We start from the raw sequence: 44,512 nt of genomic DNA, 5'->3' as shown, positions 1-44,512 counted from the left end.
GGGCCGGGGCCCGATTGGGCGGAGCCCGGCGGGAGTGTTTTCGGGGCCGGATGCGGGAACGCGGAGGACGGCCGGATTTCGTCCCCGGGGTCGGCATTCGGGTGTGACGTTCGCCGCTCCCGGCGACGGGGCTGTGCAGCCTGGTTACTCGCAAGTAGCATGTGCGGAGCGAGCCGCCGCAGCGTTGCGTCCGTGCGGTGTGCCCGGCAGTGCCCGTATAGCACCCTGGAGGAGAGCCATCGTGCCTCGTACCGTCAGGGACGTCGTCTTCGTCGACGGCGTCCGCACCCCGTTCGGCAAGGCGGGCCCGAAGGGCATCTACCACGAGACCCGGGCCGACGACCTCGTCGTCAAGGCGATCCGTGAGCTGCTCCGCCGCAACCCGAACCTGGACCCGGCCAAGATCGACGAGGTGGCCGTCGCCGCCACCACGCAGATCGGCGACCAGGGTCTGACGCTGGGCCGCACGGCGGGCATCCTCGCCGGCCTGCCGAAGTCGGTGCCCGGCTACTCGATCGACCGCATGTGCGCCGGTGCCATGACCGCCGTCACCACGACGGCCGGCTCCATCGCCTTCGGCGCGTACGACGTCGTCGTCGCCGGCGGTGTCGAGCACATGGGCCGCCACCCGATGGGTGAGGGCGTCGACCCCAACCCGCGCTTCGTCAGCGAGAAGCTGGTCGACGAGTCCGCCCTGTTCATGGGCATGACGGCGGAGAACCTGCACGACCGCTTCCCGCACCTGACCAAGCAGCGCTGCGACGAGTACGCGGTGCGCTCGCAGGAGAAGGCCGCCAAGGCCTACGCCAACGGCAAGATCCAGCCCGACCTGGTGCCGATCTCCGTGCGCCGCAGCAACCCGGAGGTCGGCGAGACCGGCTGGGGCCTGGTCACGGCCGACGAGCCGATGCGCCCGGGCACCACCCTGGAGAGCCTGGCGAGCCTCAAGACCCCGTTCCGCGCGCACGGCCGGATCACCGCCGGCAACGCGGCCGGTCTCAACGACGGTGCCACCGCCTCCCTGCTGGCCGCCGAGGACGTGGCGCGGGAGCTGGAGCTGCCCGTCAAGATGCGCCTGGTCTCCTACGCCTTCGCGGGCGTCGAGCCCGAGGTCATGGGTGTCGGCCCGGTCCCCTCGACCGAGAAGGCCCTCGCCAAGGCCGGTCTGTCGATCTCCGACATCGGCCTGTTCGAGGTCAACGAGGCCTTCGCCGTCCAGGTCCTGGCCTTCCTCGACCACTTCGGCATCGCGGACGACGACGCCCGGGTGAACCAGTACGGCGGCGCCATCGCCTTCGGCCACCCGCTGGCCTCCTCCGGCGTGCGTCTGATGACGCAGCTGGCGCGGCAGTTCGAGGAGCAGCCGCACGTCCGCTACGGCCTGACCACCATGTGCATCGGCTTCGGCATGGGCGGAACGGTCATCTGGGAGAACCCGCACTTCGACGGAGGCAACAAGTGAGTACCACTGAGCTCCTGAAGGGCGCGGCCGAGCTGTTCCCGGACGAGGTCGTGACGCAGGCGCACGTACGCCACTTCGACCTGCCGGCCGGCGCGGGCCGGTTCGCCCTCATCACCCTGGACAACGGCTTCGACCACACCAAGCCGACCACCCTCGGGCCGCAGTCCCTCGCCAACCTGAACACGGCGATCGACCAGGTGGAGAAGGAGGCCGCGGACGGCGAGATCGTCGGCGTCGGTGTCACCGGCAAGCCGTTCATCTTCGCCGTCGGCGCCGACCTCAAGGGTGTCGAGCTGCTGAAGTCGCACGAGCACGCGCTCGCCATCGGCAAGGGCGGCCACGACGTCTTCAAGCGGCTGTCGGGCCTCGCGGTCCCCACCTTCGCGTACTACAACGGCGCGTCGATGGGCGGCGGTGTCGAGGTCGGTCTGCACTGCACGTACCGCACGGTGTCGGCCTCGCTGCCCGCGTTCTCGCTGCCCGAGGTCTTCCTCGGCCTCGTCCCCGGCTGGGGCGGCTGCACGATCCTGCCGAACCTGATCGGCGCGGACCGGGCGGTTTCGGTCATCATCGAGAACTCCCTCAACCAGAACAAGCAGCTGAAGGGCGGCCAGGTCTACGACCTCGGCATCGCGGACGCGCTCTTCGAGGGCGCGGACTTCCTGGAGCAGTCGCTGGCCTGGACCGCCTCCGTACTCAAGGGCGAGATCACCGTCGAGCGCCCCGAGGTGGACCGCGGCGAAGCCTGGGACCAGGCCGTCGGACGCGGCCGCTTCATCGCGGACAGCAAGGTGCACGGCGCCGCCCCGGCCGCGTACCGCGCGCTGGACATCATCGCCGCCGCGAAGAACGGTGACCTCCAGCAGGGCTTCGACGCCGAGGACCAGGCCCTCGCGGACCTGATCATGGGCGGCGAGCTGCGCGCCGGCATCTACGCCTTCAACCTGGTGCAGAAGCGCGGCAAGCGCCCGGCCGGAGCGCCGGACAAGTCCCTCGCGCGGCCCGTCACCAAGGTCGGTGTCGTCGGCGCCGGTCTGATGGCCTCTCAGCTCGCGCTGCTGTTCGCCCGCCGCCTCGAGGTGCCGGTCGTGCTGACCGACATCGACCAGGAGCGTGTCGACAAGGGCGTGGGCTACGTCCACGGCGAGATCGACAAGCTGCTGCTCAAGGGCCGGGTGAACCAGGACAAGGCCAACCGCCTCAAGGCCCTGGTCACCGGTGTCCTGGACAAGGCCGAGGGCTTCGCGGACGCGGACTTCATCATCGAGGCCGTGTTCGAGGAGATGGGCGTCAAGCAGAAGGTGTTCGCGGAGGTCGAGGCTGTCGCCCCGGCGCACGCGATCCTCGCCACCAACACCTCCTCGCTGTCCGTCAGCGAGATGGCGTCGAAGCTGAAGCACCCCGAGCGGGTCGTCGGCTTCCACTTCTTCAACCCGGTCGCGGTGCTGCCGCTGCTGGAGATCGTGCGCGGCGAGAAGACGGACGACGCCTCGCTGGCGACGGCCTTCGCGGTGGCGAAGAAGCTGAAGAAGACCGCCGTCCTGTGCAAGGACGCCCCGGCGTTCGTCGTGAACCGCATCCTGACCCGCTTCATGGGCGAGGTGCAGAACGTCATCGACGAGGGCACCCCGGTCGAGGTCGCCGAGAAGGCCGTCGAGCCGCTCGGTCTGCCGATGTCCCCGCTGGTGCTGCTCGAACTCGTCGGCCCGGCCATCGGCCTGCACGTCTCGGAGACCCTGCACGGGGCCTTCCCGGACCGCTTCAAGGTCTCCCCGAACCTCAAGGCGGTCGTCGAGGCCGGCAAGCGCGGCTTCTACGTCTACGACTCCGGCAAGCCGGAGCTGGACCCCGAGGTCGCCGCGCTCCTCAAGCAGGGCGACACCGTCCTGACGGAGGAGCAGGTGCGCGCCCGCGTGCTCGAGGCGGTCGCGCAGGAGATCGGTCTGATGCTGGACGAGGGCGTCGTCGCCGAGGCCCAGGACGTCGACCTCTGCCTGATCACCGGCGCCGGCTGGCCCTTCCACCTGGGCGGCATCACGCCGTACCTGGACCGTGAGGGCGTCTCGGAGCGCGTCAACGGCAAGAGGTTCCTGGAGCCGGGTGTGGCCAGCGTTCCCGCGTAACACCGTCTGCCGCCGTGGTGCGAGGAGGGTCCCCGCAGCCGCGGGGACCCTCCTCGTCTTCTCCGGCGGGCCACGGCAGCCGGGCTTCTGGCGGACAATGGCCCCGTGTCCGAGCGCAAGATACTGATCGTCGACGCCGCCAATGTCGTCGGCTCCGTGCCCGACGGCTGGTGGCGCGACCGGCGCGGTGCCACCGAGCGGCTGAGGGACGGCCTGGCCGGGTACGCCGAGCGGGAGCGGGCCGAGGTGGTGCTGGTCGTCGAGGGTTCCGCCCGGGGGGTGGAGTCCGTGCCCGGGGTGCGGGTGGAGTCCGCGCCGGGCAGCGGGGACGACCGGATCGTGGAGCTCGTCGCCGCCGCTGCCCTGCCCTGTGTCGTCGTCACCGCCGACCGGGAACTGCGGCGGCGGGTGGGCGAGTTCGGCGCCGAGTGCCTGGGGCCGCGTGCCGTGCGGCCCGCCGCGCCCCACGCCCACGCCCGCGACGGCACGGGCGCCGGCAACGGTGACGGCGACCGCGACCGCGACCGCGACGGCTGACGGTCACCTCCGGGCATGCGCGGCACCCGCGTGCAGCCGGCTGTGGCTGCGCCCGTAGAGGAAGTACACGAGGAAGCCCAGCGCCATCCAGATGCCGAACCGCACCCACGTCTCGGCGGGCAGGTTGAGCATCAGCCACAGCGAGGCGGCCACCGACAGCACCGGCACCAGGGGCACCAGCGGGGTGCGGAAGGCGCGCGGCAGGTCCGGGCGGGTGCGGCGCAGGATGACGACGCCGAGGGCGACGACGACGAAGGCGAAGAGCGTGCCGATGTTCACCAGCTCGGCGAGCTCCGAGAGGCTGGTGAATCCGGCGAGCACGGCGATCAGCACGCCCAGCAGGATGGTCGGACGGTGCGGGGTCTTGAACTTCGGGTGCACCCGGGAGAAGAAGCGGGGCAGCAGCCCGTCGCGGCTCATGGCGAAGAAGACCCGCGTCTGGCCGAGCAGCAGGATCATGCAGACCGTGGTGAGGCCGACGGCGGCGCCGAAGCTGATGACGCCCGCGTACCAGGGGTGCCCGGTGGCCTTGAAGGCGTCGGCGAGCGGGGCGTCCACGGACAGCTCGGTGTAGTTCTGCATGCCCGTGACGACGATGGAGACGAGGACGTACAGGGTGGTGCAGATGAAGAGGGAGCCGAGGATGCCCCGGGGCATGTCCCGCTGCGGGTTCCTGGTCTCCTCCGCGGCGGTGGCCACGACGTCGAAGCCGATGAAGGCGAAGAAGACCACGGAGGCAGCCGTGAAAATGCCCATGACGCCGAAGTTCGTGGGTTCGTAACCGAACATCAGCTGGACCAGTGGCGAGTCGAGGCTCCTGCCCGCCTCCTGCTTCTGCGCCTCCGGGATGAAGGGCGAGTAGTTGTCGGCGGTGATGAAGAAGGCGCCCGCGACGATGACGATCAGCACCACCGTCACCTTGACGGCCACGACCAGTGAGGTGACGCGGGCGGACAGCTTCATGCCGATGACGAGGATGACCGTCAGGACGAGGACCAGCCCCGCGGCGAGGACGTCGAAGCCGAGCCCCTCGGCGACGTCGGGCCCGCTCAGCGTGTCGGGCAGGTGCCAGCCCGCGTTGTCCAGCAGCGATCGCACATAGCCCGACCAGCCGACGGCGACCACCGCGGTGCCGAGGGCGAACTCCAGGACCAGGTCCCAGCCGATGATCCAGGCGGGCAGCTCGCCGAGCGAGGCGTACGAGAACGTGTACGCCGATCCGGCCACCGGCACGGTGGAGGCGAACTCGGCGTAGCACAGGGCCGCCAGGGCGCAGACCACACCTGCGGCGACGAAGGCGAGGGCGGTGGCGGGGCCGGCGTTCTCCTTGGCGACCGCGCCGGTGAGGACGAAGATGCCGGTCCCGATGATGACGCCGACGCCGAAGATGGTCAGGTCGAGGGCGGAGAGCGACTTGTCGAGCGCGTGCTCCGGCTCCTCGGTGTCCGTGATCGACTGTTCGATGGACTTCGTCCTCAGCAGGCCGCCCGCGGACCTCGGCCCCGTGCTCGGCTGCGTACTCACCGGCGTACCTCCACGCGTTCGTCGTGGGCCCCATGATCGGGACAGTGGTGGTCCGGCACGGCGTCAGAAATGCGGTTTTCATACGAAAGGACCGGCCGGACCACCCGTACAGGGTGCCCCGGCCGGTCCTCCGCGTAACGGGCCGCACGGGTGCCACCGAGCGCTCCGCGCTCCCTCGGTCGCGGGCTCGGTCGCGGGCTCAGTCGCGGGCGGCCTGCGCCGGCGCGTCGTCGAAGCGGCCGTCGAGCTTGGCGACCAGCCCGGTGACCTGGCGGGCGATGTCGGGCGCGGTCAGCCCGATCTCCGCCATGACCTCCTTGCGGGAGGCGTGGTCGAGGAACCGCTCGGGGATGCCGAAGTCGCGCAGCGGCAGGTCCACGCCCGCGTCGCGCAGCGCCTGGGCCACGGCGGAGCCGACACCGCCGGTACGGCTGTTGTCCTCGACGGTCACCACGACGCGGTGCCGTTCGGCGAGCGGGGCCAGCGCCTCGTCGACGGGCTTGACCCACCTCGGGTCGACGACGGTGCAGGAGATGCCCTGCTTGTCGAGGAGGGAGGCGATCTCCAGGCACATCGGGGCGAGCGCGCCGACGGAGACCAGGAGCACGTCGGGCCGGTCCGTACCGGCCTCGAGGAGCACGTCCATGCCGCCGATGCGGTCCACCGCGGGCACGGCGGGCCCCACGACGCCCTTGGAGTAGCGGACGACGGTCGGCGCGTCGTCGACCTCGACGGCCTCGCGCAGCTGGGCGCGCAGCTGTTCGGCGTCGCGCGGCGCGGCGATCCGCAGGGTCGGGACGACCTGGAGGATCGACATGTCCCACATTCCGTTGTGGGAGGCGCCGTCGTCGCCGGTGACACCGGCGCGGTCCAGCACGAAGGTGACACCGCACTTGTGCAGGGCCACGTCCATCAGCACCTGGTCGAAGGCGCGGTTGAGGAAGGTGGCGTACACGGCGAAGACGGGGTGCAGTCCGCCCGTGGCCAGACCGGCGGCGGAGACGGCGCCGTGCTGCTCGGCGATGCCGACGTCGTACACCCGGTGGGGGAACGCCTCGGCGAACTTCTTCAGGCCGACGGGCTGGAGCATGGCGGCCGTGATGGCGACGATGTCCTCGCGCTCCCGGCCGAGCCTGACCATCTCGTCGCCGAAGACCGAGGTCCAGCTGGCGGCGGCGGTCTTGACGGGCAGTCCGGTGTCCGGATGGATGGGGCCGATGCCGTGGAAGCGGTCCGCCTCGTCCTGGACGGCGGGGTCGTAGCCGCGGCCCTTCTCGGTGATGCAGTGCACGATGACCGGGCCGCCGAAGCCCTTGGCGCGGGCCAGCGCGGACTCCAGGGCCTCGATGTCGTGGCCGTCGATGGGGCCGACGTACTTCAGGCCGAGGTCCTCGAACATGCCCTGCGGGGCGACGAGGTCCTTCAGGCCCTTCTTGGCGCCGTGCAGCGCCTCGTACATGGGCCTGCCGACGACCGGGGTGCGCTCGAGGAACTCCTTGCCGCGGGCCAGGAAGCGTTCGTAGCCGTCCGTGATGCGCAGCGTGGCGAGGTGGTTGGCGAGACCGCCGATGGTCGGCGCGTAGGAGCGCTCGTTGTCGTTGACAACGATGACCAGCGGTCGGTCCTTGGCGTCGGCGATGTTGTTCAGCGCCTCCCAGGCCATGCCGCCGGTCAGCGCCCCGTCTCCGATGACGGCGACGACGTGGTCGTCCTTCTTCAGCACCTGGTTGGCCTTGGCGAGGCCGTCGGCCCAGCCGAGCACCGTGGAGGCGTGGCTGTTCTCGATGACGTCGTGCTCGGACTCGGCGCGCGAGGGGTAGCCGGACAGGCCGCCCTTGGCGCGGAGCCGGGAGAAGTCCTGGCGCCCCGTGAGCAGTTTGTGTACGTAGCTCTGGTGCCCGGTGTCGAAGAGGATCTTGTCCCGGGGCGAGTCGTAGACACGGTGCAGGGCGATGGTCAGCTCGACCACACCGAGGTTGGGGCCGAGGTGGCCGCCGGTCTTGGAGACCGCTTCGACCAGGAAGGTCCGGATCTCGGACGCGAGCCGGTCGAGCTCCTCCGCGCTGAGCCCGTCGAGATCGCGCGGCCCCTTGATACGGGTCAGCAATGCCACCCGTGCCTCCTTGCGTGTGTGCTTGCCGGTCGAGCGTGCAGTCCGCCCGAGTCTAATGTTCCGGCCCGGCCCGCGGTCACCGGGAGGTCACGTCCGTCCATCACCGCGTTTCCGTGAGAGAGCGTGGCGGCCGCAAAAGGCACGGCAGGAACGGGACATGCCCGGAAAAGGGGATGTGCCCGGCACCGTGGGACGGTGCCGGGCACGTGTGGTCGGGCGCGGGCCAGGGGCTAGGCGCGGCCGGCCGTCTTCTGCGTCTTGCGGGAGACCGAGTCGATCACCGCGGTGATGGCCAGGACGGCCGCCGTGATCATGTTCTGGACCGAGGACTCCACACCCTGGAGAGCCAGGCCCGAGCTGATCGACTGGATGACGAGCATGCCGAGCAGGGCGGACCAGGCCGAGCCGCGGCCGCCGAAGAGGCTGGTGCCGCCGATGACGGCCGCCGCGATGGCGAGCATCAGCAGGTCGCCGGCGCCGGCGGACTGGTTGGCCGCGGCGATCCTGGAGGCGATGTAGAGACCGCCGAAGGCCGCCATCGTGCCGGCGATGGAGAACACCGAGATGCGGATCGCGGTGACGTTGATGCCGGCCCTGCGGGAGGCCTCGACGCTGCCGCCGAGCGAGAACACCTTGCGTCCGTAGGAGGTGCGCCGCAGGACGAAGTCGGCGACCACGAGGACCACGAGGAAGATCAGCACACCGAGCGGCAGTCCGCGGTACTGGTTGAAGATCCAGGCCGCGGCGAAGGCGAACACCGCGAGGACGGCGGTGCGGACGATGATCTCGCTCATGGGCCGGGACGGGACACCCGCGGCCTCCCGGCGGCGGCTGTCCAGGAAGGCGCTGAGGAAGAACGCGGCGACCGCGAGGGCGGCCGCGCCGTAGGCGGCGGCGACGTCCGAGAAGTGGTACCGGGTGAGGTTGCCGACCAGGCCGTCGCTGTCCAGGTTGATGGTGCCGCTGGAGCCGAGCACCTCCAGCATCAGACCGCTCCAGGCGAGCAGACCCGCCAGGGTGATCACGAAGGCCGGTACGCCGATCTTGGCGAAGAAGAACCCGTGGAGCGCGCCGATCACGGCGCCGGTGAGCAGGGCGGCGATCAGTGCCCAGACCTCGCCCACGCCCTCGTTGACCGCGAGCACGGCGAAGACGGCGGCGGCTAGACCGCTGACCGAGCCGACGGAGAGGTCGATCTCGCCGAGCAGCAGCACGAAGACCAGGCCGACGGCGATCAGGCCGGGACCGACCATGGCGACGGCGAGCTTGCTGAGGTTCTCCGCGCCGAGGAAGGCCGAGTCCATGCTCTGGAAGATCGCCCAGATGATGATCAGGCCGATGACGACCGGGATGGAGCCCAGCTCACCGCTGCGGATCTTGCGCCTGAACTCCGTGACGTATCCCTTGAAGCCCTCCTGGCGGACCAGGAGGCGGGGGTCGACGGCGGTGACGGCGTCGGGCGCGGCGGCCGGAGCGTCCACGGGCGCGTGGTCGGTCTTGCCGACGACGGGGGTGTCCTTGGTGCTCACTGGGCCTTCGCCTCCGCGGTGCGCGCCTTGCGGCGGGTCACGGCATTGTCCGTGGCGCCGGTGATGGCAGAGATGATCTCTTCCTGAGAGGTGGTGCGGACGTCGAAGACGCCGTTGTTGCGGCCCAGCCGCAGGACCGCCACCTTGTCGGCCACGGCCTTGACGTCGGCCATGTTGTGGCTGATGAGGATGACGGCGAGGCCGCGCTCGCGCAGCCGCTCGACCAGGTCGAGCACCTGGGCGGTCTGCTCGACGCCGAGGGCGGCGGTGGGCTCGTCGAGGATGACGAGCTTGGGCTCGCCGAGCAGCGAACGGGCGATCGCGACGGTCTGGCGCTGGCCGCCGGAGAGCGAGGCGATCGGGATCCGGACGCTCGGGATCCGGATGGACAGCGTGGAGAGCAGCTCACGGGAGCGGCGCTCCATCTCGACCTCGTCGAGCACGCCGAACCTGCGCAGTTCGCGGCCGAGGAAGAGGTTGCCGACGACGTCGATGTTGTCGGCGAGTGCGAGGTCCTGGTAGACCGTCGCGACACCCAGCTCCTGGGCGTCGTGCGGCCGGGTGATCTGGACGGGCTTGCCGTCCCATTCGATGACGCCCTCGTCGGCGGGGCCGACGCCGGCGATCACCTTGACGAGAGTGGACTTGCCGGCGCCGTTGTCGCCTACCAGGGCGACCACTTCGCCCGCGTGGACCTCGAGCTCGATGTCGGTGAGGGCCTGCACCGCACCGAACCGCTTCGAGATCCCGCTCAACGCCAGCACAGGCGCTGCGGACACGTGAACCATCTCCTTCGCCGCCTGACCGGCGGGGGATGTGGAAAGCATGGCATGGAAACCGTCCGGCGCCCGCCCCGCAGCGGGGTTTTTTGGTGGGGCGGGGCGCCGGACAGAGGGGGTGACGGGCGGTCGTCCGGCCCGTCAGGCCTTGGGGATGGTCCCCGGGTGGACTACTTCAGACCGATCTTGTCGCAGGCGGCCTTGTACTTCGCGGTGCAGATGTCCGCGACGGTGTACAGGCCGTCCTTGACGACGGTGTCCTGGATGTTGTCCTTGGTCAGCGAGACCGGCGGGATCAGGACCGAGGGGACGCCCTTGGCGCTGCCGCTGTCGACGGTGGTCTTGGCGATGTCGTCGAGCTTCTCGCCCTTGGCCAGCGCGACGGCCATCTCGGCGGCCGCGTAGGCCTCCGGCTGGTACGGCTTGTAGACGCTCATGAACTGCTCACCGGCGACGATGCGCTGCACACCCGCGAGCTCGGCGTCCTGGCCGGTGACCGGCGGCAGGTCCTTGATGCCGGCGGACTTCAGGGCCTCGATGATGCCGCCCGCCATGCCGTCGTTGGCGGAGTAGACGCCGACGATCTTGTCCTTCCCGAGGGACGAGATCGCGCCTTCCATGTTGGTGTTGGCGTTCTCCGGCTTCCACTCCTTGGTGTCGTACTCCTTGCCGACGTTCACCTTGCCGTCGAGCACGGAGTGGGCGCCCTTCTTGAACAGGGCGGCGTTCGGGTCGGTGACCGACCCGTTCATCATGACGATCTCGCCCTTCTTGGCGTCGCCACCGAGCGCCTCGAGCAGAGCGGTGCCCTGGACCTTGCCGACCTCTTCGTTGTCGAAGGAGGTGTAGGCGTCGATCGGGCCCTCGGCCAGGCGGTCGTAGGCGACGACGGGGATGTCCGCGTCCTCGGCCTGCTGGACCGCGCTGGCTATGGACTTGGCGTCGACGGCGTCGAGGATGATCACGTCGACCTTCTTCGTGATCATCGTCTCGACCTGCTGCTGCTGCTTCGTCGCGTCCTGCTGGGCGTTCGCGTAGGTGATGGTGGCGTCCGGCGCGAGTTCCTTGATCCGCTTCTCGATGAGCGGACGGTCGAAGTTCTCGTAGCGCGCGGTCTGGTTCTCCGGCAGGAGCAGACCGACCGAGAGCTTCGACTTGTCGGCGCCGGACTCCTTGTCACCGCTGTCGCCGGACTCCTTGGCGCTGCCGCAGGCGGCGAGCGAGACGGCCATGGAAGTGGCGGCGAGAGCAACGGCTGCACGACGCATACGCGTGTTCATCTGTGGAACCTCCCTGACGAGGCCGCGTCGCTGCGGCCGAGGTGGCTGGAAGTCAACTCGCCCGACGGCTTGGCGTCAAGAAGTAAATCATTAACGAGATGGCAACGGTGCCAGTCGTTATCTAAGTGAAGGCAGGAGTGATCGGCGGCACGGCCCCGTCAAGGAGGGTGGAATCACCCATTTCGCTCAGTACGAGCGCCAGCGCGCCGAGCACCTCGGCACGGCCGCCGAGGGCCCCCGGAAGCACCGAGAGCTGCCGCGCGGCACTGGGGATCGCGTACCGCCCCACGGACTCCCTGATGGGCACCAGCACCAGTTCTCCAGCTTCCGCCAGATCGCCGCCGAGCACCACCCGGGTGGGATTCAGCAGGTTGCACAGGCTGGCCACGCCCCGGCCGATGTGGCGGCCCACGTCCGCGATGACGCGGCGGCAGCCGGGATCGCCCTCACGCGCCAGCTGGACCATCCGCTCGATGGTCAGGTCGGGCCCGTGGCTGGGCTGCAGCAGCGGGAGCACGTAGCGGGCCGCGGTGAACGTCTCCAGGCAGCCGCGGTTGCCGCAGCGGCAGACCGGGCCGGCCTCGTCGAGGGTGATGTGGCCGATCTCCCCGGCGGTGCCTCCCGGCCCCCGGTAGATCTGGCCGCTGATCACCAGGCCGGCGCCGACACCGCTGGCCACCTTGATGTACGCGAGGTCCTTGACCCCGCGCCCGCTGCCCCAGACCAGCTCGCCGAGCGCGCCGAGGTTGGCGTCGTTGTCCACGTACACGGGCACCCCGAGGCGGGCGGACAGCTCCTGGCTGGGATTGGTGCCGCCCCACCCCGGGAGTATCGTCGACGAGCCCAGCGTTCCGGACTCGACGTCGATCGGTCCCGGCACCCCGAGCCCGACGCCGATGACCTTGTCCCGGCTCACCCCTGTGCTCTCGATCAAACGTGTGACCAGCTGTTCCGCCCGGTCGAAGCCCTGCGCGGCAGAGGCGTCGACGTCCAGCGGCTCGGACTCCTCGGCGAGCACCTGGTGGGCGAGGTTGCCCACCGCGACCCGCAGGTGGGTGTGGCCGAAGTCGACACCGATGACGATGCCCGCGTTGCCGCTCAGCGAGACGCTGCGCGCCCGCCTGCCGCCCGCCGACGTGGGCGTGACCTCCACCGTTCCGCCGTCCTTGAGCTCCCTGACGATATTGGAGACCGTCGCCGCCGAGAGCCCGGTGGCACGGGCGATCTCCGCCTGGGTGAGCGAACCGGCCATCCGCACTGCGCGCACGACACGCTCGAGGTTGGCGCGGTGCAGCGACGACTGCGAACCCGGAGTCTCCATTGACCCATCCACTCCTGCCTTGGCTCCAACTTGTGAACTCTAAGCTCAGCGTTCCACGTTGATCCCGTCAAGAGCTTGAGTGAGCGACCTTCTGTGACGATGTCGGCACACCACGAAGTCGGCCCGCCTGTGGATGCACACCCCAGGCGGGCCGAAAGTCCGGATTGCTCTGGTTCGTTCTCCCGGTCGCCGGCTCTGCCGACGACCGGCGTCCGGCGCCGCGAGCACCGGCCGGAGGCACCTCTTCCGCCGGCCGGAGAGGCGGACGTCACAGTCGGCGGCCGGGGCCGGCGCCGCCGCGCACGGCGTGAGCGGCGGGAACGGACCGCGGACCGTTCCGGTTCCCGGCCGGGTCCCGGACGGCCCGTGCCCGCCCTCCGAGACCTTCCTTCACGACTTGAAGCGCCTCGCCACGACCGGCCCCGGCAGTCGTGCACGGCTCCCGGAGCCCTGGTGCCGGTGGCCGCCGACGGCCCTCGGAGCCCTTGCGGACCCCCGGCGTCACTTCAGGGTGCCCGCCGTCAGTCCCGACTGGACCTGCCGCTGGAAGGAGAGGTAGACCACGACGACGGGAAGGATCGCGATCGTCATACCGGCGAAGATCACCGGCAGGTCGCCCGCGTATCCCTGCTGCTGGTTGAGGAGCACCAGGCCCTGGGTCAGCATCGACCGGTCCTTGTCGAAGCCGCTCTGCTGCTGCATGAGCACCAGGGGCAGGATGTACTGGTTCCACTGGCCGAGCAGGTTGAAGATGCCCACGCTGATCAGCCCCGGCTTCGCCATCGGCAGCATCACCTGGAAGAAGATCCGGCTGTGCGAGGCCCCGTCGATCACCGCCGCCTCGTGGACGGCGGTCGGCAGCGTCCGGAAGAACGCGTGCATGAAGAAGACGGTGAACGGCATCGAGTAGGCGACGTACACCAGGATCAGGCCCTGGTACGTGTTGAGCATGCCCAGCTGCTTGACCAGGAAGTACAGCGGGATCAGCCCGAGGTACACGGGGAACATCGCGCCGGCGATGAAGAAGTAGTAGATGAGCCGGTTGCCGGTGAACCTGTAGCGGGCCAGCACATAGGCGCCCATCGAGCCGAACAGCATCGTCAGCGGGACCGAGAACACCAGGACGATGACGGTGTTCAGGAAGTACGACCCGATGTGGCCCTTGGTCCAGGCCCGCCCGAAGGCGTCGAAGTTCCAGTTGGACGGCCAGGACCAGGAACTCGCGCCGATCTCGGCGTCCGTCTTGAACGCTCCGAGGAGGATCCAGATCAGCGGCAGGACGATCATCACGGCCCAGAGGACGAGGAAGCCGTGCGAGAAGACGTTGAGGATCCTGCCCTCGCCCGGGGAGTCCGCCCGGTCCCCGCTCCTCCCCGCCGCGGCCCTCCGGGGCGGGGCGGCGTCGTCCTTCGTCACGCCGGGAATCGTGGGAGTGGTTGCCATCGTGTGCTCCCCGCTCAGTACTCGATGTGCTCGCGGCGGCTGATCCGCAGCGTGACGACGGAAAGGATCAGAGTGAGGACGAGAATGACCACACCCATCGCGCAGGCGTAGCCGCTCTTGCCGAAGGCGAGGAAGTTGCGCATCAGATAGGTGGCCATGACCTCACTGCTGTGATCGGGGCCGCCGCCGAAGTTGCTGCCGGGTGTCATGACGGAGATCAGGGCGAAGCCGTCCATGGCCAGGATCGCGAGATAGACCCAGGCGGTCTGGACGGTGTCCCACAGCAGGGGGAGGGTCACCCGGAAGAAGGTCTGGACGCGGCTCGCCCCGTCCAGCAGGGCCGCCTCGTAGATGTCCTTGGGAATCGACTGCATCGCGGCCGAGAACAGCACCAGATAGAAGCCGACGCCCCACCACAGGAGCACGAAGGCGACGCACCACAGCACCAGGTTGGGGGAGTTCAGCCATTCGATGGGGTGCTCGGGATCGGAGATCCCCGCTTTGACCAGAGTGCCGTTGATCAGGCCGGCGATGTCACCGCGGTAGATGGCGCGCCACAGAATGGCCAGGATCACCACCGAGAGGACGTGCGGGAGGAAGAAGACGACCTTGTAGAAGCCCGAGCCCCTGACGCCCTGGATGCCGGCGGCACCACCCCGCCCGCCCACGTTCACCATGAAGGCGAAGAAGAGGGCGAGCAGGATGGTGGCGAGCGGCAGGGACACCAGAAGCAGGAAGTTGTTCCACAGGGCCCGCAGGAAGACGCTGTCGGAGAACAGGTCCGCGTAGTTCTGGAGCCCGACGAATTCCATGCGCGAGGACTGCCCGCGCCAGTTGGTGAAGGAGTATCCGAAGGTCTGGACGTACGGCCAGATCATGAAGACGACGTACAGTCCCAGCGGACCGATCAGGAATCCCGCGACGAACCGGTTCTTGCCCTTGTGCATGACGTGAGCCCCTGGTGTCTGCCGACCCGTTACGGACGCTTGTTGTTCTTGCTCGCCGGGTCCTTGGCCGCCTTGTCCACGGCGGCCTGAGCGCGCTTCAGCCATTCCTTCGGCTGGATCCGCTTGGCCATCAGCTCGGCGGACGCGTTGCGGATCGACTCGTCCATCTCGCTGTACCAGTTGACGTAGTAGTAGTCGAAGGTGTTGTCACCGGCCGCGGCCACCGCGTCCACGGCGGACTTGGTGCCGGGGCGCAGTTCCACACCGGTGTCGACGCCGTCCTTGACGATGGTCAGCGAGTTCGCCTGCTGCGCGAAGATCGTCGACCATTCCTTCGACAGCATCATGCGCATGAATTCCAGGCCGCCGGCCTTGTTCCTGGCCTTCTCCGGGACGATGAAGGGCTCGCCGGCGCCCGCCCTGATGGCCTCGAAGGGCAGCTTGCTGCCGGGCAGCAGCGGCATCGGGAGGAACTTCATGTCGAAGCCCTCGGGCGTCTGCTTGAGCTGCTCGTTCTCCAGCCAGGATCCGGAGGGGATGAAGACCGCCTTGCCCTTGTTCCAGGCGGTCTGGGACTCGATGTGGTCCAGGGAGTTGGTGCCCGGCATCAGCAGGCCCTTCTCGACGATCTCGTAGATCGCCTCGATGGACTCCTCGGCCGCCGCGCTCCCCGTGAACGCCTTCGGGTCGAGGTTGTCGATCGCCTTCATGGCGTCCAGACCGCCGGTCTTGGCGATCAGGTCCATGATCATGACGTTGATGTAGTACGGGTGCTTGCCCTGGTGGGCGAGGCCGCCGATGCCGTCCTTCTTGGCTTCCCTCATGATGTCGAGGAAGGCGTCCCAGGTCTTCGGCACCTCCCAGCCCTTGTCCTCGAAGAGCTTGCCGGAGTACCACACACCCCAGACGGTGTAGATGTAGTTCAGGGAGTACATCTTGCCGTCGAAGTTGCCCTTTTCCGCGGTGCCGGGAATCAGGATGTCCCGGACCTTCTTCGACGGGTCGTCGTACGCGGGGGCGTCGAGCAGCTGGTCGAGATCGGCGAGCTGTCCGTCCTTGTAGAGGGTGTCCAGTTTGATCTGCTGGGCGCCCGAGTTGTCCACGAGGTCCGGGGGATTGCCGCCGACGAAGCGGGGCTGGAGCTTGCCGGTGATCTCCTGAGTGCCGAGGTGGGAGACCTTGCCGCCCCACTTCCCCTTGTATTCCTTCTCCCACTCGATGGCGTACTGGTCGCCGAATCCGCCCTTGAAGATGACGACGTCGAGCGTGCCGTCCTTGGCGACGCCGAACGGGTTGTCCTTGCTGACCTTGCCCTTCTCGGTCGTGTCCTCGTCGCTCGCGCTGCTGGCGCAGGCCGACAGGAAGCTCATCGCCGGCACCGTGATCAGACCGAGTGCGGCCGAGCGCTTGATCAGATCGCGCCGGCCCGGACCGTGCGTGCCGTTCGGGACGTCGTTGTGGGCGGAGGTGGTTCCCATGCTCAAGTCCTCGCCTTCTCCAGGACTCAGGCGGTGTACCGGTCGCCCGTACGTAATTCGCCTGCCGGCGAAGGGCCCCGCACCGCGGTCGGTTCAAAGCTGGGGTCGTGCTGGGTCTTCCGGGCGCACGGCAGGCCGGGCGATCCTGTGAGGCTGCTGTCGGCCGTGCGGACGCCGACAGGTATAGTCCACTTTCCTTCGGCGTAGCAAGATCGAATGCAGGGTTGGTCAAGAGTCTTTCCCGAGTTGAGACCTCGTGGAAACGCGCATACCCCGCCCTCGGCCTTTCGCCGGGTTGCCCCTCAACACCCTTGACATCATTACGCACTTGGCTCCCTACTGTTGCTTGCGAAATGCGAATTGACAACGTTGTCTACGTCAGGAAGGCACCCCCGTATGCCCCGTATGCAGCACAGTTTCCGCCACAGAAGGGGCCGCGCGGCCACCCTGGCCGCGGCGGCCCTCGCGCTGGTGGTGGCGATTCCCGGACCGGCCGCCGCCCGCCCGGCCGGGGCACCAACCTCCCCGGACCGTGAGTTCTTCTCCTCCTTCGAGACAGGCGACCCGCAGCCCGACTGGCGCGACACCGTGGAGACCGGCCCGGACGGGCGAGAGCGTGCCTCGGGGGTCAACGGCGGCTACTCGAGCGGGATCCCCGGAAATGTGACCGACCGGGTGACCGACGTCCGGGCCAGCGCCGAGTACGCGGGGGCCGGCGAGGTCAAGGAGAACCTCGTCGACGGCGAGCCCACGACCAAATGGCTGGCCTTCGAACCCACGGCCTGGCTCGAGTTCGACTTCGCGGCCCCCGTCGAGGTCGTGACGTACGCGCTCACCTCGGCCAATGACGCACCGCAGCGCGACCCGGCGAACTGGACGCTCAAGGGCTCGGCGGACGGCGAGGACTGGACGACCCTGGACACCCGTGAGGGCCAGTCCTTCGGGGAGCGTTTCCTGACCAGGAGCTTCGACATCGGCGCGGGCGGCGGGGCGACCGCGTACGCGCACTACCGCCTGGAGATCACCGCAACGGCGGGCGCGGACCTGGTGCAGCTCGCCGAGGTGCAGTTCTCCGACGGCGACACCACCACCCCCGCCCCGGACGACATGCGCAGCCACGTCGACCGCGGTGCGACCGGCTCCCCCACCGCCAAGGCGAACGCCGGCTTCACCGGCAGGCGGGCCCTGCGCTACGCGGGCACCCACGAGGGGGAGGGCCGGGCGTACTCGTACAACAAGGTCTTCGACGTGAACACGGTGGTGCGGCGCGACACCGCGCTGTCGTACCGCGTGTTCCCGTCCATGCCCGAGACGGACCTGGACTATCCGGCCACCCATGTCTCGGTCGACCTGGCCTTCACCGACGGCACCTACCTGAGTGACCTGAAGGCGGTCGACCAGCACGGCGCGCCGCTCGACCCGCGCGGGCAGGCGGCCTCCAAGACGCTGTACGTCAACCAGTGGAACCACAAGGAGTCGCGGATCGGCCGGGTGGCGGCCGGGAAGACGGTCGACCGGATCCTGGTGGCCTACGACTCCCCGAAGGGCCCGGCGAGGTTCCGCGGCTGGATCGACGACATCTCCATCGCGCCCAGGGCTCCCGAGAAGCCGCTCGCGCACCTGTCGGACTACGCCGTGACCACCCGCGGCACCAACTCGAGCGGCGGCTTCTCACGCGGCAACACCTTCCCGGCCACGGCGGTCCCGCACGGCTTCAACTTCTGGACCCCGGTGACCAACGCCGGCTCCACCAGCTGGCTCTACGACTACGCGCGCGCCAACAACGACGACAACCTGCCCACGATCCAGGCGTTCAGCGCCAGTCACGAGCCGAGCCCCTGGATGGGCGACCGGCAGACCTTCCAGGTGATGCCGTCCGCCGCCTCCGGCACTCCGGACACCTCACGGGCCGGGCGCGCCCTGGCCTTCCGGCACGAGCGGGAGACCGCCCGTCCGCACTACTACGGGGTGACCTTCGAGAACGGGCTGAAGGCGGAGATGGCCCCGGCCGACCACGCCGCCGCCATGCGCTTCACCTATCCGGGCGACGACGCGAGCGTGGTCTTCGACAACGTGTCGGACACGGCGGCGGGACTGACGCTGGACCAGGACGGCAGCTCGTTCACCGGCTACTCCGACGTCAAGAGCGGCCTGTCGACGGGCGCCACCCGGCTGTTCGTGTACGGCGTTTTCGACGCCCCGGTGACCTCCGGCGACTCCACGGGGCCGAAGGGGCACCTGCGCTTCGACGCGGGCGCCGACCGCACCGTCGGGCTGCGGCTCGCGACCTCCCTCATCAGCGTGGACCAGGCGAAGGCGAACCTGGAGCGGGAGCTCCCGGCCGGCACCTCCTTCGAGCGGATCCGCGACCGGGCACGGTCGCAGTGGGACGCGCTCCTCTCCCGGGTCACGGTGGAGGGCGCCGACCACGATCAGCTCACCACGCTCTACTCCAGCCTCTACCGGCTCTACCTCTACCCCAACTCCGGTTTCGAGAAGGTCGGGGACACCTACAAGTACGCGAGCCCCTTCTCCCCGCAGACCGGGCCCGACACCCCGACGCACACCGGCGCGAAGATCGTCGACGGCAAGGTGTACGTGAACAACGGCTTCTGGGACACCTACCGGACGACCTGGCCCGCGTACTCCTTCCTCACCCCGGGGAAGGCCGGTGAGCTGGTCGACGGCTTCGTCCAGCAGTACAAGGACGGCGGCTGGATATCCCGCTGGTCCTCCCCCGGCTACGCCGACCTGATGACCGGCACGTCCTCCGACGTGGCCTTCGCGGACGCGTACGTGAAGGGTGTCGGCTTCGACGCCGAGGCGGCGTACGAGGCGGCGGTGAAGAACGCCACCGTGGTGCCGCCCTCGGCGGGCGTGGGCCGCAAGGGGATGGACACCTCCCCGTTCCTCGGGTACGCCTCCACCTCGACCCACGAGGGCCTGTCCTGGTCGCTCGAGGGCTGCCTCAACGACTACGGCATCTCCGAGATGGCGAGCGCGCTGCACAGGAAGACCGGCGAGAAGCGCTACGCCGAGGAGGCGTCCTACTTCCGCAACCGGGCGCTGAACTACGTCAGGCTCTTCGACTCGAAGGCCGGTTTCTTCCAGGGCCGTGGCCCGGGCGGCGACTGGCGGGTGAAGTCGGAGGAGTACGACCCGCGGGTGTGGGGCCACGACTACACGGAGACCAACGGCTGGGGCTACGCCTTCACCGCCCCGCAGGACTCGCGCGGCCTGGCGAATCTGTACGGCGGGCGCGGCGGCCTGGCGCAGAAGCTGGACACGTACTTCTCCACCCCGGAGACGGCCTCCCCCGAGTTCACGGGCTCGTACGGCGGCGTCATCCACGAGATGACCGAGGCCCGTGACGTGCGGATGGGCATGTACGGCCACAGCAACCAGGTGGCGCACCACGTGACGTACATGTACAACGCGGCCGGGCAGCCGTGGAAGACGCAGGAGAAGGTCCGCGAGGTGCTGGGTCGGCTCTACACGGGCAGCGAGATCGGGCAGGGCTACCACGGCGACGAGGACAACGGCGAGCAGTCCGCCTGGTACCTCTTCTCGGCACTCGGCTTCTACCCGCTGGTGATGGGCAGCGGGGAGTACGCCATCGGCTCGCCGCTGTTCACCAGGGCGACGGTGCGCATGGACAACGGCCGCACGCTGGTGGTGAAGGCCCCGAAGAACAGCGACCGCGACGTCTACGTCCAGGGGCTGAGGGTGAACGGCAAGCGCTGGACGTCGACGGCGCTCCCCCACTCGGTGGTCGCGAAGGGCGGCACGCTGGAGTTCGACATGGGCTCCAGGCCGTCCGCGTGGGGCACCGGCAAGAAGGCCGGCCCCGTCTCCATCACCGGGGACGACAGCCCGGCGGTGCCGCTCGGCGACGCGACGGCCGGCGACGGGCCGCTGTCCGACAACACCTCGGCGACGGACGCGGTGGTGGAGACGGCCGTGGACCTGCCGGTGTCCGGGGCGGCCCGGGCCGTGCAGTACACCCTGACCTCGTCGGACCGTACGAAGGCCCCGGCGGGCTGGGTGCTCCAGGGCTCGGCGGACGGCACCCGGTGGACCGACCTGGACCGGCGCGAGGGCCAGTCCTTCACCTGGGACAGGCAGACCCGGGTGTTCACGGTGGCCCGTCCGGGTTCCTACCCGAAGTACCGCCTGGTGCCGTCCGGTTCCGGCGGCACGCTGGCGGAGGTGGAGCTCCTGTCCCGGCCCTGACCGGCGCGTCCTGGCACCGGGGGTCCCCCTGGTCGTGGTCGCTTACGCGGACGGGCCGCACCTCCGTCGCCGGAGGTGCGGCCCGTCGGCCGTACTGGTGGGCCTACTTGCGGATCAGGCTGCGCAGCACGTACTGCATGATGCCGCCGTTGCGGTAGTAGTCCGCCTCACCGGGGGTGTCGATGCGGACGACCGCGTCGAACTCGACGCCCGTGTCGGTGGTGACCTTGACCGTGCGCGGGGTGGTGCCCTCGTTGAGCTCGGTCACGCCGGTGATGGAGAACGCCTCCTCGCCGGTCAGGCCCAGCGACTCGGCACTGGCACCCTCGGGGAACTGCAGCGGCAGGACGCCCATGCCGATGAGGTTCGAGCGGTGGATGCGCTCGTAGGACTCGGCGACGACGGCCTTGACGCCGAGCAGCGCGGTGCCCTTCGCCGCCCAGTCGCGGGAGGAGCCGGAGCCGTACTCCTTGCCCGCCAGGACGACCAGCGGGATGCCGGCGGCCTGGTAGTTCTGCGAGGCGTCGTAGATGAAGGAGACCGGGCCGCCCTCCTGCGTGAAGTCACGCGTGAAGCCGCCCTCGGTGCCCGGCGCGATCTGGTTGCGCAGGCGGATGTTGGCGAAGGTGCCGCGGATCATGACCTCGTGGTTGCCGCGGCGCGAGCCGTAGCTGTTGAAGTCGCGGCGCTCGACGCCGTGCTCGGTGAGGTACTTGCCGGCCGGGGTGTCGGCCTTGATGGCACCGGCCGGGGAGATGTGGTCGGTGGTGACCGAGTCGCCGAGCTTGGCGAGGACGCGGGCGCCGGTGATGTCGGCGACCGGGGTGGTCTCCATCGTCATGCCCTCGAAGTACGGGGGCTTGCGCACGTAGGTGGACTGCGGGTCCCACTCGAAGGTGTCGCCGGTGGGGATCGGCAGCGCCTGCCACTGCGCGTCGCCCGCGAACACGTCCGCGTAGGAGGCGGAGAACATGTCCTGGCCGATCGCGGAGGCGACGACCTCGTTGACCTCCTGCTCGGAGGGCCAGATGTCCGCCAGGTGGACCGGCTTGCCGTCCTGGTCCGTGCCCAGCGCGTCCTTGGTGATGTCCACCTTCATGGAGCCCGCGATGGCGTACGCGACGACCAGCGGCGGGGAGGCCAGGTAGTTCATCTTGACGTCGGGGTTGATCCGGCCCTCGAAGTTGCGGTTGCCGGAGAGCACCGAGGTGACGGCGAGGTCGTGCTCGTTGACGGCCTTGGAGACCTCTTCGTCGAGCGGACCGGAGTTGCCGATGCAGGTGGTGCAGCCGTAGCCGACGAGGTTGAAGCCCATCTTGTCGAGGTACGGCGTCAGGCCCGCGCGGTCGAAGTAGTCCGTGACGACCTTGGAGCCCGGGGCCAGCGTGGTCTTGACCCACGGCTTGCGGGTCAGGCCCTTCTCGACCGCCTTCTTGGCCACCAGCGCGGCGGCGACCATGACGTACGGGTTCGAGGTGTTGGTGCAGGAGGTGATGGCCGCGACCGTCACCGCGCCGTGGTCGATCTCGTAGGTCGAGCCGTCGGGGGTGGTGACCAGGGTCGGCTTCGACGGGGCGCCGTTCGGGGCGACCGCCGGGGAGTCGGAGGCCGGGAAGGACTCCTTGCCCGCCTCGTCGACGTCGTCGACGTAGTTGCGTACGTCCTGCTTGAACTGCTCGGCGGCGTTCGCGAGGACGATGCGGTCCTGCGGGCGCTTCGGGCCGGCGATCGAGGGGACGACGGTGGAGAGGTCGAGCTCCAGCTTCTCGGAGAAGTCGGGCTCGGCGGCCGGGTCGAGCCAGAGGCCCTGCTCCTTGGCGTAGGCCTCGACGAGCGCGACCTGCTGCTCGGAGCGGCCGGTCAGGCGCAGGTAGTTCAGGGTCTCGTCGTCGATCGGGAAGATCGCGGCGGTGGAGCCGAACTCCGGCGACATGTTGCCGATGGTGGCGCGGTTGGCGAGCGAGGTGGCGGCGACGCCCTCGCCGTAGAACTCGACGAACTTGCCGACGACGCCGTGCTTGCGGAGCATCTCGGTGATGGTCAGCACGAGGTCGGTGGCGGTGGTGCCGGTGGGCAGCTCGCCGGTCAGCTTGAAGCCGACGACGCGCGGGATCAGCATGGAGACCGGCTGGCCGAGCATCGCGGCCTCGGCCTCGATGCCGCCGACGCCCCAGCCCAGCACGCCCAGGCCGTTGACCATGGTGGTGTGCGAGTCGGTGCCGACGAGGGTGTCGGGGTACGCCTGGCCGCCCCGGACCATGACGGTGCGGGCCAGGTGCTCGATGTTCACCTGGTGGACGATGCCGGTGCCGGGCGGGACGACCTTGAACTCGTCGAAGGCGGTCTGGCCCCAGCGCAGGAACTGGTAGCGCTCGCGGTTGCGGCCGTACTCCAGCTCCACGTTCTGCGCGAAGGACTCCGGGGTGCCGAACTTGTCGGCGATGACGGAGTGGTCGATGACCAGCTCGGCCGGGGCGAGCGGGTTGATCTTCGACGCGTCGCCGCCGAGCTCCTTCACGGCCTCGCGCATGGTGGCGAGGTCCACGACACAGGGCACACCGGTGAAGTCCTGCATGATCACGCGGGCCGGCGTGAACTGGATCTCCTGGCTCGGCTGCGCCTGCGAGTCCCAGCCGCCGAGGGCCCGGATGTGGTCGGCGGTGATGTTCGCGCCGTCCTCGGTGCGGAGCAGGTTCTCCAGCAGGACCTTAAGGCTGTAGGGGAGGCGCGCGGAGCCCTCGACCTTGTCCAGCCGGAAAATCTCGTACGACTCGTCGCCCACGCGCAGCGTGCTGCGGGCGTCGAAGCTGTTCGCCGACACGACAGTCTCCTTCATCAATGGTGCGCGTTGCTACGCATCCTGCCGCCACGGCCCCGCGGCCGATCCGCTAAGGTAAGACTTAGTTAGGCAACCCTTACTGGTTGCTCTCGCCAAGCCCCACCGGGTGGCGGCTCCGGTGCGCCCTTCGGCAGATATCTCGATGTCGAGATAACCCTAGTACACAGTCACGCCTCGGTCATGTCCGGCCCCGGCGCGACCACGAGTACCCAGACGGCCCCGGCCCATGGCCGGCGACCCCCTCTCCCGCACCCGGCACCGCACCGGCCAGGCATGATGCCGCGAGACGGCGCAGGCCCGGGTTCCTGACGCCCTGCCACATCAACAACTTCACGCCGTCATCTCATATCTGAGATAGCCTGCCCCCATGGCAGACGACTACCTCGAACGCATCGGCAAGCTCATCCGTGACGCCCGCCAGCACCGTGGCTGGACTCAGGCACAGCTGGCCGAAGCGCTCGGCACCAGCCAGAGCGCCGTCAATCGCGTCGAGCGAGGCAACCAGAACATCAGCCTTGAGATGATCGCCCGCATCGGTGAGGCGCTGGACAGCGAAATCGTCTCCCTGGGCTACGCCGGTCCGATGCATCTGCGGGTGGTCGGCGGCCGGCGGCTCTCCGGGGCCATCGACGTCAAGACGAGCAAGAACGCCTGCGTGGCCCTGCTGTGCGCCTCCCTGCTCAACAAGGGACGCACGGTGCTGAGGCGGGTGGCGAGGATCGAGGAGGTCTACCGCCTCCTCGAGGTGCTGAACTCCATCGGCGTCCGCACCCGCTGGATCAACAGCGGCGTCGACCTGGAGATCGTGCCGCCCGCCGAACCGGTCCTGGAGGCGATCGACGCGGACGCGGCGCGCCGCACCCGGTCGATCATCATGTTCCTGGGGCCGCTGCTGCACCGCCTGGACGCCTTCAAGCTGCCGTATGCCGGGGGCTGCGACCTCGGGACGCGGACCATCGAGCCGCACATGATCGCGCTGCGCCGCTTCGGCCTGGACATCACCGCCACCGAGGGCCTCTACCACGCACGTGTGGACCGCTCCGTGGTGCCGGCCCGTCCCATCGTGCTGACCGAGCGCGGCGACACGGTCACCGAGAACGCGCTGCTCGCCGCCGCCCGCCACGACGGCACGACGGTGATCCGCAACGCCTCCTCCAACTACATGGTCCAGGACCTCTGCTTCTTCCTGGAGGAGCTGGGGGTCCGGGTCGACGGCATCGGCACCACCACCCTCACCGTCCACGGCGTGCCGACCATCGACACCGACGTGGACTACTCGCCGTCCGAGGACCCGGTGGAGGCGATGAGCCTGCTGGCGGCCGCCGTCGTCACCGAGTCGGAACTCACCATCCGGCGCGTGCCCATCGAGTTCCTGGAGATCGAGCTCGCGGTGCTGGAGGAGATGGGCCTCGACCACGACCGCACGGCCGAGTACCCGGCCGACAACGGCCGCACCCGGCTCATCGACCTCACCGTGCGGCCCTCCAAGCTGGAGGCGCCCATCGACAAGATCCACCCGATGCCGTTCCCCGGCCTGAACATCGACAACGTCCCGTTCTTCGCGGCCATCGCCGCCGCGGCGCAGGGCCAGACCCTGATCCACGACTGGGTCTACGACAACCGCGCCATCTACCTGACGGACCTGAACCGCCTCGGCGGCCGGCTCCAGCTCCTCGACCCCCACCGCGTCCTCGTCGAGGGCCCGACCCGCTGGCGCGCCGCCGAGATGATGTGCCCCCCGGCGCTGCGCCCGGCGGTGGTCGTCCTGCTCGCGATGATGGCCGCCGAGGGCACGTCGGTGCTGCGCAACGTGTACGTCATCAACCGGGGCTACGAGGAGCTCGCGGAGCGGCTGAACTCGGTGGGGGCGCAGATCGAGATCTTCCGCGACATCTGAGTGTCTACGGCCGCCGCCGGGAGGCGCAGAGCGCGACGCCGAGCGCCCCTGACACCTCGCCGCCCGCGCCGCGGGTCCGCAGCAGGCGTACGGCGACCCCCACCACCTCATCGTCGGGGATGTAGCCGAAGTGGCGGGAGTCGACGCTGTGGTCACTGTTGTCGCCGAGTACGAGCAGACGGCCCGACGGCACCACGGTCCCGAGGGGACAGCCGAGGCAAGCGGTGAGAGCTGCCGGCACGGGGTCACCGGGGACCGCGGCGACGCGCTTGATGAGTAGGCCGGGTGCGGACTTGGACGCCCGCCGCAGCACCAGCACGTCCTCGCCGTCACCGGGGCGCTCGGCATCGACGGCCGGGCCGTCGGGGCCGGGACTCGGCGGGCGCAGCACGACCACGCTTCCCGGGGCCAGGACCCGCGGCCTCCGGCGGACCAGGACCCGATCACCGTCGTGAAGGACTGGTTCCATGCTGGAGCCGGTCACGGTGACGGCGAGAAGACGGGTGCGCAGGAGCCGGCGCAGCAGCCGTGTGACAGGAGTCATGAGGCCTTCTCCCCCGTGGTCGGGGCGTTCCGCCCCGGCGTCTCGTAACCGCTGGCCTGGAGCCGGAACAGCCGTGCGTAGGCTCCGCCGCGATGGAGGAGGTCGTGGTGGCGGCCCGTCTCCGTGATCCGGCCGTCCTCCAGTACGGCGACGACGTCCGCGTCGCGCAGGGTGCTCAGACGGTGCGAGATCAGCAGTCCGGTGCGGCCGGCCCGGTGCTGCCCCAGCCGCTGGTGCACGGCGAACTCGGCTTCCGGGTCGAGGCCGGAGCTGGGTTCGTCGAGGATCAGCAGGTCGGCGTCCGAGCGGACCAGCGAGCGGGCGAGGGCGAGACGCTGCCATTGGCCGCCGGAAAGCACGAGTCCGGTTCCGGCGTCCTGCTTGTCCTGCTCGCTGAAGAAGATGCGGCTGAGCAGGGTGTCGTATCTCTGCGGCAGGGAGGCGAGCTTGCCATGCACCCCGGCGAGTCGTGCGGCGCCCTCCACCCTGGAGGAGTCCGAGAGCACCGCAAGGTCGCCGAGCGCGATGTTCTCCCGGGCCGTCAGGTCGTACTCCATGTAGTCCTGGAACGTGGCCCCGATCCGACGGCGCAGCTCGCGTGGACACAGCTCGCGCAGATCGACCCCGTCCCACAGGATCCGGCCGCGTGTCGGGTCGTAGAACCGGCACAGCAGCTTCACCAGCGTGGACTTGCCGGCACCGTTGAGACCGACGAGGCCCACCGCCTGTCGCGCGGGGATCACCAAGTTGACGCCGCGCAGTACCCACGGCTGTCCGTCGCCGTAGCGGAACCAGACGTCGCGCAGCTCTACCGCGTGTCGCAGTGGAGGGACCGTCCGGGGCGAGGCGGGAACGGGGAGGTCGGGGGCGGCTTCGGTGACGGCTGTGAAGTGCCGGAACATCAGCAGGGCCTGGTGGGCACGTGCGACGTCGAGGGCCACGCCGCCCAGGGCACCCTGCACGGCGGGCAGCGCGGCGGCCAGGATCGTAACGTCCCCGATGGTGATACGACCGGCGCGGGCCGCCGCGACCGCCCACAGCAGCCCGGCGCCGGCCACCGTGGTGGACAGCAGGGCGAGGCCCGCCTGGACGAGGAGTTCCTGCCGGTCCAGCCGCTGTTTGGCCGAGTCGGCCGTGCGCCGTTCGGCGATCATCCGGTCGCGCAGGAAGCGGCCGACGCCGAAGAGCCGTATCTCCTTCGCTGCCTGAACGTTCGTCAGGAGTGCGCTGTAGAAGAGTTCTCGGCGCTCCACCGGCCCCACGGTCCAGGACACGGCGGCCCGGCGGCGGCCGAGCATGACCTCGGCGCACAGTACAGGCACCCCGGAGACCAGGACGGCAACCGCCATCCAGGGGCCGAGCAGTGTCAGAGCCCCGAGGAACCCGGTGAGGGTGACCGCGCCCCCGACGATTCCGATAGCGCTGTCGGCCGCGTCGACGGGGGCGGAGCCGCCGGATTGCTGGGCGATCCGGAGCCGGTCCAGGAAGCGGGGATCCTCGAAGCGGGTCAGACCGGTGAACCGGTCGACGGCGCTGTGCAGTTCGACCTGTGCGTGCAGCCCGACCGCGCGGCGCAGCAAGGCCCGTACGTACTGGAGCGTCTGCGGGACGACCGCGACGGCCACGCCGCAGCCGACCAGCAGCACGGTGAGGGTGACGAGGTCGCCAGAGCCCGCGACGAGCCGGTCCAGCACCGCTTTGAGGAGCCATGCCGAGGCCACGGGCGTCGCCGCCGCGGCGATGCTGAGCAGTACACACAGGACGAGCGCGGCCGGCGCGGCTCGGAACACCAGAGCGAAAGCGGTGCGCAATGTGCGCAGGGATGCGGGTTCGGTGCCGCGCTCCCGTCCGGCCGGTTCGACGCCGCCGGGACCGTCGGGTCGCTCCGGTCCAGGAGCGCGGTTCCACGCGGTCTCGCTCATGCCGTCGCCCGGGAGGCGGTGCGGGGCCACGTGTCGGTCTCCGTCACGGTGAGCCGCCCGTCGGAGTCGCGGGAGACACGGGCGCAGGTGGGGAACGCCCGTATGGCAAAGGCGGTGGCCACAGGCCCGTCGTCGGGCTCTTGGACGACGAGGGCCACGGCTTCCAGGGCGGCCACCATCGGGGCCGAGGCAGCGGGATCCCCGACGACGACGGCGAGTACGCGACCCCGCTCCTCCGGCCGTTGCGCGAGCGCGGCGGCAAAACCGGGCAACTTCTCGTTGCAGGGCTTGCACGTCGGGGAGAAGAACGCGACGAGGGTCCCGTCGGCCAGGTCCTCGTGCGTGACCGGGCCGGCACCGTTGGGCCGCGCGCCGAAGGCGCCGACGATCGCGCCGGGCGGCAGGATGGCGTGGTCCGGTGCCCCGCGACCGGGTCCGTCGAGCTGGGCCAGCCGCTCGGAGTGCTCGCGCAGCCGCCGGACGATGCCGAGCGCGAAGACGAGGTTGAGCAGACACAGCAGGAAGACGGCGGCGACAGCCGCGACGAGGTTGCTCATACGAGGTGTTCCCTTCGGTCCAGCGGCCGGAACAGGGCTACGAGGTCGTCGAGCGCCACGGCGAGCAGGCCGATGACGCTGCCCGCGGCGAACGCCACCGCCGCCGGGACCGGCGCGGGGTGCCCGGGCCCCGCGAGCGCCGTGGCGGTGAGACCGGCTCCCGCTACGGCGAGCAGCACCAGGTTGCGTACGAGATGTACAGGGCCCAGGGGAGCGGAGGTGCGCCCGAAGCAGCGGCACGGGGCACCGCGTGGGGTGCGCAGCGCGGCGGCGGCGACCAGGGCGAAGGCCGCCAGCAGCACGGCGGCGAGGGCGAGACCGGCCGGGGCGGCTCCTGGCAGGAGGAGGATGGTGGCGACCGTCACCTCCGCGGCCACGACAAGCGCCGCCACGACAGGTGCGGCGGAGGAACGGCCCCGCCCCACGAGGATCGGCGCGTATGCCCTCACCGCCTCGGTGAACTCGCCGAACGCGTGCCTGCCGCGTGTCTTCCCACGGGCGGAGAGGACGAACACCCACAGCAGACAGCCTCTGCTCGCCCACTCGACGACGTCCGTGGTGTCCATACGTCATCACCTTCTCGACGACCGACCGGAAACACGGCTGTGCTCCGGAGACATCAGTGGGTACCGGAGGTACCGGTGGGGTGCGGTTGCACCGCACCCCACCGGATCCCCGTCAGTTCCGCGGCTCCCGTCAGCGGCAGTCGGCGCAGCTGTTGAAGGCCCAGGCGGTGCAGCTGCCGTCCGAGCAGCAGCTCCGGGTCTGCCACCACTCGTGCCCGGTGGAGGCGCAGCCGCTGGTGCTGGAGCCGCGGACGCAGCGCCACTCGGTCCAGCAGGACGCCGCGGCGGCCTGGGCCCGCGGAACCAGTCGGTCGACGAGGGAGTCGGAAAGGGTGTGGAGCAGCTGTCGCATCGGATGTCCTTTCGCCGTGATCGGAGTGTGATGGGCGTGAGGTACGGAGGCATCCTGTACGGCCGGGTATGAGTGAACCTTGTCCAGTTCTTGAATTGACTGGTCAGGCGGCACTTACTGACACTTGGGCGGCGCGGTTGCGGCGACGTGAGGAGACGCAGTGGCTATCGGGTTCGGCGTGCTCGGGGAGATCCGCGCGTACGTGGACGGAGCCGCCGTGGACATGGGACCGGCCCGGCAGCGCAGTGTCCTCGCCGCCCTGCTGGTGGACGTCAACCGTGCGGTGGGGACGGCGGAACTCGTCGACCGGGTGTGGGGCGACAGTTCACCGCAGCGGGCGCGGGCGACCCTGCACAGCTATCTGTCGCGGCTGCGGCAGACGCTGGCCGTCGCGAAGGATGTGTCGATCGCCCGGCGCTCCGGCGGCTACGCGCTGCTGGTCGACCGCCATGCCGTGGACATGCACCGGTTCCGGTCCCTCGTCCGGCAGGCTCGCGCAGCCGAGGAGTTGGCCCAGTCCGCTCAACTCTACGAGCAGGCATTGGAGTTATGTCAAGGAGCGCCTTTTGCGGCTTGTGACACGCCATGGTTCGGCATGCAACGTGAGGGGCTGCTGAGGGAGCGGTTCGACGCCGCACTGGATTCCCACGACGCCCAACTGAAGCTCGGTCGCCACGCAGCGCTGCTGGCCCAGCTCATGTCCCTGGCCGAGCAGCACCCTTTGGACGAGCGGGTCACCGGGCAGCTCATGCTGGCCCTCTACCGCAGCGGGCGAGCCTCCGACGCCCTGCGTCAGTACGACGCCCAACGCCGCTTACTGACAGAGGAGTTGGGTACCCTTCCCGGTCCGGCGCTGCGTCTGCTGCACCAGCAGATCCTCACCGACGCCCCTGCCCTCGGCGCGCCTGTGCCGCGCCCCGTTGCCGCCCCTCGCCCGCCGCGCACCCTGGCGCGTGGTCGGGCCGCATCGGCGGAGACGGCGCACACGGGGACTTCCGCCCCTTCGGGCCAGGGGCCGCAGGCTTCGGAGGAGGTGCCCTCGACCACCTCGGACAGCTCTGCCGAGGGCGCTCCCGAGGAGCGGGGCGGCGCGAACGGGCGGCCTCCTCGGCCACGTCTGCTGCCGCCGGCCCAGGCTCTGCTGGTGGGCCGGCAAGACGAGACGGCCAAGGCCTGCCGACTGCTCGGCAGGGATACGGGCGGCCCGGCGACCCTGCTGATCACCGGGCCCGCCGGGGTCGGGAAGACGGCCTTCGCCGTGCGCACAGGGCATCTGCTGGCCTCCCGGTTCGCGGACGGCCAGCTCTACGCGGACCTGCGGGCCTTCGATGACGAACAGGCCGATCCCTTCACCGTCCTGGGGGCCTTTCTGAGGGCCCTCGGCGTCCGCGGCGGGGCCGTACCACCGGACCTCACCGGACGCGTGCACCTCTACCGCACCCTGCTGGCCCAGCGGAGGACGCTGGTGGTGCTGGACAACGCGGCCGACCCGCAGCAGGTGAACGACCTCCTGCCCAGCGGAGCCCGCTGCGCCGCCATCGTCACCAGCCGAACCACGCTGGCGGGCCTCAACGGCCACCGACTGCGCCTCGCGGTCCTGGACACCACGACCGGACTCGCCCTGCTGCGGGAAATGATCGGTGCCGACCGGACCCACGCGGAGTCGGAGGCTGCCCGGACCATCGTGGAGACGTGTCAGGGCCTTCCCCTCGCGGTATGGGTTGCCGGTGCCCGGCTGGCCGCGCGGCCGCACTGGTCTCTGGGCAGGGTGGCCCGGGCCCTGGCCGACGAACAGCGCAAGCTCGACGAACTCGCGGTCGGTCACATCGCGGTACGAGCCAGCCTTGAACTGACGTATCGGGGTATGGCCGCCACGAATCAGCATGCTCTGGGCCTGCTTGCCCTGCTGCCGGGACCGGATTTCGCCCCATGGACCCTGGCCGCTCTGTTGGACCTGGACCTGCGGCGCGCGGAGGTCGTGCTCGACGATCTCGTGGAGGTCCACCTGGTCGAGGCCGGTTCGGCAGGGGCGGCAGGAGCGCGCTACCGGCTGCACGACCTGGTGCGTCTGCTGGGACGGGAAAGGGCGCAACGGGAGGTGCCGCCGCACGAGCGTGCCGCCGCGCTGTCCCGGCTGCTGGGCGCGAGCCTGCACCTCGCCGATCTGGCCGCCGACAGCCTGAGCGTCGATTTCCAGGGCATCTCGCAGACCGCCCTGTCGTCCTGGCGGTTCACCCGGGCCGACGCCGATCAGCTGCTCGCCGACCCGCTGGCCTGGTTCAGGGACGAGCGTGAGTTCCTCATCGCCGTCACGGACCAGGCGCTCGACCGGTCCGAGATCGGGGCGGCGGCCGCCCTGGCCACCAGCCTGACGACCCTCTTCCAGATCGGCAGCCACTTCGACGACTGGGAACGGCTGCAAGGGCGGGCGCTCAAGGCAGCGCTGAGCAGCGGCAGCCGGCGCAGCGCCACGCAACTGCACCGCTGTCTCGGGGAACTCACCACCATTCTCGATCGGTATCCGGAGGCGCTGGACCACTTCGAGCAGTCACTCCAGCTCGCCGACGGCGAAAGCCCTGCCTATCTGGCCAGTTCCACAGCCGGACTGGCGTACGCGCACCGGCTGCTCGGCCAGTACGCCTCGGCCGTGCGTCACTTCCACCGTGCGGCGGAACTGGCCGCCGAGGCGGGAAACGTCAACTGCCTCGTCTACGCGACCAACGGCATCGGTGTCATTGATCTGGAGCAAGGGCGCGTCGAACCGGCCATGGAGCGGTTCAGGCAGTGCCTGGAGGTGAGCCGGAAGGCGGGGTACCGTCCCGGAGAGGCCCAGGCCCTGCGCTGTCTGGGGCAGAGCCACCGCGCACTCGGCGCCTACCCGGCCGCCGCTGACTGCTTCCGGCGGGCTGCCGCGATCAGCGAAGGCCTCGGTGACCGGCTCACCGCCACCCACGCCGTGTGCTGGCTGGGGGACGTCCTGGTCCGCCAGGGCGTGCTCCGAGAGGGGCGCCGCCTGCTGGCCCGTGCCCTATGGACTTACCGGGAGTTCGGCAACCTGTGGGGCGAAGCGGCGACGCTCTACGCCCTCGCCGAGGCGCAGCTCGTGTCCGGTCGCCCAACCCCGGCCCGCCGGCGAGCCGAGGCAGCCGTCGGCCTGTGGCGGCAGATTGACTCCCGGACCTGGTTGGCGATAGGCCTCGACACCCTGGCCAGGGCCCGCACCTTGGACGGCGACTCTGAGGCCGCGGTCCGCGCGCGGAACGAGGCCGAGCAGCTACGGGCGGCACTGACCACCACCTGGACGAACTGACCCACGTGTGATCCGGCGACGGATTGAAGCCGCCACAGCGCACCGGTCGCTCAGCAACCCCCGCAACGGTCGGTTGACGGGCCGTCAGGCGGGCCAAGTGCCCGCCGGGTCGTGACTCCGTCGGCCGCGTGCCACGAGCCCGGGACCGGGCGGTGGCACACTTCGGGGCATGCAGAAACTCTCCCTCGACGCGCAGGTGCGCGAGCAGTTGGAACGAGCCGTCGCGTCCTCGGCAGGACGCAGTGCCACGACGGTGTACGGCGGTCATGAACGGGACCTGCGGCAGACGCTCATCGCCCTGAAGGCGGGCACCTCGCTGACCGAGCACGAGAACCCGGGCGAGGCCACCCTGCTGGTGCTGCGCGGGCGGGTGCGGCTGCACAGCGGCGAGACCTCGTGGGACGGGATGAGCGGGGACTTCCTCGTCGTACCGCAGGCACGTCACGGCCTGGAGGCGCTGGAGGACGCCGCCGTGCTGCTCACCGTCGCCAAGGCGGGGGCGGCCTGACAGTCCGTCGCCGCCCCACGGCGGCGGGGACGGCCCGCGACGGTGGCCCCGGCGGCCGTCGGGGACCGGCTGCCGACGGAGACCGGCAGCCACAACGCCGTTCAGCGCCGCGGACGGCGAACCCGGGCTCCTCGCCCGCGTCCTCCCCGCCCGCGGCCGTACCCCGGCGCTCGCGGGGAGGGCGCCACGGGCGGCGAGAGCGCGGCACCGCGCCGAGGGGTCAGGGCAGTACGGCGAAGCCGTCGAGCTCGACCTTCGCCTGCGCGTCCCACAGCCGCACCACCCCGATCACGGCCATCGCCGGATACTCGCGTCCCGCCCACTCCCGCCAGATCCGGCCCAGTTCGGGCGCGTGCGCGCGGTAGTCCCCGACATCGGTGGTGTAGACGGTGACCCGCGCGAGGTCGTCAGGCCCACCGCCCGCCGCGCGCAGGGCGGCGAGCAGGTTGGCCAGTGCCCGCTCGAACTGCTCGGGCAGCGTCGTGCCGGTGATCCTCCCGTCGCCGTCGAGGGCGGTCTGCCCGGCCAGGAACACCACCCTCCCGCCGGTGGCGACGACGGCGTGCGAGAACCCGGTGGCAGGCGCGAGCGCGGGGGGATTCACCCGCAGCGGTCCGCGCGGCCCGGGGGCGTCCGCGGGAGGAAGCCGGGCGTTCACCGGTAGAGCTCCTTCGCGATGACGGCGCGCTGGACCTCGCTCGCGCCCTCGTAGATACGGGGGGCGCGTACCTCGCGGTAGAGGTGTTCGAGGAGGTGGCCTCGGCGCAGGGCGCGGGCTCCGTGGAGCTGGACGGCGGCGTCGACGACGTACTGCGCGGTCTCGGTCGCGAAGAGTTTGGCCATCGCCGCGCGCCTGGGGACGTCCGGGGCCCCGGCGTCGTAAGCCGTCGCCGCCGCGTGGACGAGCAGCCTGGCCGCCTCGACCCGGGTGGCCATCTCGGCGACCTGGTGGGCGACGGTCTGGAGGTCCTTGAGCGGGCCGCCGAAGGCCGTACGGCGCGCCGTGTGCTCCAGGGCGGCGTCGAGCGCGGCCTGGGCCATGCCGACGGCGAAGGCGCCGACGCTCGGCCGGAACAGGTTGAGGGTGTCCATCGCGACCCGGAAACCGCCGTCGACCTCGCCGAGCACGTCCTCGGTGGCCACCGGAACCCCGTCGAAGGTGAGGCTGCCGATGGGGTGCGGGCTGAGCATGTCGAGCGGGGCGCCGCTCAGGCCGGGGCGGTCGGCGGGCACCAGGAAGGCCGTGACGCCGCGGGAGCGCGTGCCCGGAGTCGTACGGGCGAAGACCGTGTAGAAGTCGGCCTCGGGGGCGTTGGAGATCCAGCACTTCTCCCCGACGAGCCGCCAGCGGCCACCCGCCGCGCCCGCCTCAACGGCCTCAACGGCCTCAACGGCCTCAACGGACGTGTCTGAAGCACCTGAAGCACCCGACGCACCCGCCGGGCCCTCCGGTTCGGCGGCCAGCGCGAGGGCGGCGGCGTCGGAGCCCGCCTCCGGCTCGCTCAGCGCGAAGGCGGCCACCGCGCGGCCGCGTACGACCTCGGGGAGCCAGCGCTCGCGCTGCTCCCGGGTGCCGGACCGCGCCACCGGATGCGCCCCGAGCCCCTGGAGGGCGAGGGCGGTCTCGGCCTCGGTGCACTCCCGGGCGAGGGATTCGCGCAGCAGGCACAGGTCGAGCGCCGGGGCGCGGCCGTGGGCGGGGAGGACGCGGGCGAGGAGCCCGAGTTCGCCGAGGGCGGCGACGAGCGGGCGGTTGACCCGGCCCGGCCCGCCTGCCTCCGCGAGGGGGCGCAGCCTCTCGCGGGCCAGCGCCCTCAGTTCGGCGCACCACGCTCTCTGTTCCGGGTCGAGTGCGAACACAGCTCCTCCACTCCGGTGCGGCTCCCCCGTAGAGGCTTGCCGCAAAGCCTTATCGCGAAGCGTTGACTGTCGTCACCATCACGTTACGCTCATTTCACGACCGCACGGCCGGACCACCCCGTATCCGAGACCGGCGCAAAGGGGCGAACCCGCCATGACCATGGAGTTCACGCCTTCGGCACACGCGGACACCTTTCCGCGCGACCACCTCCCGCCCGCCGGGCAGTGGCCCGGCCTGCTCCTCGGCGACCTCGCCCTCCCGCCGCGCCTCAACTGCGCCGCCGAGCTGCTCGACCGCACGGTGGAGCGGTTCGGCCCGGACCGTCCCGCCTTCCTGGAGGGCGACGGCACCGTGTGGTCGTACGGCGAACTGCGCGAGCGTGTCGACCGGATCGCCCACACCCTCACCACCCGCCTCGGCGTCGTGCCGGGAAACCGGGTGCTGCTGCGCGGCCCCACCTCGCCCTGGCTGGCCGCCTGCTGGCTGGCCGTGCTCAAGGCGGGCGCCGTCGCCGTGACCGTGCTGGCCCAGCAACGCCCCCACGAACTGCGGGAGATCTGCTCGATCGCGCGCGTCGGCCACGCCCTGTGCGACGTCCGCTCGCTCGACGGCCTCGCGGAGGCCGGGGTGCCGGGACTGCGGATCACGCCGTACGGCGGTGGGTCCCCCGACGATCTGCTGCGGCTGGCCGGGCGGGCGGGCCCGGAGCCGTACCGGGCCGTGGACACGGCGGCCGACGACGTGGCGCTGATCGCCTTCACCTCCGGCACCACCGGCCGGCCCAAGGGCTGCATGCACTTCCACCGCGACGTCCTGGCCGTCGCGGACACCTTCTCCGCGCGGGTCCTGAGGCCGCGCCCCGACGACGTGTTCGCGGGCAGCCCGCCCCTCGGCTTCACCTTCGGTCTCGGCGGGCTCGTCGTCTTCCCGCTGCGCGCCGGGGCCTGTGCGCTGCTCCTCGAGCAGGCCGGGCCGCGGCAGTTGCCGCCCGCGATCGCCAGGCACCGGGTCACGGTGCTGTTCACCGCACCGACCGCGTACCGCGCGATGCTCGCCGAGCCGGAGCACGACCTGTCCTGCCTGTCCTCGCTGCGTCGCTGCGTGTCCGCGGGCGAGAACCTGCCCGCCTCGACCTGGCAGGCGTGGTACCAGGCGACCGGGCTGCGCATCATCAACGGCATCGGCGCGACGGAGCTGCTGCACATCTTCATCTCGGCGGCGGACGAGGCGATCAGGCCAGGCACCACCGGGCTGCCGGTGCCGGGCTGGGAGGCCAGGGTCGTCGACGGGCGGGGGCGCCAGGTGCCGGACGGCGAGCCGGGGCTCCTCGCGGTGCGGGGCCCGGTCGGCTGCCGCTATCTCGCGGACGAGCGGCAGCGCGACTACGTCAGGAACGGCTGGAACCTGACCGGGGACACCTACGTCCGCGAACCCGACGGCTACTTCCGCTACGTGGCACGCGCCGACGACATGATCATCTCGGCCGGGTACAACATCGCGGGACCCGAGGTGGAGGACGCGCTGCTGCGCCATCCGGACGTAGTGGAGGCGGCGGTGGTCGGACGGCCCGACGAGGCACGCGGCCAGGTGGTGGTGGCCTACGTCGTCGTCAAGGACACCACTCCCCGCGGCGCGGAAGGCGCGCGGGCGCTGCGGGAGTTCATGAAGGCGGAGCTGGCCCCCTACAAGTGCCCGCGCGCGTTCGTCTTCCTGGACGCGCTGCCCCGCACCGCGACCGGCAAGCTGCGACGCTTCGTGCTGCGCGAACCCGGCGCACCGGAGTGACTCTAGAGTGATCACGTGGCCGAGCAGCACACCCCGCAACCCGGGAGCGCCCCGCGACCCGGGAGCGCCCCCCGACCCGAGCAGCACACCCCGCGATCCCTGATCGTCACCTTCTACGGCGCCTACGGACGCGGCGGCGAGGGTCCGGTCCCCGTCGCCGAGCTGATCCGGCTGCTCGGCGCGGCCGGCGTGGACCCGCCCTCCGTGCGGTCCGCCGTCTCCCGCCTCAAGCGCCGCGGGCTGCTCGTGCCGGCCCGCACCGCGGAGGGCGCCGCGGGCTACGCCCTGTCGCCCGGCGCCCGGCAGCTCCTCGACGACGGCGACCGCAGGATCTACGCCGGTCCCGCGCCCCGGCGCGCCGGCGGCTGGCTGCTCGCCGTCTTCTCCGTGCCGGAGCACGAGCGGCACAAGCGGCACCTGCTGCGCTCCCGGCTGGCCGGGCTCGGCTTCGGCACGGCCGCGCCCGGTGTGTGGATCGCACCCGACCGGCTGCTGGAGGAGACCCGGCACACTCTGGAACGGCTGGAACTCTCCCCGTACGTGGACCTGTTCACCGGCACGCACCAGGGCTTCGAACCGACCGCACGGGCCGTCGCCCGCTGGTGGGACCTTCAGGCGCTGGCGGCGATGCACCGCTCGTTCCTCGACGCGCACGCCCCCGTGCTGAAACGCTGGGAGAAGGCGGAGAAAGCGGGGGGCGTCCCCGCCGAGGCCGCGTACCGGGACTACCTGCTCGCCCTGGACTCCTGGCGGCACCTTCCCTACGCGGACCCGGGGCTGCCTGGGGAACTGCTGCCGCCCGGCTGGCCCGGCACCCGCTCCGCGGAGGTGTTCCTCGGACTGCACCGCCTGCTGCACTCCGTAGGCGCGGAGTTCGTCTCCGCGACACCCGCAGGTCACCCCCTGCGCCGCTCCGGATGACCCGCGTCACATGAGGCGAGATTAAGGGAACTCTCAGCTGCGATCCCGCATCTTCACAAGAACGGCTCATACCGTTCTTCCGCATGAGATTGCTGCCCAGGCTCAACAAGGCACTCGCCTCGACCACCGGCCTCCACGTGCGCCGGGTGCCCGCGGCGGCGCCGCCGAAGAAGAAGACCGCGGCCCCGGCGCCCGGCCCTGTGAAGCGGCCCGCCGTCCCCTTCCGATGTCCCGACGACCCCGAGCGGGACCGGCTGCTGCGCCGGCCTGTCTTCATCCTGTCGTCGGTGCGCTCCGGTTCCACGCTGCTGCGGATGCTGCTGAACGCCCACTCCCGGCTGCACTCCCCGCACGAGACGCACTTCCGGCGGCTGGAGGTCACCAGTTCCACCAAGCTGTCCGAGCGCGCCATGGAGGCCCTGGACCTGCGCCGCGGCGATCTGGAACACCTGCTGTGGGACAGGGTGCTGCACCGCGAACTCGTCGGGTCCGGCAAGGACTTCATCGTCGAGAAGACGCCGAGCAACGCCTTCGCGTACGAGCGCATCGCCGCCTGCTGGCCGGACGCCAGGTTCGTCTTCCTGCTGCGCCACCCCGTCTCCGTCGCCCGCTCCTGGCACGAGTCCGACCCGGTCAAGCGCCCGTACGACGCGGCCTGCGCCGACGTCCTGCGTTACCTGAAGGCCGTGGAGAAGGCCCGTTCGCGGCTGCCCGGCGGTCATGAGATCCGCTACGAGGACCTGACTGCCGATCCCGAGGGGCGGTTGCGCGAGCTGTGCGGATTCCTCGGCGTCGGCTTCGAGCCGTCCATGCTCGACTACGGCAGGCGCGACGGCTCCGAGTTGCAGCGCGGTCTCGGCGACTGGAAGGAGAAGATCCGCACGGGGCGGGTGCAGCCCGGCAGGGAACTGCCCGCCGAGCACGAGATACCGGAGATCCTCCGCCCGATGTGCACGGCCTGGGGGTACGCCTCGTGAAGCCGCATGCCGAGATCGACCAGGTCTGGCCGCGCCACGGCCGCGTCGGGCTGACCGGGCACCTCCACGGCCTGAGCGCCGCCGGCTCCGCGTGGCGGCTGCTGCTGGTGCGCAGAAGCCGGCCGGAGCACGAACTGCGCTATCCGGCGGGGCTGGACGGCGAGCGTTTCGAGTGCGCCTTCCCGGTCCGGGACCTCGCGCCGTTCGGCTGCCGGAACGGCGAGCAGTGGGACATCCATCTGACGACGCGACGGGACGGCGCCGAGATCCGGCTGCGGGCCGGACGCCGTCTCGACGACATCCGGGGCAAGAAGCACATCATGGTCTTCCCGGCGCAGCCCGCAGACGACGCGGACGGCGCCGGCGGCCCGCTCACCGTACGGCCGTACTACACCGTCCAGGACAACCTGTCGCTGGAGTGCACGGTCCCGGCCGCGGGCTCGGCCCCGGCCGGCGCAGGCGCAGGCGCCGCGGCCGGGAGGGCCGTATGAGGATCCGCTACGTACTGCTGCACGCCTACGGCCGCGGCGGCACCATCCGCACGGTGATGAACCAGGCGAACGCCCTGGTCGACGCCGGACACGACATCGAGATCGTCAGCGCCGTCCGCCGCCGCGACGAGGTGCAGTTCCCGCTCGACCCGCGGGTCGCGCTCACCACCCTCGTCGACGAACGCCCCGGGGCCTCGCCGCCGGGCCGCCGGAAGGACGGCCTCGTCGCCCGCCTGCTGGCCCGGCGCCGTGCCCGCGACACCCGGCGGCCCGCCCGCGGCATACCGGCCGGCGAGTTCGCACACCGCCAGTTCAACCGGCACGTCGAACGGTCGGTGATCGCGTACCTGCGCGGACTGTCCGACGGCATCCTGATCACCACCCGCCCGGCCCTGAACATCCTGGCCGCGCGGCACGCCACCGGCGGCGTGGTCCGGGTGGCGCAGGAGCACATGAACTTCGGCACCCACCGCCCCGATGTGCAGAGCGCGATCCGGGACACCTACCCGGAGTTCGACGCCATCGCCGTACTGACGAGCCGGGACCGCGAGGACTACGCCGGGCAGCTGCCCGGCGCCCGGATCGTCCGCATCCCCAACGCGGTCCACTCCCTCGACCAGAAGCCCTCCGACCACTCGTCGAAGATCGCGGTGGCGGCGGGCCGGCTGTTCGCCCAGAAGGGCTTCGACATGCTGATCCCGGCCTGGGCGCGGCTCGTCGACGACCACCCGGACTGGCAGCTGCGCATCTACGGCAGCGGAGAGCGCAAGGCGGAGCTGCGGGCGCTGATCGAGGAACACCACCTCTACAACCATGTGTTCCTCATGGGCCACAGCGACCGCCTCGACGACGAACTCGCCAAGGCCTCCTTCTACGTGCTGAGTTCGCGCTTCGAGGGCCTGCCCATGGTGATGATCGAGGCGATGAGTCACGCCCTCCCGGTCGTCGGCTTCGACTGCCCGACGGGGCCCGCCGACGTCATCACGGACGGCGTGGAGGGACTGCTGGTCCCGCCCCGCGACATCGCGGGACTCGCCAAGGCGATGTCCCGGCTGATGGACGACCGGGAGCTGCGCGCCTCGATGGGCGCCAGGGCGCTGGTGGCCTCGACCGCCTACGGTCCCGCCGCCGTCCACAGGTACTGGGAATTCCTCTTCCACGAACTGACCACACTGCACGAGAACCGGCGCGCGAGCGCCGCCGAAAGGACCGCGGCCATGACCTCGACGGCGAAGAACGGGGCGACCGTCTGGCTCACCGGACTGCCGAGCGCCGGCAAGACCACCATCGCCGGGCACCTCGCGGAGCGGCTGCGTGCCGCGGGCCGGCGGGTGGAGGTGCTGGACGGCGACGAGATCCGGCGGTTCCTGTCCGCCGGGCTGGGCTTCAGCCGCGAGGACCGCAACACCAATGTGCAGCGGATCGGCCTGGTCGCCGAGGTGCTGGCGCGCAACGGCGTGATCGCGCTGGTGCCGGTGATCGCCCCGTACGCGGACAGCCGCGAGGCGGTGCGCAAGCGCCACGAGGCCAGCGGCACACCGTACGCCGAGATACATGTGGCCACACCGGTCGAGGTCTGCTCGCGGCGCGATGTGAAGGGGCTGTACGCACGGCAGGCCGCGGGCCGGCTGACCGGGCTGACGGGTGTCGACGACCCGTACGAGGCGCCGGACGCACCGGAGCTGGTGCTGCGGACCGAGGACCAGACGCCCGAGCAGTCGGCGGACGCGGTGCATGCGCTGCTGGCGGAGCGGGGGCTGGTGTGAGCGTGCCAGCTCTGTCGCACCTCGACGTCCTGGAGTCGGAGTCGGTGCACATCTTCCGCGAGGTCGCGGGCGAGTTCGAGAACCCGGTGATCCTCTTCTCCGGCGGCAAGGACTCCATCGTCATGCTCCACCTCGCGTGCAAGGCCTTCGCCCCCGCCCCCGTACCCTTCGCCCTCCTCCACGTCGACACCGGACACAACTTCCCCGAAGTCCTGCACTACCGCGACCGCACCGTCGCCCGACACGGACTGCGCCTGCACATCGCGAGCGTGCAGGACTACATCGACCGCGGCGTCCTGCGCGAACGCCCCGACGGCACCCGCAACCCCCTCCAGACCCTCCCCCTCACCGACAAGATCCAGACCGAGAAGTTCGACGCCGTCTTCGGCGGCGGACGCCGCGACGAGGAGAAAGCCCGCGCCAAGGAACGCGTCTTCTCCCTGCGCGACGAGTTCTCCCAATGGGACCCCCGCCGCCAGCGCCCCGAACTGTGGAACCTCTACAACGGCCGCCACGCACCCGGCGAACACGTCCGCGTCTTCCCCCTGTCCAACTGGACCGAACTCGACGTGTGGCAGTACATCGCCCGCGAAAAGATCGAACTCCCCGCCATCTACTACGCCCACCACCGCCAGGTCTTCCACCGCCACGGCATGTGGCTCACCCCCGGCGACTGGGGCGGACCCAAGGACGGCGAAACCACCGAGAACCGGCAGGTCCGCTACCGCACCGTCGGCGACATGTCCTGCACCGGCGCCGTCGACTCCGACGCCGACACCATCGAAAAGGTCATCGCCGAGATCACCGCCTCCCGCCTCACCGAACGCGGCGCCACCCGCGCCGACGACAAACTCTCCGAAGCCGCGATGGAAGACCGCAAACGCGAGGGGTACTTCTAACCATGAGCACCACCACCGGTACGACCACCGCGGAGGCGGTCGACGCCTCCGCGACCTCGCTGCTGCGTTTCGCCACCGCCGGTTCGGTCGACGACGGCAAGTCCACCCTGGTCGGGCGGCTGCTGCACGACTCCAAGTCCGTACTGGCCGACCAGCTCGAAGCCGTCGAGGCCGCCTCCGCCCGCCGCGGCCAGGACACCCCCGACCTCGCCCTCCTCACCGACGGCCTGCGCGCCGAACGCGAACAGGGCATCACCATCGACGTCGCCTACCGCTACTTCGCCACCCCCCGACGCCGCTTCATCCTCGCCGACACCCCCGGCCACGTGCAGTACACCCGCAACATGGTCACCGGCGCCTCCACCGCCGACCTCACCGTCATCCTCGTCGACGCCCGCAACGGCGTCGTCGAACAGACCCGCCGCCACGCAGCCGTCGCCGCCCTCCTGCGCGTCCCCCACGTCGTCCTCGCCGTCAACAAAATGGACCTCGCCGGACACCGGGAGAGCGTCTTCGCCGGCATCGCCGAGGAGTTCACCTCCTACGCCGCCTCCCTCGGCATCCCCGACATCACCGCCATCCCCATCTCCGCACTCAACGGCGACAACGTCGTCGAACCCTCCGCCCACATGGACTGGTACGGCGGACCGACCGTGCTGGAGCACCTGGAGAGCGTGCCGGTGGGCATGGACGAGGCAGGGGCGCCGCCCCGCTTCCCGGTGCAGTACGTCATCCGGCCGCAGAGCGCCGAACACCCCGACTACCGCGGCTACGCCGGGCAGATCGCCTCCGGTGTGCTGCGGGTCGGCGACCCGGTGACCGTCCTCCCTTCCGGGCTGACGTCCACGATCTCGGGCATCGACGCGCTCGGCGACGCGGTCGACGAGGCGCGTGCGCCGCAGTCGGTGACGGTTCTGCTCGCCGACGATCTGGACATCTCCCGCGGTGACCTGATCGCGCCGACCGCCGCGGCCCCCGCCACCACGCAGGACGTCGAGGCGACCGTGTGCCATCTGCACGAGCGGGCGCTGAAGGCGGGTGACCGGGTGCTGCTCAAGCACGCCACCCGCACCGTCAAGGCGATCGTGAAGGCCCTCCCGTACAAGATCGACCTGACACACGACCTGGCCCATCTGGACGCCCCTGAGGAACTGGGCGTCAACGACATCGGCACGGTCGTGCTGCGCACCTCCGAGCCGCTGCCGCTGGACCCGTACGCGGTGTCCCGGCGGACCGGCTCCTTCCTGCTGGTCGACCCGGCGGACGGCACGACGCTGACCGCGGGCATGGCGGGCGAGGCGTTCGCGCGGCCCGCCGGCGAAGCGTCGGCCGCCGAGGACGGCTGGGACTTCTGACATGAGGAGAGACGTTTCTTCGGCCTTCGCGAAGGGGGGTGGCCGTGCCCGCCGGGGGCTCTCCCGGGCGAAGTCCGGGGGAAGTGCCCTCGGCAGCGGTCGCCGCGGCCTCGCCACCGTCGCCGCCGTGCCCCTGCTGATCGGGCTGCTCGGCGCCTGCGGCTACGGTTCGCAGGCGAAGGACGACACCGCCGCGGTCGCCGTGAAGGGCGAGAAACTCTCCGCCGACGAGGTACGGATCGGCTACTTCCCGAACCTCGCCCACGCGACGGCGCTGATCGGGGTGCAGAAGGGCCTGTTCCAGAAGGAGCTGGGAGGGACGGTCGCCAGGGCGTCGACGTTCAACGCGGGTCCGTCCGAGATCGAGGCGTTGAACTCGGGTTCCGTCGACATCGGTTTCATCGGTCCTTCGCCCGCGATCAACGGCTATACGAAGGCGGGCGGGGAGAACCTGCGGATCGTCGGCGGTTCCGCCTCGGGCGGCGTGAAGCTCGTCGTCGACCCGGAGAAGATCAAGTCCGTGGACGACGTCAGGGGCAGGCGGATCGCCACCCCCCAGCTCGGCAACACCCAGGACGTCGCGTTCCTCAACTGGATCGCAGAGCAGGGCTGGAAGGTCGACGCCCAGAGCGGCAAGGGCGACGTCTCCGTGGTCCGCACCGACAACAAGATCACCCCGGACGCCTACAGGTCCGGCTCCATCGACGGCGCCTGGGTACCGGAGCCGACCGCCTCGAAACTCGTCGCCGACGGCGCGAAGGTACTCCTCGACGAACGGGACCTGTGGCCGGACAAGAAGTTCGTGATCACGAACATCATCGTGTCCCAGACCTTCCTCACAGACCACCCCGACGTCGTCGAAGCCGTACTGCGCGGCTCGGTGAAGACCAACGCCTGGATCAACGCCCACCCCGGCAAGGCGAAGACCTCCGCCAACGAGGCACTGAAGTCACTCACCGGCAAGGCCCTCCCCACCGAAGTCCTGAACCCCGCCTGGCAGTCCGTCACCTTCCTCGACGACCCGCTGGCCCCCACCCTCGACGCCCAGGCCCGACACGCCGTCAAGGCCGGCCTGCTCGAAGAACCCGACCTCAACGGCATCTACGACCTCACCCTCCTCAACAAGGTCCTCAAGACCCAGGGCCAGGACCCCGTCGACGACGCCGGCCTCGGCACCGACTGACCCCCAGCCC

General features: G+C 70.5%; 31 protein-coding genes and 2 pseudogenes. 16 read left to right on the top strand and 17 right to left on the bottom strand.

Translation table 11 applies throughout. The annotated features are described in order from the left end of the window. Window positions 1–241: 241 nt before the first annotated feature. From GUY61_RS03005 to GUY61_RS02995, 3 genes and pseudogenes are all read left to right on the top strand, one after another. Complete coding sequence (locus tag GUY61_RS03005; protein ID WP_166628451.1) at window positions 242–1,462, top strand: acetyl-CoA C-acyltransferase; 1,221 nt, start codon at window positions 242–244, stop codon at window positions 1,460–1,462. Beyond that, complete coding sequence (locus GUY61_RS03000; RefSeq protein WP_166628450.1) at window positions 1,459–3,585, top strand: 3-hydroxyacyl-CoA dehydrogenase NAD-binding domain-containing protein; 2,127 nt, start codon at window positions 1,459–1,461, stop codon at window positions 3,583–3,585. Before GUY61_RS03005 ends, GUY61_RS03000 begins: the two co-directional genes overlap by 4 nt. 87 nt (window positions 3,586–3,672) lie before the next feature. Further along, a pseudogene (locus tag GUY61_RS02995) lies at window positions 3,673–4,041 on the top strand (NTP pyrophosphohydrolase); the annotation flags it as partial. An 84-nt stretch (window positions 4,042–4,125) separates the two neighbouring features. Here the strand turns inward: GUY61_RS02995 and GUY61_RS02990 are convergent. From GUY61_RS02990 to ngcE, 9 genes are all read right to left on the bottom strand, one after another. Next, a complete protein-coding gene (locus GUY61_RS02990; RefSeq protein WP_166628449.1) occupies window positions 4,126–5,646 on the bottom strand; it encodes an amino acid permease in 1,521 nt (506 codons plus the stop codon). A 199-nt stretch (window positions 5,647–5,845) separates the two neighbouring features. After that, a complete protein-coding gene (gene dxs / locus GUY61_RS02985; RefSeq protein WP_166628448.1) occupies window positions 5,846–7,759 on the bottom strand; it encodes a 1-deoxy-D-xylulose-5-phosphate synthase in 1,914 nt (637 codons plus the stop codon). A 230-nt stretch (window positions 7,760–7,989) separates the two neighbouring features. Then, the gene (locus tag GUY61_RS02980) at window positions 7,990–9,288 is read right to left on the bottom strand and encodes an ABC transporter permease subunit (RefSeq protein WP_166628447.1); all 1,299 of its coding nucleotides are present in this window, start codon (window positions 9,286–9,288) and stop codon (window positions 7,990–7,992) included. Further along, window positions 9,285–10,076, bottom strand: a complete 792-nt coding sequence (locus GUY61_RS02975) for an ATP-binding cassette domain-containing protein (RefSeq protein ID WP_166628456.1) — start codon at window positions 10,074–10,076, stop codon at window positions 9,285–9,287. The genes GUY61_RS02980 and GUY61_RS02975 overlap by 4 nt, the downstream gene beginning before the upstream one ends. 161 nt (window positions 10,077–10,237) lie before the next feature. Beyond that, window positions 10,238–11,347, bottom strand: coding sequence for a substrate-binding domain-containing protein (locus tag GUY61_RS02970; protein ID WP_166628446.1), 1,110 nt, complete (start codon window positions 11,345–11,347; stop codon window positions 10,238–10,240). A 121-nt stretch (window positions 11,348–11,468) separates the two neighbouring features. Further along, window positions 11,469–12,668 carry an ROK family transcriptional regulator gene (locus tag GUY61_RS02965; RefSeq protein ID WP_166628445.1) on the bottom strand — a complete coding sequence of 400 codons (1,200 nt, stop codon included), beginning with the start codon at window positions 12,666–12,668 and terminating at the stop codon, window positions 11,469–11,471. A 501-nt stretch (window positions 12,669–13,169) separates the two neighbouring features. Then, window positions 13,170–14,111, bottom strand: a complete 942-nt coding sequence (locus tag GUY61_RS02960) for a carbohydrate ABC transporter permease (protein ID WP_166628444.1) — start codon at window positions 14,109–14,111, stop codon at window positions 13,170–13,172. Between the two features lie 14 nt (window positions 14,112–14,125). Further along, window positions 14,126–15,058: a carbohydrate ABC transporter permease gene (locus GUY61_RS02955; protein WP_166628443.1), complete on the bottom strand. Its 933-nt coding sequence runs from the start codon at window positions 15,056–15,058 to the stop codon at window positions 14,126–14,128. Between the two features lie 29 nt (window positions 15,059–15,087). Then, the gene (gene ngcE, locus GUY61_RS02950; protein ID WP_166628442.1) at window positions 15,088–16,536 is read right to left on the bottom strand and encodes an N-acetylglucosamine/diacetylchitobiose ABC transporter substrate-binding protein; all 1,449 of its coding nucleotides are present in this window, start codon (window positions 16,534–16,536) and stop codon (window positions 15,088–15,090) included. A 405-nt stretch (window positions 16,537–16,941) separates the two neighbouring features. Here ngcE and GUY61_RS02945 point away from each other — a divergent pair, with 405 nt between their 5' ends. Beyond that, the gene (locus tag GUY61_RS02945; protein ID WP_166628455.1) at window positions 16,942–20,769 is read left to right on the top strand and encodes a GH92 family glycosyl hydrolase; all 3,828 of its coding nucleotides are present in this window, start codon (window positions 16,942–16,944) and stop codon (window positions 20,767–20,769) included. Window positions 20,770–20,872: 103 nt separating this feature from the next. On the opposite strand, the gene acnA is transcribed toward GUY61_RS02945, so the two are convergent. Continuing rightward, window positions 20,873–23,590 (bottom strand): aconitate hydratase AcnA, encoded by a 2,718-nt coding sequence (gene acnA / locus GUY61_RS02940; RefSeq protein WP_166628441.1) that lies wholly within the window; start codon window positions 23,588–23,590, stop codon window positions 20,873–20,875. A 385-nt stretch (window positions 23,591–23,975) separates the two neighbouring features. Between acnA and GUY61_RS02935 the strand changes: the two genes are divergently transcribed. Beyond that, window positions 23,976–25,505, top strand: a complete 1,530-nt coding sequence (locus GUY61_RS02935; protein WP_166628440.1) for a UDP-N-acetylglucosamine 1-carboxyvinyltransferase — start codon at window positions 23,976–23,978, stop codon at window positions 25,503–25,505. Between the two features lie 4 nt (window positions 25,506–25,509). Here GUY61_RS02935 and GUY61_RS02930 read toward each other — a convergent pair whose 3' ends face one another. The 5 genes from GUY61_RS02930 to GUY61_RS02910 form a co-directional block, all read right to left on the bottom strand. Continuing rightward, the gene (locus GUY61_RS02930; RefSeq protein ID WP_166628439.1) at window positions 25,510–26,049 is read right to left on the bottom strand and encodes a S26 family signal peptidase; all 540 of its coding nucleotides are present in this window, start codon (window positions 26,047–26,049) and stop codon (window positions 25,510–25,512) included. Next, window positions 26,046–27,971 carry an ABC transporter ATP-binding protein gene (locus tag GUY61_RS02925; protein WP_166628438.1) on the bottom strand — a complete coding sequence of 642 codons (1,926 nt, stop codon included), beginning with the start codon at window positions 27,969–27,971 and terminating at the stop codon, window positions 26,046–26,048. Before GUY61_RS02925 ends, GUY61_RS02930 begins: the two co-directional genes overlap by 4 nt. Beyond that, window positions 27,968–28,528 (bottom strand): redoxin domain-containing protein, encoded by a 561-nt coding sequence (locus GUY61_RS02920; protein ID WP_166628437.1) that lies wholly within the window; start codon window positions 28,526–28,528, stop codon window positions 27,968–27,970. The genes GUY61_RS02925 and GUY61_RS02920 overlap by 4 nt, the downstream gene beginning before the upstream one ends. Beyond that, window positions 28,525–29,094 (bottom strand): MauE/DoxX family redox-associated membrane protein, encoded by a 570-nt coding sequence (locus GUY61_RS02915; RefSeq protein ID WP_166628436.1) that lies wholly within the window; start codon window positions 29,092–29,094, stop codon window positions 28,525–28,527. Before GUY61_RS02915 ends, GUY61_RS02920 begins: the two co-directional genes overlap by 4 nt. Window positions 29,095–29,224: 130 nt before the next feature. Next, window positions 29,225–29,446, bottom strand: coding sequence for a hypothetical protein (locus GUY61_RS02910; RefSeq protein ID WP_166628427.1), 222 nt, complete (start codon window positions 29,444–29,446; stop codon window positions 29,225–29,227). A 160-nt stretch (window positions 29,447–29,606) separates the two neighbouring features. Between GUY61_RS02910 and GUY61_RS02905 the strand changes: the two genes are divergently transcribed. Continuing rightward, complete coding sequence (locus GUY61_RS02905) at window positions 29,607–32,756, top strand: BTAD domain-containing putative transcriptional regulator (protein WP_313896479.1); 3,150 nt, start codon at window positions 29,607–29,609, stop codon at window positions 32,754–32,756. A 169-nt stretch (window positions 32,757–32,925) separates the two neighbouring features. Then, entirely contained in the window at window positions 32,926–33,264 is a 339-nt protein-coding gene (locus tag GUY61_RS02900; RefSeq protein ID WP_166628435.1) for a cupin domain-containing protein, read from the top strand. 220 nt (window positions 33,265–33,484) lie between these two features. Here the strand turns inward: GUY61_RS02900 and GUY61_RS02895 are convergent, their stop codons facing one another. Next, window positions 33,485–33,922 carry a RidA family protein gene (locus GUY61_RS02895; protein WP_313896478.1) on the bottom strand — a complete coding sequence of 146 codons (438 nt, stop codon included), beginning with the start codon at window positions 33,920–33,922 and terminating at the stop codon, window positions 33,485–33,487. Continuing rightward, a complete protein-coding gene (locus GUY61_RS02890) occupies window positions 33,919–35,124 on the bottom strand; it encodes an acyl-CoA dehydrogenase family protein (RefSeq protein WP_166628434.1) in 1,206 nt (401 codons plus the stop codon). The genes GUY61_RS02895 and GUY61_RS02890 overlap by 4 nt, the downstream gene beginning before the upstream one ends. 160 nt (window positions 35,125–35,284) lie before the next feature. Here GUY61_RS02890 and GUY61_RS02885 point away from each other — a divergent pair, with 160 nt between their 5' ends. The 9 genes and pseudogenes from GUY61_RS02885 (at window position 35,285) to GUY61_RS02850 (ending at window position 44,502) form a co-directional block, all read left to right on the top strand. Then, window positions 35,285–36,910 (top strand): AMP-binding protein, encoded by a 1,626-nt coding sequence (locus GUY61_RS02885; protein WP_166628452.1) that lies wholly within the window; start codon window positions 35,285–35,287, stop codon window positions 36,908–36,910. A 99-nt stretch (window positions 36,911–37,009) separates the two neighbouring features. After that, window positions 37,010–37,831: a PaaX family transcriptional regulator C-terminal domain-containing protein gene (locus GUY61_RS02880; RefSeq protein ID WP_208105492.1), complete on the top strand. Its 822-nt coding sequence runs from the start codon at window positions 37,010–37,012 to the stop codon at window positions 37,829–37,831. Between the two features lie 83 nt (window positions 37,832–37,914). Then, the gene (locus tag GUY61_RS02875) at window positions 37,915–38,808 is read left to right on the top strand and encodes a sulfotransferase (RefSeq protein WP_166628432.1); all 894 of its coding nucleotides are present in this window, start codon (window positions 37,915–37,917) and stop codon (window positions 38,806–38,808) included. Further along, window positions 38,805–39,299 carry a hypothetical protein gene (locus tag GUY61_RS02870; protein ID WP_208105487.1) on the top strand — a complete coding sequence of 165 codons (495 nt, stop codon included), beginning with the start codon at window positions 38,805–38,807 and terminating at the stop codon, window positions 39,297–39,299. The genes GUY61_RS02875 and GUY61_RS02870 overlap by 4 nt, the downstream gene beginning before the upstream one ends. Continuing rightward, window positions 39,296–40,384: pseudogene (locus tag GUY61_RS41445) on the top strand (glycosyltransferase family 4 protein); the annotation flags it as partial. The gene GUY61_RS02870 and the pseudogene GUY61_RS41445, both read left to right, overlap by 4 nt. Continuing rightward, a complete protein-coding gene (gene cysC / locus GUY61_RS39635) occupies window positions 40,382–41,065 on the top strand; it encodes an adenylyl-sulfate kinase (RefSeq protein WP_398954022.1) in 684 nt (227 codons plus the stop codon). The pseudogene GUY61_RS41445 and the gene cysC, both read left to right, overlap by 3 nt. Further along, on the top strand, window positions 41,062–41,964 hold the full coding sequence (cysD, locus tag GUY61_RS02860; protein WP_166628430.1) for a sulfate adenylyltransferase subunit CysD: 903 nt from the start codon (window positions 41,062–41,064) through the stop codon (window positions 41,962–41,964). The genes cysC and cysD overlap by 4 nt, the downstream gene beginning before the upstream one ends. A 2-nt stretch (window positions 41,965–41,966) precedes the next feature. Continuing rightward, window positions 41,967–43,319: a sulfate adenylyltransferase subunit 1 gene (locus GUY61_RS02855; protein WP_166628429.1), complete on the top strand. Its 1,353-nt coding sequence runs from the start codon at window positions 41,967–41,969 to the stop codon at window positions 43,317–43,319. A gap of 127 nt (window positions 43,320–43,446) precedes the next feature. Beyond that, the gene (locus tag GUY61_RS02850; protein WP_313896476.1) at window positions 43,447–44,502 is read left to right on the top strand and encodes an aliphatic sulfonate ABC transporter substrate-binding protein; all 1,056 of its coding nucleotides are present in this window, start codon (window positions 43,447–43,449) and stop codon (window positions 44,500–44,502) included. Window positions 44,503–44,512 lie beyond the last annotated feature (10 nt).

The organism is Streptomyces sp. GC420, assembly GCF_009916105.1.
Classification (GTDB): domain Bacteria; phylum Actinomycetota; class Actinomycetes; order Streptomycetales; family Streptomycetaceae; genus Streptomyces.
The sequence above is the reverse complement of the archived record's forward strand: the minus strand, read 5'-3'. Positions and strand labels throughout refer to the sequence as shown.

What these genes read in the sequence shown, in the direction of transcription:
- GUY61_RS02975 (WP_166628456.1), bottom strand. Translation starts at nt 10,076, where the DNA reads ATGGTTCACGTGTCCGCAGCGCCTGTGCTGGCGTTGAGCGGGATCTCG.
- GUY61_RS02970 (WP_166628446.1), bottom strand. Translation starts at nt 11,347, where the DNA reads ATGAACACGCGTATGCGTCGTGCAGCCGTTGCTCTCGCCGCCACTTCC.
- GUY61_RS02965 (WP_166628445.1), bottom strand. Translation starts at nt 12,668, where the DNA reads ATGGAGACTCCGGGTTCGCAGTCGTCGCTGCACCGCGCCAACCTCGAG.
- GUY61_RS02960 (WP_166628444.1), bottom strand. Translation starts at nt 14,111, where the DNA reads ATGGCAACCACTCCCACGATTCCCGGCGTGACGAAGGACGACGCCGCC.
- GUY61_RS02955 (WP_166628443.1), bottom strand. Translation starts at nt 15,058, where the DNA reads ATGCACAAGGGCAAGAACCGGTTCGTCGCGGGATTCCTGATCGGTCCG.
- ngcE (WP_166628442.1), bottom strand. Translation starts at nt 16,536, where the DNA reads ATGGGAACCACCTCCGCCCACAACGACGTCCCGAACGGCACGCACGGT.
- GUY61_RS02945 (WP_166628455.1), top strand. Translation starts at nt 16,942, where the DNA reads ATGCAGCACAGTTTCCGCCACAGAAGGGGCCGCGCGGCCACCCTGGCC.
- GUY61_RS02935 (WP_166628440.1), top strand. Translation starts at nt 23,976, where the DNA reads ATGGCAGACGACTACCTCGAACGCATCGGCAAGCTCATCCGTGACGCC.
- GUY61_RS02930 (WP_166628439.1), bottom strand. Translation starts at nt 26,049, where the DNA reads ATGACTCCTGTCACACGGCTGCTGCGCCGGCTCCTGCGCACCCGTCTT.
- GUY61_RS02925 (WP_166628438.1), bottom strand. Translation starts at nt 27,971, where the DNA reads ATGAGCGAGACCGCGTGGAACCGCGCTCCTGGACCGGAGCGACCCGAC.
- GUY61_RS02920 (WP_166628437.1), bottom strand. Translation starts at nt 28,528, where the DNA reads ATGAGCAACCTCGTCGCGGCTGTCGCCGCCGTCTTCCTGCTGTGTCTG.
- GUY61_RS02915 (WP_166628436.1), bottom strand. Translation starts at nt 29,094, where the DNA reads ATGGACACCACGGACGTCGTCGAGTGGGCGAGCAGAGGCTGTCTGCTG.
- GUY61_RS02910 (WP_166628427.1), bottom strand. Translation starts at nt 29,446, where the DNA reads ATGCGACAGCTGCTCCACACCCTTTCCGACTCCCTCGTCGACCGACTG.
- GUY61_RS02900 (WP_166628435.1), top strand. Translation starts at nt 32,926, where the DNA reads ATGCAGAAACTCTCCCTCGACGCGCAGGTGCGCGAGCAGTTGGAACGA.
- GUY61_RS02885 (WP_166628452.1), top strand. Translation starts at nt 35,285, where the DNA reads ATGGAGTTCACGCCTTCGGCACACGCGGACACCTTTCCGCGCGACCAC.
- GUY61_RS02875 (WP_166628432.1), top strand. Translation starts at nt 37,915, where the DNA reads ATGAGATTGCTGCCCAGGCTCAACAAGGCACTCGCCTCGACCACCGGC.
- cysC (WP_398954022.1), top strand. Translation starts at nt 40,382, where the DNA reads ATGGGCGCCAGGGCGCTGGTGGCCTCGACCGCCTACGGTCCCGCCGCC.
- GUY61_RS02855 (WP_166628429.1), top strand. Translation starts at nt 41,967, where the DNA reads ATGAGCACCACCACCGGTACGACCACCGCGGAGGCGGTCGACGCCTCC.